The following is a 52,823-nucleotide window of genomic DNA, read 5'->3' on the forward strand; positions in this document are numbered from 1 at the left end:
TTCTGCACGCTCAGCCCGGGGTTCTCGGCCAGCTTGGCCGCCGAGATCCGCAGCGCGAACGGGTGGTACGAGCACACCCTGGCCAGCTCGGCCAGCGCGTCCCGGTCGGCGGCCCGCGGCGAGTGCTCCCCGAGCACGGCCACCAGCAGCGCCACCGCGTTGCCCGGGTCGAGCACCTGCAGGTCCATGAGGTCGGCGTGCCCGGTGGCCCGCAGCGGCGCCATCCGCGTGCGGCTGGTCACCAGCACCACGCAGTCCTTGCCGCCCGGCAGCAGCGCCCGCACCTGCGCCGGGTCGGCGGCGTTGTCGAGGATGAGCAGCAGCCTGCGCCCGGCGATCCTGCTGCGGTAGAGCAGCGTCAGCTCGGCCTCGTCGTCGGCGGGCATGTGCTCGCCGACCCCGAGCGAGCGCAGGATCTGGCCGAGCGCCTCGGCCGGGGTCATCGGCGGCTGGCTCGGCGACTGCCCGCGCAGGTCGATCACGATCTGGCCGTCGGGGAACCGGCCCGCCTGCAGGTGCCCCCAGTGCGTCACCAGCGCGGTCTTGCCCACGCCCGGCAGGCCCTGCACGATCATGGTGTTCGTCCGCCTGGGCCGCTCCAGCCAGGCGGTGAGCAGGTCCAGGCTCTGCTGGCGTCCGGTGAAGTCGGGCACGTCGGCGGGGAGCTGGCGCGGCTTCGGCACCTCACCGAGGGGCAGCGGCTCCGCGAGCGCCCCCGGCCTGGTCAGGAACGGCGTCACCCGTCCCTGCCACGGCTCCGACAGGTGCTCCCAGCCGCCCGCCAGGTCGCGCAGCGCGGACGGGTCCTCGACGCGCAGCCGCCGGTAGCCGGGCCGTACCAGCCAGCCCCGCTGGACCCACTCCGTGAGCCGGCGCTGCACCACGTCGGGGGAGCTGCCGACGAGGTCGGCCAGCGTCTCCATGGACAGCGGCGGCGCGGACTCCGAGCCCAGCGCGTAACGCTCGTCCAGGTGCAGCAGCCACACGGCCAGCCGGGCGGCGACGGGGGCGCGGGCCAGCGACTCGTGCCTGCGGGCGGCCACGTTCCTGGCGAACAGCTCCTGCACCAGCGCCGTGGCCACGGCCGGGACGGCGGCGGCGTGCTCGCGCAGCCGGCGCATGTCGATGGGCCAGGCCCGAACCTCGGTCAGCGCGTCCACCTTGGCGCGCTCGGCGGGGTTCCAGAAGGCGAGCTCGCCGACGAGGTCGCCGGCGCCGCGCAGGTCGTGAATGGCCTCACGATCGCCCGCGGGGGTGTATTCGCGGGCGTAGCCGTGGTCGATGAGGTAAACCTGGTGGGCGGGCCGTAACGGCGAGCAGATGGTCGTGTTACGCCGGAAGACGCGGGGCCTGGCGCCCTCGTCCACCAACGACCGGAACAGACCCACCCCGACACCACCAATCTGGGGACGGCGGTGTCCTCGTATGACAGATGTGAAACAGCCTCAACGACTATTTGTCACATCGGCGGGCGCCTCTGTCAACGATCAGACGGCGGCGGTGTCCTGCCGGTCGGGGACGAAGCGGTAGCCGACGTTGCGGACCGTTCCGATGAGGGATTCGTACTCGGTGCCGAGCTTGGCGCGCAGGCGCCGCACGTGGACGTCGACCGTCCTGGTGCCGCCGAAGTAGTCGTAACCCCAGACCTCCTGCAGCAACTGGGCGCGGGTGAAGACCCGGCCCGGGTGCTGGGCGAGGTATTTCAGCAGCTCGAACTCCTTGAAGGTGAGGTCGAGCACCCGGCCGCGCAGCCGCGCGGTGTAGGTGGCCTCGTCGATCGACAGGTCGCCGCTGCGGATCTCGTCGGGCACCTCCTCCGTGGCGGCCTGCGAGATGCGGCCCGTGGCCATGCGCAGGCGCGCCTCCACCTCCGCCGGGCCCGCGCTGTCGAGCAGCACGTCGTCCACGCCCCACTCGGCCGTCATCGCGGCCAGCCCGCCCTCGGTGACGATCACCAACAGCGGGCAGTCGATGCCGGTCGTGCGGATCAGCCGGCACAGGCTCTTGGCCTGCACGAGCTCCTTCCGCGCGTCGACGAGGACCGCGTCGGCCGGAGGCGTGTCGATCAGCGCGGACGCCTCCGCGGGCGAGACCCGGACCGAGTGGAGCAGCAGGCCCAGCGCCGGGAGCACCTCGGCGGACGGCTCGAGGGCGTTGGTCAGCAGGAGCAGGTTGCTCATTACGGCCTCCTCAAACACGCAAGGACCCGGGGGCTTCATCGCCCAGGTCCCGTAGGTGAGGATATCCCACGAGTAAGTCGCGTCCATGGCGCGTCCAGCAGGTGAACAGCGCGTCTCCCGAAACAACCTTGTTAAGGGCGTCGCACAATAGACCAGAAAGCGATTGTGAGGGGCCCATGGCCACGGGAAAGGTACGTTATTGGGCTGCGGCGAAGGAAGCGGCCGGAGTGGCCGAGGAGCCGTTCGACGCGGTCACTCTTGGTGAACTCATGACGAAAATCACACAAAATCATGCCGATCTGGCACGCGTGGTGAGGCGTTGCTCGTTCCTCGTGGACGGCGCCCCGGTCGGCAAACGCCCTCATGACCAGGTCGTTCTCGCCGACGGGGCGACCGTGGAGGTGCTGCCGCCGTTCGCCGGCGGGTGACGGGGCCTTCCTTGGGGGAATGAGTGAGGCCAGTCGATAGGCTCTTGACCCCCGCCACAGACAGGGAGCCCCATGCGGAAGCTGATCATTTTCCTGATCGTGCTGGTCATTCTCCTTGTCGCCGTCGACCGGGTCGCCGTGGCGGGCGTGGAGCGCGATCTGTCCAACCGGATCGCGGCCGCGACCGACCTCTCCGACAAGCCGACCGTGACAATTGAGGGCATCCCTTTTCTCACGCAGGCCATCTCGGGGCACTATCCGGAGGTACGGTTCGATCTCGGCACGTTCACCTACGGTGGCGTGCCGATCAAGAACCTCCGGGGCGCCGCCTATGACGTGACGGCCCCCCTGGCGGACGTCCTGCAGAACAGAGCCAACGTCCAGGCCGGACGCGTGACCGTCAGCGGCACCCTGACCAGGGCGACGATCGACAAGTACGCCCCCCGCGGCGTCAAGATCGGCGGCAACGGCGACCGGCTCACGGCGTCGGGCGAGGTGACGGTCGGGGTGCAGAAGGTGAAGTTCAACGCCGAGATGCGGGTGGAGCTGGCCGACGGCGGCATCAAGATCCAGGCCGAGAAGATCGAGGGCGTGCCCGACCAGCTCGCCTCGCTCGTCTCCTACACGATCCCGTTCAAGGGCAAGCTGCCCTTCGACGTGAAGGTGACCGGGGTCAAGAGCGTGCCCGAAGGATTGGAGTTCTCGGCCGAAGCGTCTGACGTGCCGATCCGTGGATGAGGCTGAACCGGTCCGGCCCGACGTACGTCAAGAGGGTGTGAGCGCAGCCGGCACCGCGGATGAGGAACTCGTGAGGACCCTCTTCGACGAGCATGCCGGGCCACTCTACGGCTACGTCCTGCGGCTGACCGGTGATTCCGGGCGGGCGGAGGATGTCGTGCAGGAGACCCTGTTGCGGGCCTGGCGACATCCCGACGCCCTCTCGGGCCGGCCGGTGCGGGCGTGGCTGTTCACGGTGGCCCGCAACCTCGTCGTCGACCAGCATCGGGCCAAGAAGGCCAGACCGCAGGAGACCGGGGACGAGGCGCTGGCCGTCATGCCGGCCGACGACGACCTGGAGCGCGCCGTCGAGTCGTGGGCGGTGGCCGAGGCGCTGGCCGCGCTCAGGCAGGAGCACCGTGAGGTGCTGCTGGAGGTCTACTATCGGGGGCGATCGGTGAAGGAGGCGTCGGCGACGCTGGGCATACCGCCGGGCACGGTCAAATCGCGCACCTACTACGCGTTGCGGGCGCTCAAACTGGCCCTCGAGGAGCGGGGGTTGGCGCCATGATGACGTGCGAGGAGGTAAGGCTCGCCCTGGGCGCGCACGCGCTGGGCGCGCTCGACCCCGACGAGGCGCTGGAGATCGACAACCACCTGGCGACCTGCGAGGAGTGCGGCCGCGAGCTGCTCGACCTCGAAGGCGTGGCCTCCTTTCTTGGCAAGGTGTCCGAACGAGACGTGGAGCTGGTGGCGAGCCCGCCGCGGCAGGTGCTCGACCGGCTGCTGAACGCCAGCGCCAAACGCAACAGGCGCGGCCGGCTGCTGCTGGTGGCGGCCGCCTCCGTCGCGCTGCTGGGGCTGGGCGGCACGATCGTGTCGGTCGTGAACAGCGGCACTCAGCAGCAGGCGGCGACCGGGGTGGCGGCTCCCATGTCCACCCAGGAGCCGGAGACGATGCGGGACTCGGCCTCGGACGCCGAACAGCCGTCGCTGAACCGCCTGGCCGAGCCGTCGGCGCAGGCCAAACGGCCGAGCAAGGCGCCGTCCGCGTCGCCGTTCAAGATGGCCGAGAACCTGAAGTTCTCCGGCGTGAACAGGGACGAGAAATACTCCGCCACCGTGTCGGCCTACCCCGGCGACAGCGGCACGGACCTGTACGTGAGCGTGCGGGGCGTGCCCGTCGACACGACCTGCCGCCTGCTCGTCGTGGCCGCCGGAGGGCGGCACGAGCTGACGGAGAGCTGGACGGTCAGCCGCGCGGCGTACCTGGACAAGGCCGAGTTCAAGCGGTCGACGACGCTGCCCATGTCCGAGATCACCGCGTTCTACGTGGTCGACCGGAAGGAGAAGGTGCTGATCAGGATCCCGGTGCGGAAGTAAACGCGGCTGCGCGTGGTTGCATCGGGAGATGACTGGTTGGTGGGTGGCGCTGGCGACTCTGGCGCTCGGCTCTGTGATCGGGGTGGTTCGCCTGCGCCGCGACGGACGGGTGCGTGACACGGGTGGCGACCGGTTGTCCGAGGCCGACCTCGGCGCCGGCCTGGGGGAGCGGGCGACGCTGGTGCAGTTCTCCACCGCGTTCTGCCAGCCGTGCCGGGCGACCAGGAGGATTCTCTCCGACGTCAGCGGGATCGTGCCGGGGGTGACCCACGTCGAGATCGACGCCGAGTCCCGGCTGGACCTCGTACGGCGGCTGGACATCATGCGCACGCCGACGGTCCTCGTGCTCGACACCAGCGGAAGGATCGTGAAAAGGGCCGCCGGCCTGCCCCGCAAGGCGGACGTCCTGGCGGCCCTCGCCGCCGCCGTGCCGCCGCCGCCGTCTCACGAATCGTCTCACCAACCGGACGAGATGTGACAGATGACGAGACGCCGAGTAGTGTCGTCGCTATGAACCCATCGACAGAGCTGCTGACGAAGCGGCGCGCGGTTGATTTCTGCCGCGTGACCACCGCGCTCTGTCGCGCTGCCTGAGGACGATCCCGCGGACATCCGGTCCGCCCCGTCGACCCTTCAGGAGCATCCCGCGATGCGTGCCGATCCTAGAGCGCTGCGCTTCGGCGCGGCCATCACCACCCTGGTCCTCGCCCTCGTCCTGGTGACGGGGAGTGCCTGGCTGCTCGCCGTCCAGGCGATGGTCTTCGCACTCGGAGTCGTGTCGCGCTCGCCGTACACGATGCTCTTCAAGGCGCTCGTCAAGAGCGCCCCGAAGGAGACCGAGGACGCCCGCCCGCCCAAGTTCGCGCAGGCGGTGGGGTTGGTCTTCGCGATCGCGGGCCTGGTCGGATATCTCACCGGGATCACGCCGCTGGCCCTCGTGGCCACGGCCGCGGCTCTCCTCGCCGCTTTCCTCAACGCAGCCTTCGGATTCTGCCTTGGCTGCGAAACGTACCTGCTCATCCGCCGTCTACTGCCCGCCGCCAACATGGAGGTTTCCAAATGAGCCGCTCCGCCGCCCTGGTGGACGCCGACTGGGTCGAGGCCAACCTCGACACGCCCGGAGTCGTCCTCGTCGAGGTCGACGAAGACGTCAGCGCCTACGACAAGGGCCACATCCGTGGCGCCGTGAAGGTCGACTGGCGGCAGGACCTGCAGGACCCGGTGCGCCGCGACTTCGTGGACAAGACCGGTTTCGAGGCCCTGCTGTCCGACCGCGGCATCTCCAACGATGACACCGTCGTGCTCTACGGCGGCAACAACAACTGGTTCGCCGCCTACGCGTACTGGTACTTCAAGCTCTACGGCCACTCCAACGTCAAGCTGCTCGACGGCGGGCGCAAGAAGTGGGAGCTCGACTCCCGCGAGCTGGTCAAGGACGTGCCGGAGCGGGCCAAGACGCAGTACGTGGCGCAGGAGCAGGACACCAAGATCCGCGCCTTCCGCGACGACGTGGTCGGCGCCATCAGCAAGCTCAACCTGGTAGACGTGCGCTCGCCCGACGAGTTCACCGGCAAGCTGCTCGCTCCCGCGCACCTCCCGCAGGAGCAGGCGCAGCGCGCCGGCCACGTGCCCACCGCCCGCAACATCCCGTGGTCCAAGGCCGCCAACGACGACGGCACGTTCAAGTCCGACGACGACCTGCGCACGCTCTACAGCGAGGCCGGGGTCGACTTCGGCAAGGACACCATCGCCTACTGCCGCATCGGCGAGCGTTCGGCGCACACCTGGTTCGTGCTGCACGAGCTGCTCGAGCAGGACAACGTGAAGAACTACGACGGTTCGTGGACCGAATACGGCTCGCTCGTGGGCGTGCCGATCGAGCTGGGGGAGGCCCGCTGATGACTACTGCACAGGGTTGCGGAGCGCCGGAGCAGACGATCACTCTGCCCGCCGGGATCGACCTGTCCACCCAGGCCGTGATCCAGGGCGTGGTGACCGGCGCCGGCACGGCGTACGCGCGGCTGCTCGACCACTCCGGCGAGTTCACCGGCGAAGTCGTGGTGTCCGACGAGGGCGTCTTCCGCTTCTTCGCCGCTCCCGGCGACTGGACCGTCCGCATCATCGCGGGCGGCGGCGTCACCCGGGACATCAAGGTCGAGGCGAAGCTGGGCGAGGTCTCCTCGCTCGCGGTCGCCGTCTGAGTCCGCCCAGGTAGAAGACCCGCGTCCGGTCCGGACGCGGGTCTTTTCGGTGCAACGGATCCGGGCACGGCGGTGTTATGACCCCTGTGAGAGAAACCGACTGTCCCGACCCGGTGCGCAAGGCGCTGCTCGACGACCTCGACGAGGGGTTCGCCGAGCTGTACGGCGCCTACCGCGGCCTGGTCTTCTCGACAGCGCTGCGGCTGAGCGGGCGCTGGGCCGACGCCGAGGATCTCACCGCGGAGACGTTCCTGCGCGCGTACCGGGCGCTGGCCGGATACGAGCGCGACCGCATCGCCACGCTCCAGACGCGGGCCTGGCTGATGACGATCCTGATGAACATCTGGCGCAACTGCGCCAGGACCAGGTCCCGCAAGCCGCCACCGGAGCTGCGGGACCAGCCGATCGAGGAAGTCGACCCCGGCCAGGACGTCGAGGAGGCCGCGGTGCGCCGCGAGACCGGCGACGAGCTGGCCGGGCTCCTGGGCCTGCTGCCCGAGGAGCAGCGGGTCGCGGTCGTGCTCAGGCACGTCGTCGACCTGCCGGTCAGCGAGATCGCCACCGTGCTCAGGATCCCCCAGGGCACGGTCAAGTCGCACGTGTCGCGGGGACTGCGGCGGCTGCGCGCACTGGGAGGTGTCCGATGACCCACGATCCACTGCTGGCCGGGCTGGCGGCGCTGGCCGCCGACGCGCCCGATGGACTGCTCGACCGGATCGCGGCCCGCTGGGTGGGCGTCCCGAGCCCGATCGGGGAGCTGCGGGTCGCGTTCACCGACCAGGGCGTGGCCTACGTGCGTCCGGGAGACGGGTTCGCCGAGGCGTTCAGGGAGCGCTTCGCCCGCCCGCTGCTGCCCGCCGAACGCCCGCCCGCCGGGCTGCTGACCGCGCTGCGCACGGGGCGCCTGGGCCGGCTGCGGCTGGACCTGCGCGGGATGAGCGACTTCCAGCGCGACGTGCTGGAGACGGTCCGTACGATCCCGCGCGGCGAGGTCAGGCCGTACTCGTGGATCGCGGAGCGGATCGGCCGGCCCAGGGCGGTGCGGGCGGTGGGGACGGCGCTCGGCCGCAACCCCGTGCCGCTGCTGATCCCGTGCCACCGCGTCACCCGGTCGGACGGCGTCGCGGGCGACTACGTGTTCGGCTCGGCGGCCAAGGAGCGGCTGCTGCTGGCCGAGGGCGCCGACCTGGAGCGGGTGCGGGAGCTGGCGGGGGACCGGGTGTTCTACCTGGCCAGCGACACCACCGGGGTGGTGTGCTTCCCGACCTGCCACAACGCCCGGCGCATCACGCCGCGGCACCGGCACGGCTTCCGCACCATCGCCCAGGCCAGGGCCGCCGGCTACCGGCCGTGCCGCACGTGCCGGCCCGCCAGTGCCTAGGGCTTGATCGGGTAGCGCATGAGGAGCGTGGCGCGTACGACGTCGGGGCCGTGCGCGCGGTAGCCGTGCGGCACGTCGGAGAGCCACGAGATGTGGTCGCCCGGCCCCGCCGTGAGCGGTTCGCGCATGGGGCCCGCGCTGAGCGTGCCCGTGAAGACCGTGACGTGCTCGCTCACGCCCTCGTGGTGGGCGGGCGAGGTCTGGGTGAGGCCCGGCGGGACGGTCACCCGGTAGAGCTCGTACGTGACCCGGTCGTCCTCGAACACCTCCAGCAGCTCCGCCTCCATCGCCCTGCCCCGCATGATCTGCGGCTCGGACGGCGCGTCGAGTATCGCCCCGATCGGCACCCCGAGCTGCGCGGTGATCGCCCAGAGCGTCTCCGCCGTCGCGTCGACCTTGCCGGTCTCGACGTCCGACAGGGTCTCCCTGTCGATGCCCGCGTGCTTGGCGAGCTCCGACAGCGACACGCCGCGCTCGTGCCGCAGCCGCCGGAGGCGATCTCCCACGACGTGGGGATCGGCGTCGAGTGCGGGCCGCGGCTCCATAGAGCAATCGCACGCGCACCGCTCCGGAACCGCCATTTCCCCGCCGATAATTCTTTTGTCACTGCCCGGGGACCACACCCGCACTGGCAGGGCGGAGCGTCGCGCTTTCCGGGGTTGCTGCTGCGACACATGGGACAGACCGATACGATTCTGCAGATGTCCGGTTCGACAGGTGTGGCGGCACCTCCCCGACCTGGGCCTACGCCGACTCAGGGGATGCCGTCGCCGTACTCGCTGCCCTTGCACGCCCTACGGCTGGCGGGCAAGTGCGCCCTGCCGCTGATCCTCTGGTACGCCGCCGGTCAGCTGACCCGCTTCGTCCTGCTCTACGCCGCCACCGAGGTCGCCTACGGCGACTACCGGCAGATCCGCCTGGTCCTCGTGATGACGCTGCTCACGTTGATCATTCTGTCGGCGATGACGGTCACCGCCGGCATGCTCTACTCGCTGCGCAACGCGCTGTGGGAGATGCGCGCCAAGACCGAGGAGGGGATGCAGGACGAGCGCTTCTTCCGGGTGCTCGACCGGGTGGCCCCGGCCTTCGCCGTGCTCTACCTGGCGTGGGGGTTCCAGACGGAGGACGCCAGGGACGTCTACCAGATGGATATCAACCACCACATCTACGACCTGACGGGAGCGGCCTTCTTCGGGGAGCGGTCCCAGGTCGGCCACGGGCTCACGGACCTCGACTGGCGGGTGTCGCTGGGGGCGATGGCCGTCATGTTCGGGCTGAAGATGCTGTTCGCCAAGCTCCTGGAGAAGACCGAAGGCAACGGCAAGTTCTACGGCTTCTGCGCGGCCTTCTCGGAGTTCGCCTTCGTCTTCTACGGCCTGAACGCCACCCTCTACATCGGCACCGCGCGCACCGACTGGGTCGAGCACCGCAACGTGGTGGCCGGCACGGAGGAGCTCTGGGCCGAGGCGCAGAAGAACGTGCCGCTGTGGGAGAGCGTCACCGGCTTCCTCGGCGACGCCTGGCCGTACTTCCTCGACGCCGTGGCCGTCCCGCTGGCCTGGCTCACCGTGGCGATGCTCGTCTTCGGCTCCTACTCCGACGAGACCCGCGCCCTGGTCAGGGGCACCCGCCTGGAGCGGGGCGTGGACCGGCTGGAGGGCACCCACGACCTCACGCAGAAGTCGTTCGACCAGCTCACCGGCGGGTTCAGGGACCGCTGGCTGCCGCTGGCCAACTCCCTGCGGATGGTGGTCAAGGCCGGCCTGCCGCTGTTCGGCATGATGTGCCTGTGCTACGTGGGCCTGCTGGTCGGCGGGGAGTACGCCGAGCGGGGGCTGCGGTGGCTCATCGGCACCGAGCGGGAATGGGTGTGGTCGTTCCAGGGGCCGCCGCTGAGCTTCCTGCGCGAGATGATCGTGGCCGTGCTCACGATGGCGCTGCTGGCGGCCACGTACGACCTCGCGGCCACCAGGGCACGGCTCAGGGGCGAGCCGTTCGACGACGTCTGAGCCTGAGCGGTCGCGGGCCGCGACCGCTCAGCGCCGCCTGAACCGCAGGACGTCGACGTTGCCCTCCAGATTGCTCGCGGTGTCCCGCTTGAAGAGGTCCGCCGTGGGCGTGTCCGAACGGTAGTTGCTCGGTCTGAAGGACAGCTCGACCTCGTCCGCCACCGCGGTCGGCACCACCGCCGCGGCCAGGATCTTGTACTCCTTGCCGACCTCCAGCCGGTCCGTCGGCTGGTCGGTGTCCGGGACGACGTTCACGACCCAGCTGCGGCCGGCGCGGTCCTCCAGCTTGGCCTCCTCGAACAGGGCGGTCTTGGTGGCGCTGCCCTCGTCGAGGACCTTCTTGGTGATGTCCACCCTCAGCGCGGCCACCTCGGGGCCGTACGGGAGGTTGTCGGGCATCTTGATGCGGGTGACCGTGGCCCGCCACTCGATGTTCTTCACCGTGGCCGCCTGGCCGGCGGGGACGACGGTCTCCTTGGTCTCCTTCGTGGTGGTCTTCTCGTAGAAGAGGTAACCGTCGTACGACTGGGCGCCCATGGTGACCAGCGACACGACGACGGCGGCCACGGCGACCAGCACCGTGCGCTTCTTGCGTCCTGCCGGGGCGGCGGCCCGCCCCGGCCCCGGCGGGGCCTCCTGCGGGGCCTCCGGCTCCGGGCCGGGCACAGGGTGGGCCGCGGGTTCCGGCTCGGGACTCTGCCGGCGCGGGAGGGGCGTGCCGGGGCCCTGCGGCGGCGACACGGGGATGGCGGCCGGGACGGCCGGCAGGGGCTGCGTGGTGCCGCCTACGGGCTCGCGGGGGGCCGGGGGCCACACCTGCTGGTCGCCGTGGGCGGCGTGCCGGGCGCGGGGCTGCTGCGGGACAGGGCGAGGAGGCAGCCCCGGCCGCTGCGCCGGGCCCTGCGCGTGTGCGGGGCCCTGCGAGTGCGTCGGTCCCTGACCGTGCGCCGGTCCACGCGCGTGTGCCGGGCCTTGCTCTTGCGCCGGGCCTCGGGCGTGTGCCGGGCCTTGCTCTTGTGCTGGGCCACGCGCGTGTGCCGGGCCTTGCTCCTGCGCCCGGCCTCGCTCCTGCGCCGGGCCTCCTGCGTGTGCCGGGCCCTGCCCGCGGGCTGGGCTCTGGGGGTATGCGGGGCCCTGGGGCGCGCTGGGCCACTCCAGTGCCTCCTGCGGCGGGCTGGGGCGGCCCATCGGCTCCCGGGGCGCGTCCGGCCAGCCCATCGCCTCCTGCGGCCCGCTCGGCCGCCCCTCCGGCGCGTCGTAGCCCGGAGGCGGCGTTCCACGGCCGCCACGGCCGGGCAGGTCGCCCGCGGACGGCACTCGGGGGACCGGCGCCGTCTCCTCGCCGAGCAGGTCCTGATCGAGGCGCGGGTCGCGCTCGGCAGGCAGGCCGTGCCCGGAGTGCCGCCCCTGCCCGGGCGGCGGGGCGCCGCGGCCGGAGTGGGCGCCGAGCCCCGGCGGCGGCTCCTGGCTGGGCGGCGGCGGGGGCGGATCGTCCTCGCGCCGCGGGTCGTTCCTGGGTGCGAACCAGTCGCGCTCGTTCGTGCTCATCGTGCGATCACTTCTGGTCGGTCGAGTAGACGTCCTGAGGCGAGGCCGCGAGCTTGCGCGCGCCCTCGTCGTCCAGGCCGAGATCCACCTCGACCTCCGGCTTGTACGGCTCCACGATGACCTCCTTGCCCAGCCCGAACACGACATGCGCCCCCGCCAGCGCGGACGACGGCACCTCGAAGAAGAAGCGCCCGCTCTTCCAGATGTCCGGCTGCACCCAAGACATGGCCATCGTGAGGTCGCTGCGCACCCGGTCGGTGGCGTCGAACCTCTTCCCGTCGGCGGTCAGCAGCTCCGGCTGGCGCAGGTGATAGGGCTTGAGGCTGGACTTGGCCGTGACGTTGACGACGAGGAAGAGGTTGTCGGTCCCGATCGTCTGGCTGCCGCTCTGGATCGACTTCGCGGCAGTGAACGAGTCGAGCCGCAGGGAGAACCGGCGGGCGTCCACCACCTCGCCCTTGGCGCCCGTGTACGTGATCGGGTCGGTGATCTCGCCCTCGGCCATGTGCAGGGTCTGCAGCCAGACGGCGCCGCCCAGCAGCACCAGCCCGACAGCGCCGTTGAGCAGCCGGGTGCCGATCCCCGGTCCCCGGTCCGCCCTCCTGCCGCGGCGACCGCCCACGGCAGTTGATCTTTGCTGCGTGGCGGTCACGTTGCGTCACCCTTCTTGACCGCAAGAGTCACCCGCGCCTTGATCTCGGGATAGAACTTCATGGTGTCGAGGTCCTCGTTGGCGACCATCTGCCAGCGCGGGACGTTGGTGTTCCACTCGGGCTCGTACTCGAACGACGCCACGTCCATCGTGATCTTCTCCGGCGGCTGCTCATCGTCCTTGAGCCGGTAACGGAGGATGACCTGGCTGGTCACCCCCGGGTGCAGCTGGCGGGTCTCGCCCCCCTTGGCCTGGGCGAAGGTGAACGGCCCCGCGTCCTGGGGGAAGGCGGGAGTGATCTTGACCAGGGAGCCGGCGAAGGAATCGCTCGTGAAGGCCTGTTCCAGCTTCGCCGGGGGCAGTCCGACCTGGTAGGTCTGGTCGCCCTTGTTGGTGACCTCGAAGACCAGCTCCACGAACCGCTTGTCCTCGTCGAACTGCGACTCGGCCCGCTCCACCGTCACGCGCGACTCGACGAACTTGGTGGCGTACAGGCCCTGATCGAGCACCGAGCCCGGGCCCAGCGCCTCGGGCTCCTCGGGGGCCTCGCTCAGCCCGCCCAGGAGAGCGGTGATGCCGACGGCGGTGAATGCCACCAGGGCGATGGCGGGCACCACTACCGGGCGTCTGGGCTTGTCACTGCTTGCGCCGGAGGGTTCCGTCATGGGTAAGGATGGTAGTAGGTCTCGCTTGTCCCATCTGCCGCAATACTCCCATCGGACTGGGAGAATTGCCGAGAAACCCTGCCGCTACGGGCCTCGAAGCTCATACGCTGTCACGGAGCGGAAAGGGTTGGCCCTTACTCCTAACGACATATCGGCGGCCGGAGGGTCACGTGACGGACGTGCATCCCGAGCATGCCCAGCTCCAGGCGGACCGCATCTACCTGGGCTGGCAGTACATCCTGCTGCACTCCGACCCTGGCCCGCCGCCCAAGCGCCCCTCCCCGCTCGAGGAGCCCGCCGACTCGCCCGGCCCCGTCGACCCCAACCTGCTGCGCCGCGAGCGGCTCCAGGAGGACATGCTCAACAAGCCCGTGCGGCTCGTGCGGACGCTCATGCTGATGCTGGCCGTGCTCATCCTGGCTGCGGGCATCGGGGGCTACCTCGCGTGGCCGTTCGCGATCGCCGGGATCACCGCCGCCGGAGGCGTGGCGGGCATCTGCAGTTACGCGCTGTTGCAGGGCGACCGGGCGGTGAAGTACCGCGTGCTGGAGCAGCAGGCCAGGGACGAGCGCCGGCGCGAGGAACGTGACAAGGAGCTGTTCCGCGCTCAGGAGGAGCATGCCAAGCGCTACCGGGAGTGGCAGGACTCCAAGGAACGCCACGACCGGCAGCTCTCGTGGTACGCGGTCGCCGTACCGGACGAGATCGACCGCATCGACGTGGCGGGCGGCACGCTCCCCGGCTGGTCGGCGCTCATCACGCTGCTCGGCGCCACGCGCCTCTACAGCGGCGGCCACCTTACCGTGCTCGACCTGTCCGAGGGCGCGATCGCCAAGGACCTGATCGAGCTGGCCAGAAAGGGTGGCGACGACCCGCTGGTCTGGGTGCTGCCGGTCGATCTGCCCAAGCTCGACCTGGGCGCCACGCTCAAGCCGGAGGCGTTCGCGGACGTGCTGGCGCACGTGGTGAGCGTGAGCGAGGAGCACCGCACCACGCGCGACCTCAGCTTCGACAACGCGATCCTGGAGCGGGTGCTCGAAGTGCTCGGCGAGAACGCCACGATCAGCCAGGTCACGGCCGCGCTGCGGGCGCTCGCGCAGGTGGGCGACCCGCGCGACGACCTGAGGTTCGGGCTGATCACGGCCACCCAGCTGGAGCGCATCGGCACGTTGTTCGGCCGCGGGGTGAGCGAGCGGGTGGTGATCGAGCGGGCCTGGGCGCTGGAGTCGCAGCTGCGCAAGCTGGAGACGCTCGGCACGGAGGCCGTACGGCTGCCGCCCGCGCGGCTGCGGGTGGTGAGCATGGACCGGCAGGCGGGCGCCTTCGGCAACCGGGTGCTCGGCACGTACGTGGCCACCGCGCTCACCCACATCCTGCGCCAGTCCCCGGCCTCGGACCGGCCCTGGTACCACACGATCATCGTGGCGGGCGCGGACAAGCTCAGGGGCGACGTGCTCGACCGGCTGATGGACGCCTGCGAGACCTCCCGTACCGGACTGGTCCTGACTTATCGGTCTTTGACCCCCACGGTGCGGGAGCGGCTCGGCAGGGGGCACGCGGCGGTGGCGTTCATGCGGCTGGGCAACGCCGAGGACGCGCGCGTCGCCAGCGAGCACGTCGGCACCGAGCACCGGCTGGAGCTGGCCCAGCTCACCGAGACGATCAGCGACTCGCTGCCTGGGCTCGACGGCGGCTACACCTCCACGATCTCCCAGGTGGACGAGGACGACATGGGGGACCGCGACGAGAACCTCGCGGATCTGGCCGGCGACATCACCGAGTCCACCGAGTGGGGCAGGACCGCCGACAAGATCTCCGAGAAGGAGCGGGTGCTGCAGCGCTCGCGCGAGTTCCTCGTCGAGCCGCACCAGCTCCAGCAGCTCCCCACGACCTCCGTGATCGTCACCGACGCCACGGCCCAGGGCAGGCGCGTACGCCTCGCCGACGCCAACCCCGCCATCCTGACCTTCCCCAAGACCACGCTCGGCGAACTGGAGGACGTACGCGAGGCCGTGCTCTCGCTCGACCCCAAGGCACAGGGCACCGACGGGGAGCCCCCACCGAACCTCGGACCACCACCGCCACGCCTGGACTGGCGCAAGGGCAGGCAATGACATGGTCAATGTCAACGTGACGAGCTGACGGTTGGCGGAATTTAACAAAGAACCGTCTGTGGGGGAATGAAATGCAGCCGAGTGTGTCGCTGAGTGGGCCTTGGTATCGAATCCAGTCGATCGCAGCACCCTCGCGAAGCTCGTCGGCGGAGTGGGATTTCGTCACCGTGCTGCCCGCGGTGCTGTCGGCGGCGCAACGCGACCGGCCGTTCGTCATCGGGTGGCTGTCGCGGGGATCCGGCGCGCCGCTCGAGCTCATCACCAATGCCGGGCCGCTGTCGCCGCCGCGCCAGCCGCGCAGGTCCACCGACGCGCCCGGCCGCCCGAGCGGGCCGCAGCCGCTGCTGTTCCCGGGCGGGGCGCGCGGGGTCCAGCTCGACGAGGAGTACCTCGCCGATCTGGCGGACCTGGTGTGGACGCCGTGCCCGGGCCGCCAGGCGCCGCCGCTGGGGAACAAGGGGCGCGAGTTCGACCCGGACGAGCTCAGGCGGCCGACGTTGTTCGAGTCGACGCTGGTGACGCTCATGTCGCGGCCCTTCGCCTGGCTGGTGGTGGCCGAGCCGACCGACCTGCTCGACGCCGAGGTGGCGCACCTGCGTACCCAGCTCAACGTGCTCAGGCAGTACGGGGACGCCTCCGAGCGCTCCCGTTTCGACGCCGAGCGGGCCGAGCGGCGCATGCAGGAGCTGGACGCCTTCAGGGAGGCGGGGCTCTGGAACGTTCGCGTGCTGGCCGGGGGCGCCACCGCCGAGGAGCTGCGGCAGATCGCTCCGGTGCTGGTCGGGTCGGTCGAGATGAGCCATCACCCGTACCGGCTGCGCAGCTCGCACGGCGCCGCCTACGGCCTGCCGGAGGCCCTCGCCATGACCATGCAGGACCCGGCCGACGGCGCCGCCGCCCCGTTCGCCGCCACCGCCGGGGCTCTGGCGGCGCTGGCCGGGCTGCCCAGGCGGGAGGTCCCCGGGGTACGCGTGCTCGAATCCGGCTTCTTCGACGTGACGTCCGAGGCCGACGGCGGCGAGCTGGAGCTGGGCGAGATCCTCGACGGGCAGGACAGGGGCGTCGGGACGTTCCGGGTGCCGCTGGCCACGCTCAACCGGCACGCGTTCGTCACCGGGGCCACCGGCTCGGGCAAGTCGCAGACGGTGCGCCACCTGCTGGAGCAGCTCAGCCGGGCCCGCATCCCGTGGCTGGCCATCGAGCCCGCCAAGTCCGAGTACGCCGCCATGGCCGGGCGCCTCGACGACCCGATCACCGTCATCAACCCGTCGGCGCCGGACGGCGTGCCGTTCAGCGTCAACCCGCTCGAACCCGAGCCCGGCTACCCCGTCCAGGCCCACATCGACATGGTCAGGGCGCTGTTCATGGCGGCCTTCGACGCCGAGGAGCCGTTCCCGCAGATCATGTCGCTGGCGCTGCAGCGCGTCTACGAGGCCACCGGCTGGGACGTCGTCACCGGCGGCGCCGTGCCGGGCTCCAACGTCCCGCCCAGCGTCCCGACCCTCGAACAGCTCCAGCAGCACGCCATGGACGTGATCAAGGAGATCGGCTACGGCCGCGAGGTCCAGGCCGACGTGGAGGGCTTCATCTCGCTACGGCTGCGGTCCCTGCGGGTCGGCTCGGCGGGGCGCTTCTTCGAGGGCGGCCACCCCGCCGACATCGGCGGCCTGCTGGAGCGGGACGTCGTGCTGGCGATCGAGGACGTGGCCAACGACGAGGACAAGGCGTTCCTCATGGGCACGCTCATCATCCGGATCGTCGAGCACCTGCGCATGCGGGCCCGCCGGGAGAAGTCCCACGAGCTGCGCCACGTCATCGTGATCGAGGAGGCGCACCGGCTGCTGCGCGACCGCGGCCACGGCCGGGCCTCCACGCACGCGGTGGAGCTGCTGGCCGGGCTGCTGGCGGAGATCCGCGCGTACGGCGAGGGCATCGTGGTGGCGGAGCAGATCCCGACCAAGCTCGTCTCCGACGTCGTCAAGAACACCGCGCTGAAGGTCGTTCACCGGCTCCCGGCCGAGGACGACAGGAAGCTCGTCGGCGCCGCCATGAACCTCAGCGACGAGCAGTCCCGCCACGTGGTCTCCCTGCAGCCGGGCTCGGCCGCGGTCTTCGCCGACGGGATGGACCGGCCGCTGCGGGTCCGCGTACCGCTGGGGGAGGCCCGCGAGAAGGTGCTGCCCGGCCCGCCGCCGCCCATCCGCGGCCGCCGGTCGGCGGCGTGCGGCGCGTCCTGCCGCACCGGGCAGGCGTGCACGCTGGTGGAGCTGCGCGAGGCCGACGTGCTCGCCGACGCCCCCGAGTGGGCCTGGCTGCGCATCTGGTGCGACACGGTCGTGCTCGCCTTCGTCAGCAACCGGCCGCTGCCCGGCGTGCCGCGCGCCCTGGGCGCCGCCTGGAGCGAGCTGCCGGCGCGGCGCGGGGAGTGCCTGCTGGCGACCCTGATCGAACGCTCGGTGCAGCGGCGTGCCTGGTCGCTGCGCAGCTGGTTCGACCCCGCCCTGCTCACCGAGAAGGCCGCCGAGACCGCCACGCGGCTGCTCGCCGGGCTCGAGGGCGGCGGGGAGCGGCCGGGGGCGTCGTGGGTGATCCCGCAGGTCCGGTGGCTGCACGAGGTGGACAGGCTCTTCCCGTACGGCCACCCGGCCCCCAACCTGCGCAGCCCGGCGCCGCCCATGGAGTACGCCCTGTTCCGCCAGCCCTCCAACGGCAACGGCGCCAACCCCGACCTCGTCCACACCGAACTGCTCGGCCACCGTGCCAAGGCTCTGCGGCACCACCCGCTGTCGATGGAGGTGGACCGGAACCGGGCGCTGGCCTGGCGGGTCATCCTGGGGGACGACGAGAACGAGAGCGTGCAGCGGGACATCACCACGGTGGCGATCGGGATCGAGTCGTCGGCGCGGCTGCGGCACGTCGGGCAGACGATGGGGGCGGGGTGGCTGGAGGGCGTGCTGTCGTGGCCACGCCGCTTCGTCCTGCCGTTCGACCACGGCGGCGCCCCGGAGATCGCCTTCGCCGACGCCGCCCCCTCCCCGTCCTGACCTGCGGGTGTCAGCCGTTGCGGCGGTGGGCTCGGCGATGACGGTGGCGGGGTGTCAGCGGTCGCGGCGGCGGGTCTCGGCGATGACGGCGGCGGGTCTCAGCGGTCGCGGCGGCGTTCGAGGCGCTTGCGGCGGGCCACCGCCCGCCTGTGCTCCGCAGCCTCCCGCCGCCGGGCCCGCCGGTCGTCCGCCGCCTCGGCCTTCCGGCTCTCCAGCTCCAGCCGCAGCGCCTCCTGGGAGGCCGTGCTCCGGCGGGACACCCCGGCCGCCGCCCGGGCCGCCAGTTTCGCGGCCCGCTTGGGGTTGACCCGCTTGGCCTCCCGCCCCTCCGAAGGGACGGGAGGCGAGGAGGCCGCCCGTTCGAGCAGCGCGACGCCGTGCCGCCGCAGGAACTCGTACAACTCCGGATCGGTGGGCTCGGACCCGAGCGTGAAACGGGTCGCCCGCACCGTGCCGTCCTCGACGATCTCGAGCACGCCGACCCAGAACGGCCCATCCAGATAGACCGACATCGTCACCACGTCGCCCTCCATGCGTGTATGCCGAAATGACGGCCTGTCGAGGCCGCTTTCCGGCACACCGGACATCCCATGGAAGGGCGGATACGGTGAAGCTTCGCCCGGGCTACCGACCGGGCCGCGTTTTCGTGTGCGTCTCCAGACTATCGGCCAATGCCGACTAGGATCCTTGGGCATGACCCAGCTTCCTCTGCGGGCCCAGCTCGCCAGCGCCCTGGGCCGCAGTGCCGCGACGCTGTCCAAGATGACCGGGCGCGGGGACGGCTCGGTGATCGGTGGGCGAGTGGGCCTGCTGCTTGAGCCCGACCTCCTGCGCAAGCTGGCCCGCGACCGCAAGCTGGCCCTGGTCAGCGCCACCAACGGCAAGACCACCACCACGCGGCTGATCACTTCGGCGCTCCTCGAGCTCGGCGACGTCGCCACCAACGCGCTGGGCGCCAACATGCCCGCCGGCCACGTCTCGGCGCTCTCCCAGAACAAGAGCGCCCCGTACGGCGTGCTCGAAGTGGACGAGAAATACCTGCCGGAGGTCCTCGACACCACCGGCGCGGGCGTCGTGTGCCTGATGAACCTCAGCCGCGACCAGATGGACCGCGCCGCCGAGATCTGGCTGCTCGCGCAGAAGTGGCGCAGGGCGCTGTCCGGCAAGCCCACCCACGTCATCGCCAACTGCGACGACCCGCTCGTGACCTGGGGCGCCTCCACGGCCGCCAAGGTCACCTGGGTCTCCGGCGGCCAGCGGTGGAAGGAAGACTCCTGGTGCTGCCCCGAGTGCGGCGGCCCGCTGGACCGTAAGGACGCCGACTGGGCGTGCAAGGAGTGCACGTTCCACCGGCCGGAGCCGCAGTGGGCGATCGACGACGAGGTGGCCGTCGATCCGCGCGGGCAGCGGTGGCAGCTCGACATCCAGCTGCCGGGCCTGGCCAACCGGTCCAACGCGGTGATGGCGCTGGCGGTGGCCGAGGCGTTCGGGGTGCCGGTGGAGCGGGCGCTGCCGCGGCTGCGCCAGGTCACCTCGGTGGCCGGCCGCTACACCACGGTCGAGCGCGACGGCCGCCACGCGCGGCTGCTGCTGGCGAAGAACCCGGCGGGGTGGCTGGAGGCGTTCGACGTGGCCGACCCGCGGCTGCCGATCATCCTCTCGGTCAACGCCAACGGCCCCGACGGGCGCGACACCTCCTGGCTGTGGGACGTCGACTACCGCATCCTGCGCGGGCGCCCCGTCTTCGTGACGGGCGAGCGCCGTCTCGACCTGGCGCTCCGGCTCGACGTGGCGGACGTGCCGTTCACGCTGTGCGGCTCGTTCACGGAGGCGCTGGCCATGCAGCCTCCCGGCCGGGTCGACGTCATCGCCAACTACACCGCCTTCCAGCAGATCCGAACGGAGTTCGGCCGTGCCGTCTGACAGCGCCCTTTGCATCGTCTGGATCTATCCTGACCTGCTGAGCACGTACGGGGACCAGGGCAACGCGCTCGTCCTGGAGCAGCGCGCCAACCGCCGGGGGATCCCGACCGAGACGATCCACGTGCGCTCGGCGGACCCGGTGCCGGATTCGGGCGACATCTACCTCATCGGCGGTGGCGAGGACCGCCCCCAGATCCTGGCCGCCGAACGCCTGCGCCGCGACGGCGGCCTCCACCGCGCCGTCGCCCGCGGCGCCGCCCTGCTGGCGGTGTGCGCCGGATACCAGATCATGGGCAGCACGTTCGGGGGCGAGGAGGGCCAGCCGGTGGACGGGATCGGGCTGCTGGACATCGCCAGCTCCCGCGGTCCCGCCCGGGCGGTCGGCGAGCTGGCCGCCGAGGTGGACGCGGCACTCAACCTCCCCACCCTGACCGGCTTCGAGAACCACATGGGCATCACCCACCTGGGCCCCGGCGTCAAGCCCCTGTCCCGGACCCTCGTCGGGGTGGGCAACGGAGACGGCTTCGAGGGCTGCTACGCGGGCCACGTGGTGGGCACCTACCTCCACGGGCCCGCCCTGGCCCGCAACCCGGCCCTGGCCGACCTGCTGCTGTCGTGGCGGGTGGGCGACCTGGCGCCCCTCGACAACTCCCGCTACGACGCCCTGCGCCAGGAGCGCCTGGCCGCCGTCCTGCCCGGCTGAACGCTCTCCTCGTCGGTGGGGAAGAAGGGCAAGTCCAGATAGACCTGGTCGGCGGCGGCGAGGATCTTGGCGGCGTCGTCGACCGGCGGGTGGATGCGCTCGTTGATCCGCTGCTTGATCTCCTTGCCCGCGGCCCCCGAGGCCAGCACCCGGCGGTCCCACCCCCGGGTGAAGATCCCGCCGGCGCCGCCGAGGTCCAGGCAGGTGACGTACGGGCCGGGGGTGAAGTCGCGCGGCGGCACGCCGAGCAGGTCGGCGGCCGCGTTGTACCCGGCGACCTTGCCGAGCGGGGTGGCATGCTGGCAGGCCTGCATCACCGTGTGCTCGGCGTCGAACGCCGCGGCGGCCGTGTCCCCGGCGGCGAACACCTCCGGAAGGGCGCGCAGGTGCCGGTCCACCGGCACCCGGCCGAGGTGGTCGAGGTCGTCGGAGATCTGCCGGGTGAGCTCGCTGGCCCGCATCCCGACCGACCAGACCACCGCGTCCGCCTCGACCCGGGTGCCGTCGGACAGGACGGCGTACCCGTCGCCGACCTCCGTCACCGTCGTGCCGAGGCGGCGTTCGACGCCCAGCCGGTCCAGCGCCGCCTCGATCTCCGCGCGCGGGCCCGGGCCGAGCCGGTCCCCGACCACCTGTGCGCGGTCCACCAGCAGCACCCGGCCCCGGGCGGCCAGCTCGGTCGCGGCCTCCAGGCCCACGAACCCGGCCCCGACGACCACGGCGCGGTAATCCTCGCGGTCGCGCAGGTGGCCGGCGAGCCGCCGGGCGCCGTCCAGGGTGTCGATGTCGAAGAGCCGCCCGGCGCCGGGCAGTCCCTCGGGCCGGACGAGCCTGCTGCCCGCCGCCAGCACCAGCCGGTCGTAGCCGACCTCCCGGCCTCCGGCCGCCACTGCGCGGCGGTCATGGCCGATCTCCGGGGCTCCGGCCGTCACTGCGCGGCGGTCATGGCCGATCTCCGGGCCGTCGGTCACCACTACGCGGCGGCCGGTGTCGATCGTGACCACCGAGGCCCGCAGGTGCTCGACGCCGATCGGCCCGAGGATCCTGCCGAGCTCCACCTTGGCCAGGTCCGGCTCCGGCTCGTACAGGCGGGGCCGCAGCACCAGGTGCTCGTTCGGCGAGATGAGCGTGATGCGCAGGCCCGCCGCCCCGCCCGCCGCCCCGCCCGTCGCGCCGCCCGTCGCGCCGCCCGTCGCGCCGCCCGTCGCGCCGCCCGCCGGTGCCGCCCCCTGCACTGACGCCGCCTCGCGCGCCAGCGCCGCTCCCGCCGCGCTCCACACCCCCGCGAAACCGCCTCCGATGATCACAACGTGTGCCACTGTCCCGTCCTCTCTCCGCCTCGCCCCCGGGGGATCGGGGGCCGGTCGGCAGGGAGACAAGACGGCGGGGTCAGATGTGACCGACGCGGGCCAGCTTCACCGGATTGACCAACCGCCTGAACATCGTGATCCGCCCCCCGGCGATCTCCACGGTGTCGAGCCAGACCAGGTCGCCGCCGTGGTAGGTCGCCAGGGCCGGTTGCCCGTTCACCTCGATGACCTCGAACGCGTCGGGCCGCCTGAGCTCGATCTGCCTGACCGCCAGCAGGGCGATCCGCTCGGCGCCCAGGACCGGCCTGCGCGCCGCGGTCACCTCGCCGCCGCCGTCGGCGACGTACACGGCCTCGGGGTCCAGCAGCTCGACCAGCCCCGCTATGTCACCCGCGTCGGCGGCCGCCTTGAACGCCCTGAGCAGACGTTCGGTCTCGGCCCTGGACGCCCGGGGCCGCTCCTGGACCGCCGCGACCCGCGCCCGCGCGCGGGAGGCGAGCTTGCGGCCGGCGGCGGGCGTGCTGTCGAGCACCTCGGCGATCCGGGCGAACGGGAAGTCGAAGACGTCGTGCAGCACCAGCGCGACGCGTTCGGCCGGGGTGAGCGTCTCCATGACCACCAGCATCGCGGTGCTCACCGACTCGTCCATGAGCACCTGGGCGGCGGCGTCGGGCCCGGTCAGCAGCGGTTCGGGCAGCCAGGGCCCGACGTAGGACTCGCGCCGGACGCGGGCCGACTGCAGCACGTTGTAGGAGGTCCGGGCGGCGACGGTCACCAGCCAGGCCCGCAGATCCCGCACCTCGGACAGGTCGGCGGCGACGGCGCGCAACCAGACCTCCTGCGTCACGTCCTCGGCCTCGGCCACGGTGCCGAGGATCCGGTAGGCCGCCCCGAAGACCGCGGAGCGATGCGATTCCCACTCACCCTCCGCCAGCGCGCCGGCCATCTCCACCCCCGCCTCGTCGATCGACCCCCGATCCTAGGCACCCCGTCTCCGCCCACCCGAACGGGGCCGCGGTCGCCCGGCGCCGATTGACATGCAGCCATCCGGCTGCCTATCGTTGAACATGCAGCCACTAGGCTGCATGTTCGGATGGCGGTAAATGGACCAAATGGACGAGGTGTTCAAGGCGCTGGCCGACCCCAGCCGCCGCAGGCTGCTCGACAGCCTCAACACCCGCAACGGGCAGACCCTGCGCGAGCTGTGCGCGGGCCTGGACATGGCCAGGCAGTCGGTCAGCAAGCACCTGGCCGTGCTGGAGGCGGCCAACCTGGTGACCACGATGTGGCGCGGCCGGGAGAAGCTGCACTACCTCAACGCCGTGCCGATCAACGCCATCGCCGAGCGCTGGATCAACCAGTACGACCGCCGGCGAGCCGGCGCGCTCGCCGACCTCAAGACGGCTTTGGAGAGCCCCATGACCAGCAACGATTTCGTCTACACGACCTACATCAGGACCACCCCGGAGCGGCTCTGGCAGGCGCTGACCGAGCCCGCCTTCACCCTGCGCTACTGGGGCGTCGAGCTCGAGTCCGACTGGCAGGTGGGCTCGACGATGGCCTGGAAGCAGGGCGGCATCACGATCGAGGACCCGGAGCAGGTCGTCCTCGAGTCCGATCCCCACCGCCGCCTGGCCTACTCCTGGCACACCTTCACGCCGGAGTTCGCCAAGGCCGTCGGCCTGAGCGACGAACAAGTGGCCCGGGCGGCCGCGGAGCCCAGGTCCAAGGTGACCTTCGACCTCGAGCAGGCAGGGGAGATGGTCAAGCTGACCATCGTGCACAGCGGCTTCGAGCCCGGCAGCGGCGTACGAGAGTCGGTCAGCCAGGGCTGGCCCGCACTGCTCTCCAACCTCAAGACCCTGCTGGAAACCGGCGAAACGGCTCGCTTGGAGCCGCAGGACGAGAAGGGGGCCTGACCATGGCCGGTGACACGCTCACACTCACGAAGATCCCCGACGTGCGGACGGCGATGCTCATCCGCAGGCCGCCCGCCGAGGTCTTCAGGGCGTTCGCGGACCCGGAGGTCACGACCAGGTTCTGGTTCACCAGGAGCACCGGCAGGATGACGCCGAGCGCGCGGCTCCGGTGGACGTGGGAGATGTACGGGGTCTCCACGGAGGTGCTGGTCATGGAGGTGGAGGAGGGGCGCAGGCTCCTCTTCCAGTGGAACGACGACCACCCGCTGACCGTCGAGTTCCGCTTCACCCCGTACGGACAGGACGCCACGTTCGTCGAGGTCACAGAGAGCGGGCTCGCCGGGTCCGGCGACGAGGTGGTGGCGCACGTGGGGGGTTCGACCGGCGGCTTCACGATCGTCCTGTGCGCGGCGAAGGCGCTGCTGGAGCAGAACGTCGACCTCAACGCCGTACGCGACCGCCACCCCACCGGCCTATGAGCCCGAAAGCTCAGTAGACCAGCGCCTGGGCGCCTTCCCTGACCACTTCCTCGACGAACGCCGGCGCGCCCGCGATGCGGACCCCGTCGATGAGGTCATCCACGGTGATGCCCCTCCGGGCCGCGCACTGGGTGCAGAGTGTCACGCGCCCCGCCGCCAGCACGGCGTCGAGGAGGTCGGCGAGCGGCGCGGCGTGCGGCAGGCTGAACTCCTTGGCCCTGCCCGGCAGCGCGAACCACGACGCCTCGCCGGTCAGCCACAGCGAAACGGGCACACCACTCGCGAGCGCGGCGGCCGCGACGTTGAACGCCTGGTTGCACCGCTCAGGGGCATCTGCCCCGGCGGTCACCTTGATCACCAGTGATCGTTCCATACCGTCACCCTAACGCGCCCCGCCTCCCGGCGAAGGACTCCGACGAGCTGTAGACCGAGTCCGTACGGCGAGCCAGGAGCACTACGCTTGGGGAGCATGGAAGAACCTGAGGTGCACCCCGACCTGGAGCCCATCGCGTTCCTGCTCGGCCGGTGGGAAGGCGCCGGCGTGGGCGGCTACCCGACGATCGAGAGCTTCAACTTCGGGCAGGAGATCGAGTTCGGGCACAACGGGAAGCCGTTCCTGAGCTACGTGAGCCGCACCTGGCTGCTCGACCAGGACGGCAACCGGGTCAAGCCGCTGGCCACCGAGTCGGGATACTGGCGCCCGCAGCCCGACAGGCAGATCGAGGTGGTGCTCGCCCACCCGACCGGGATCGTCGAGATCTACATCGGCGAGGTCGTCTTCCACAAGATCGAGCTGCGGACGGACGTCGTGGCCCGCACCGGCTCCGCCAAGGAGTACACGGCGGGGCACCGGCTGTACGGGTTGGTCAACGGCAACCTGATGTGGGCGTACGAGATGGCGGCCGTGGGTCACCCGCTCACGGACCACATGTCGGCGGAGCTGAAGAAGGTAGCTTGAGCCGATATGAGCACGCCCTTCACCGCTGACGCCGTCGAGGCGATCAAGCGTCACATGAACGACGACCACGCCGGCGACTCGCTGATCATCGTGCGGGCGCTCGGCGGCCGGCCCGACGCCACCTCGGCGGTGACGAGTGACGTGGATGCCGAGGCGATCGAGTTCGTGGTCGACGGCGGGGAGCGGGTGCGGGTGCCCTGGGGGGAGACGCTCACCGAGCGGGCCCAGGTGCGTAAGGCCGTGGTGCGGCTCTACCGGGACGCGTGCGAGAAGCTCGGCATCGCGGCGCGGGGCGAGCACTGAAGCAGGGTCACCCCGATGGTGCTCGGCTTCCCGAGCGGAGAATGAAGAAGGGCCCCAGGCGTACTCCACCTGCTCGGCAGGTGGGCCGGATGGACCAAAGACGGGATCTGGATCCCGCCCTCCGGCTGCCATGGGGCCCCGGTGGTTGCCTCGTATTCGCATACGTCACGAGACAACAGTCCGCGACTTAGCGGACAACCACCTCGCTAGCCCAACTATGATTCACCATTGCTTGGACCACCTCCTTTCCGCGTACCAAAGACGCTATGCGCTCCTGCTCAAAAGGGGCAAGTGAATATCCTCGCGCCGTACACTCAGGGCATGACGGAGACGCAGTGGCATGAGGAACTCCGCGCCAAGGGCTACCGGGTCACCCCGCAGCGCCAGCTCGTCCTTGAGGCGGTCAAGACGTTGGAGCACGCCACGCCCGAGGAGATCTGCGTCAAGGTCCGCGAGACCGCGCGTGGCGTGAACATCTCCACGGTCTACCGGACGCTGGAGCTGCTCGAAGAGCTCGGCATGGTGACCCACACGCATCTGGGGCACGGTGCGCCGACCTATCACCTGGCCGCCGAGGCCGATCACGTGCACCTGGTGTGCCGGGGGTGCGACGAGGTGTTCGAGGTACGGCCCGAGCTCGCGGACGGGCTGGTCAAGGGGCTGGACGAGGAGCTGGGGTTCGTGGCGGACGTACACCATCTGACCGTCTTCGGCCGGTGCCGCAACTGCCGGTAGCGGGCAGGAGACAGGTTCACGGCCCCGGCGGGCGGGCGCTTTCGGGCGTTGCCGTGAGTGCCGATAACCTGGAGGGCATGCGTAGCCCTCTGCTCGATCTCCCCGGTGCCGTCGCGGCCGATGGGCCGGATTCCGACGTAGCCGCGCACTACGGCGACCTGTTCGCCGAGCAGCGCGCGCTGGCCAAGGGTGAGGCGGTCGTCGACCGCAGCAACCGTGAGGTGGTCCGCATCTCCGGCGTCGACCGGCTGAAATGGCTCAACGACCTGACCTCGCAGAAGCTTGACACCCTGCGGCCGGGCGAGTGGACACAGACGCTCGATCTCGACCTCCAGGGCCACGTGCTGCACCACCTGACGCTCGTCGACGACGGTGAGAGCCTGCTGGCCCACGTCGAGCCGGGCACCGCGCAGAGCCTGATCGACTATCTCGACCGGATGCGGTTCATGCTGCGGGTCGAGGTGTCGCGGGCCGACGACCTGGCCGTGCTGTCCACGGCCACGGAGGACTTCCTGGTGCCGCGCGCCGAGCTGCCCGACCACCTGGGCAAGCCGTTGGCGGGGCTGTGGGCGTACGAGGCGCTGCGGATCGAGGCGCACCGGCCGCGGCTGGGGTTCGACACCGACCACAAGACGATCCCCCATGAGGTGGGCTGGATCGGCGCGGCCGTACACCTGAGCAAGGGGTGCTACCGCGGCCAGGAGACGGTCGCCCGGGTGCACAACCTCGGGCACCCGCCGCGCCGCCTGGTGTTCCTGCACCTCGACGGCAGTGTCGACACGCTGCCGGCGCACGGTGACCCGGTGATCTTCGAGAGCCAGGAGATCGGTGTGGTCGGGTCGGCCGCCCGGCACCACGAGCTCGGGCCGATCGCGCTGGCGGTGGTCAAGCGGACGGTGCCGGTGGACGCGCCGCTGCTGGCCGGTGGGGTGGCGGCGGCGCAGGAGGTCATCGTGCCGCCGGACGCGGGACGCAACGTCTCCATCGACCCGGCCCTCCGCCGCCGCATCCGCTGAGGGCGCTCCTGGCGGACGGCGCGCGGGCGGTCAGAAGTCGAGGACGAGGGTGATCGGGCCGTCGTTGACGAGCGACACCTTCATGTCGGCGCCGAAGACGCCCGTCTCCACGTGCGCCCCCAGCTCCCGCAGCTCCTCCACCACCGCCTCCACCAGCGGCTCCGCGACCGGCCCCGGGGCGGCGGCCTGCCACGTCGGCCGCCGTCCCTTGCGGGCGTCCCCGTACAGGGTGAACTGGCTGATCACCAGGAGCGGCGCCGACACGTCCGAGCAGGACTTCTCGCCGTGCAGGATGCGCAGGCCCCAGAGCTTGGCGGCGAGTTTGGCGGCCTCGGCCCGCGTGTCCGTGTGGGTGACGCCCACCAGCACCAGCAGGCCGGGCTCGTCGATGGCCCCGACCGTCTGACCGTCGACCACGACCGACGCCGAACTCACTCTCTGCACCACTGCTCGCATGGCAACCCATTCTGGACCAGGAAGCAGGGTTCGTAGACTCAAGCCCATAGGGGAAGGGATATGTCGATGATTGTGGAAGTTGTCTGGTCCGGGTTCGTGGAGTCCACGCATCAGGTCCGCATGCTGACCGTGGACGCCGAAGGGCGCCCGGTCGAGGCGAAGGGCGCGGTGCACGTTCCCGCGTCGCCACGGTCGTCGATGAAGCCGCTCCAGGCGCTCGGCATGCTCCGTTCCGGGCTGGAGCTGGAGGGTGAGCTGCTGGCGCTGGCCTGCGCCTCGCACTCGGGCGAGCCGTTCCACGTGGACGGCGTCAGGAAGATCCTCGCGGGCGCGGGGCTGGAGGAGCCGGCGCTGCAGTGCCCCGAGGACTACCCGTTCGACCGGAGTGTCACGGAATCCGGCCGCGTCTACATGAACTGCTCGGGCAAGCACGCCGCCATGCTGGCCACCTGCGTGCTGAACGACTGGCCCACCGAGTCCTACCTCGAGCCCAGGCACCCGCTCCAGCGGGCGATCCGCGAGACCGTGGAGGACCTGACGGGGGAGCGGGTGGCGGCCTCCGGGGTGGACGGGTGCGGGGCGCCGCTGTTCTTCGTGTCGATGCTCGGCGTGACGAAGGCGTTCAGGGCGTTCCCGATGTCGTCCCCCGACTCGTACGAGCGCAAGATCTTCGAGGCGATGAGCACCCACCCCGAGTGGACCTCGGGCACCGACCGCCCCGAGGCCAAGCTGATGCGCGCGCTGCCCGGGCTCATGCTGAAGGCGGGGGCGGAGGCGTTCGACGCGTTCGTGTTCGAGGACGGGCGCGCGGGCACCGTCAAGATCGAGGACGGGTCGCAACGCGCCCGCGTCCCGGCCACGGTGGCGGCCCTGCGCTCGCTGGGCCTGGACGCGCCCGAGCTGGCCGAGCTGGCCGCCCCGCCGGTGCTCGGCGGCGGGCGGCCGGTGGGTGAGCTCCGGTTCCGTTAGAGGGTGCGGAACTGGCGGGTGGCGGAGATGGCCCCCGAGGTCGTCGTGGTGAACGTCCGCATCGACCCGGCGAACTTGGACAGGTCCCACTCCGCGGGGCCGTGGTACCAGTACAGGTTGTCGGACTGGTGGCCGTTGCCCGTGACCGAGGCCACCACCCGCGACCAGTGCTCCACCCCGTCGAAGATCACCGCGTAGGGCAGGTACCGGGAGAACAGCTCCACCCGGTGCTGCTCCGGCACGTCCCCCAGCTCGCCGGAGAACAGGTACTGCCGGAAGCCCATCGTGTGCGCCAGCGCCGCCGAGCCCTTGGCCGTCTTGGCCGGCATGTACTGCCCGCCGACGGCCAGCGCGCCGCCCGCGATGATGACGGCCAGACCCAGCAGCCCGTACGTGGTGAACCAGGCCAGCCCCGCCGTGGCCAGCACGCCGACCGCGATGAGCACCACGCCGATCGTCGTCCACCTGGTGCGCTCGGTGTCGGGCCGGCGGGCGAACCAGCCCTGCTTGACCACGTCGGCGTAGAGAGCGTCGCGCACCTTGCCCAGGTGGGCCGCGAACGAGCCGGACAGCTGCGACAGCAGCACCGCGTCCCGCCCGTCGAAGATGGCGTCGTACAGGGCGCGCTCGTACGGCAGCAGCGCGTTGACCGGCGCGTTCGGCAGCCTGACCAGCATCCAGTCGGGCGCGTCGTACGTCTGGCGCGGCTGCTCGTCGATCCGCAGGTAGCCGCGGACCGCGAGGTCGACGATCGTCGCGGTCACGTCGACCACGTCGGCCTGTTCGTCCACCAGGGTGCCGATCTGGCCGGGCCGCACGCCGTCGGGCGGGGAGAAGTGGCCGTTCTGCACCGGATCGACCGGGCCCTGCGCGTGGCCGGCGGCCCTGGCGTCCCGGCCGCGCGTCCAGTAGAGCAGGACGACACCGCCGAGCAGCAGCACCAGCAGGCCGGCCAGGGCGCCGCCGGTGACGGTGTTCAGGGTGAACGCCGAGGCCAGCGAGAAGCGCTGCTCCAGGATGGGGGTGCCGGAGCTGGACCCCTTGGGGTATCCGATGACCACGGTCAGGGCCTGGCCGGGGGCGATGTTCTCCTGCTCGAAGTCGGCCTGCGTGGCCGAGTGGTCCATGGAGGCCGAGGTGCAGCCGATGGCCGAGGTCAGCTCGCCGGCGAAGCAGGACAGGTTCTGGACCTGCCCGGGGCCGTTCACCTTGACCGTCGCCTTGGCGACCTGCTGGTTCCAGCCGTTCACGGCGAACCAGCGCAGCTCCTCGACACCGCCCGAGGTGGTCACCGCCCCCTTGACGTCGTACTCGACCGTTCCGTCGCCCTTCACGGTGAGCACGTCGCCGGCGAGGGTGCCGCCCTTGACGTTCGAGATCTGGTAGAGGCGGTCGTTGCCGTCGTCGTACCGCGTCCTGGTGATGAACGTCCGCTTGAGCTCACCCGACGCCCCGCTGATCTTCTCGACCACGTGCAGGGTGCCGTTCTTGCCGAGGGTCATCGTCACCTCGTCCGTGATCCCGGCGCCCGCCGCGTACGCGGGTGCGGCGGTCAGCGTCAGAGCGGCGGCTCCGAGCGCGGCGATCGTGAGTCTGGTACCCATGGCGGCAAATCGTATCGGTTCGTGACTGTCAGTCCAGCGTGATGCTGGTTGCCGCCCGCTGAACGCTCTCCGGCGAGGCGCCCTGGCCGGGGTTCTCGAGGGCGAGCGCCTGGTTCCGCGCGACGTACGGGCGCAGGCGCTCCTCGTACCGGTCGAAGGCCCCGATCGGGTCCCGGCCGAGCTCCTGCGCCAGCACGTACGCCCCCACCAGCGCCAGGCTGGTGCCCTGCCCCGACAGCGGCGAGGGGCAGTAGCCCGCGTCGCCGACCAGCGCGACCCGGCCCTTCGACCAGCGCTCCATCGTGACCTGGGCCATGGCGTCGAAGTAGAAGTCGTCGGCCTTCCACATGGCCTCCAGCAGCTTGGGCACCTCCCAGCGCAGCCCCGAGCAGTGCTCCTGGATCAGGCGCTTCTGCTGCTCGACGTCGCGGTGGTCGTAGTCGATCGGATCCGCGCCGAAGCCCAGGTTGACCCGCATCACGGTGGCGTCCCGGTCGCTGAAGAGGGCGCCTCCCGTGTCGCCCTCGCGGAACCAGGTCTGCCAGTGGTCCAGGCCGAGGAAGTTGTCGGCGGTGAAGATCGAGACGTACGTGCCGAGGTGGTTGAGGAACTGCGCCTCCGGGCCGAAGGCGAGCCTGCGCACGTTGGAGTGCAGGCCGTCGGCGCCGAACACGTAGTCGTAGCGCCCCCGGCCGCCGCTCTCGAACGTCACGTCCACGCCGTCGGCGTCCTGGTCGAGGGTGGCGATCGAGTCGCCGTACACGTACTCGGCGCCCGAGGCCGAGGTGAGGATGGCGGTCAGGTCGTCGCGCATGATCTCGATGTCCGGGCTGTCGAACCGGCCGCCGCTGACCGTCTCCTCGTAGCTGCGCATGAGCTCGGTGCCGTCGCCGTCCACCATGGACATGCCGCGCATGGTCGTCCGCAGGGCCCTGATCTGCTCGATGACGCCCATCTTCGCGACCACGTCCAGCGCGGCGCCCCTGATGTCGATGGCCTGACCGCCCTTGCGCGGGGCCGGGGCCCGCTCGACGAGCGTGGTCTCGTACCCGTGCCGCCGCAGCCAGTACGCCAGGACGGGGCCGCCGACGCTCGCGCCCGAGATGAGCACCTTCATGATCTGCTCCTTGTCTGCCGAAGTTGACGTTGTACGCTGAATGTACGCAGTACGGACAGCAGCTCACAAGGGTAAGATGGGAAGATCTGTACTAGTACAGGAGGATGGGATGGCAGCCCCCTACGCCGAGATCGTCGCCGACATCAAGCGCCGCATAGCCGACGGCCGGCTCCGCCCGGGAGACCGCGTCCCGTCCACCAGGCAGCTCGCCAGGGACCGGGGGGTCGCCCTGGCCACCGCCGCCAAAGCGCTCGCCCTCCTGGCCCAGGAGGGCGTGGTGGTCGCCGAGCCGCGCGTGGGGACGATCGTGGCGGAGCCGCGCGGGGGCAGGGCGGCGGCCCGGCGGCCGGATATTTCAGGAAACGAGATGACGCGGGAGCGCATCGTACGGGCCGCCGTCGAGATCGCCGACGCCGAGGGACTGCCCGAGCTGACCATGCGCCGCGTCGCCGACCGGCTCGGCATGGCCACCATGTCCCTCTACCGCCACGTGGGCGGCAAGGACGACCTGGTGCTGCTGATGATCTCAGCCGTCATCGACGAGTTCCCGCTGCCCGAGGAGCCCCCGGACGGCTGGCGGGCCAGGCTGGAGGTGTCGGCGCGCCTCCAGTGGGCCGGCTACCGCGCGCACCCGTGGATGGCCGGCGTCACCTCGCTGACCAGGCCGACGCCCTCGGCCGGCCTGCTCAGGCACACGGAATGGGTCATGGCCGCGCTGGCGGGCACGAGGCTCGACGCCACGGCCAAGATGCACGTCCACACCCTGCTCTACAGCTACGTGCAGGGCATCGCCGCCAACCTGGAGCTGGAGCGGCAGGCCCAGGCCGCCACGGGGCTCAGCGCCGAGGAGTTCATGGCCGGGCAGGAGGAGCACCTGCGCTGGATCGCCGAGTCCGGCGACTATCGCGCCTTCGCCGGGGTCGTGGCGGAGCTGGACGGCGACTTCGACCTCGACCTGGACCGGCTCTTCGAGTTCGGGCTCGGCCCGCTGCTCGACGGCCTGGCCAAGGTGATCGACTAGTCGCAGATCTGGATGCGCAGCCGGCGGAAGCCGCGGCCCTTGCTCTCGATCTTGGCCACCTTGATGCGGCCGATCTGCTTGGTGGAGGCCACGTGGGTGCCGCCGTCGGCCTGGGTGTCGAGGCCCACGATGTCGACGATCCGCACGTCCTGGACGGTCTCCGGGACCAGGTTGGTGGCCGTGCGGATGATGTCGGGGATCTCGAACGCCTCCTCGCGCGGCAGGACGCGTACGTCGATGCGCCGGTCGGCGGCGATCTCGGCGTTGCAGGCGTCCTCGACGGCCTCCTTGAACCCGGCGGGCACCTCGGGCAGGTCGAAGTCCATCCGCGCGCTGAGCTCGTCCATGTTGCCGCCGGTGACGAGGCAGCCGTAGTCCCTGAACACCACCCCGCACAGCACGTGGAGCCCCGAGTGCGTACGCATGAGGGCCGAGCGCCGCTCGTCGGCCACCGCCGCCCGGACCACGGTGCCCACCGGCGGGACCGGATCGCCCTCGGCCGGGATCAGCTGCAGGTCGTCACCCTTGCGCACCCCCACGACGCGCGTCTCGACGCCCTGCCAGATCAGCACTCCTTGATCGGCCGGCTGGCCGCCGCCACCCGGGTAGAACGCCGACCTGTCCAGCACGATCCCCTCGGGCGTCGCGTCCAGCACGACGGCCTCGAAGTCGCGGAGAACCTGGTCGGACAGTTCAAGCCGCCGCGTGCGCCCGTGGAGGTCGTAGGTCATGTCGGCAGCCTAACGCCCGGGTCGATCACCAGGGGCCGTAGGGACCGTTGTTGCCCCGCCCGCCCATGCCCTTCACCGCCGGCTTGACGTCCACGATGTAGATCGTGGCGGCGATGGCGGCCACGATCGAGAAGAAGCCCAGCGCGCCCAGGCCGATGAACCCGGCGCCGCCGACGATGAGGAAATCGATGAAGTAGCTCCAGGCGCCGCCCACCGAGAACAGCGTCGCCAGCGCCAGGATCAGCAGCCAGATGTTCTTCTGCAGCTTGCCCGCCGAGACGAAAGCGCCGGTCGGCACGCGCAGCGCGTGGACGAGCGCGTAGGCCGACATGCCGAAGATGACGGCGGCGAGCACCAGGAAGAGGAGATTGAGGACACTGTTGATCAAATTCATGTTGTTGGCTCCGCACCACGCCGCAATGAAATCGGCTTCAGCCTAATAGGCGACCCTGACAGACGGGCACCCCAAAGCGGAAAGCCCGCCTCCCTCGGGAGACGGGCTTTCGCGTCAACTCAAGCCTTGGCCCTGGTGGTGCGGGGCTTCCTGGCGGGGGTGGCGGGCTTGGCGGCCTGCGACACCTCCTTGAGCTCCAGCGCGGCGTCGCCGCTCGTCTTGCTGACGACCCGGCGGCCGCGCGTGGCGAAGTCCTCGTAGGCCTCGGTGGCCCTGCCGGCGAGCTGGTCGGCGTAGCCGCGGGCCTTCTCCGGGAACTCCTTGGCGAAGCTCTCGGCCTTGCCGGCGTACACGCGGGCCATCTCCGGCAGATCCTTGGTCAGCTCGGTGCGGCGCGACTGCAGCTTCTGCAGCTGCTCGGGCAGCTCGCGGAGCTTCTCGACCGCGAAGTCGCCGACACCCGCGACGGCGTAGAACGGCTTGGACTCCGTAAGCTTCTTGACCTCGGTTGCGAGCGTCATGGGTTAACCTTCCTTGGTTTCCTGGGTGACGTTGCCGTTGCCGGAGGTCGCCGTATAGGGCTCAAGAGCGGCGAGAAACTCCTCTGGCAGCGGTTCGTCGTCCGATCCGGAGCCGTGCCGAGGGCGAGCATTCTGGGAGGTCTGCTCGTCTTCGGCGCGCTTCTCCTTACGGAACGACTCATAGATATCAATCAGCACCTGGCGTTGCCGCTCGGTGAGGTGCGTGTCGGCCCTGATCGCCGTGATGACGTCGCTTGGCGGCTCGCGGTCCTCGATGAGGCCCGCCTGCACGTAGAGCGCCTGCGAGGAGATGCGCAGACCCTTGGCGATCTGGTTGAGGATCTCCGCGCTCGGCTTGCGCAGCCCACGCTCGATCTGGCTCAGGTAGGGGTTGGAGACCCCTGCCGCCGCCGCGAGCTGGCGCAGCGAGATCTTCGCCTGCTGCCTTTGCTCGCGGATGTATTCACCGATCGAGTCGACCTTGGGTAGTGCCATGCCTCATAGTCTGCCCCGTAGTGCTTGCAATTGCAAACGAGGTGGTTAACACCAGCAAGCACGTCAGAGCTGGAAGACCCACAGAAGAGGCGCGGAGGTGACCAACGTCACAGACAGTGCGATGTAGCCGTAGCGCACCGGGGCGGCCAGCTCGGGACCCGGCTTGATCAGGCGGTCGACCCTGGCCATGACGTGCTTGGCGTGCACGCCGAGCATGCCGTGAGGGGTCGGCATGGCACCCGCCGTACCGAACCTGAGCAGCGCCGTCGCCAGCCTGCGCGGCGAGCAGTAGCGCCGGGCGCGGTCGTCGGCGGCCATCTCGATGAGCAGCTCCACCTGCGCCTGCGCGTCGGCCACCACCTTCGACCAGGGCAGCGCCCTGCGCAGCGCGGCGAACGGCAGCAGCACCAGGTCGTGGCGCTCGCGCACGTGCGCGGCCTCGTGCGCGAGCACGGCGGCCATCTCGTCCTCCGACAGCAGCTTGAGCGCGCCCTCGCTCACCACGACCTGCGAGCGCAGGCCGGGCACGCAGTACGCGGCGGCGCCGGGGTGGGCGAGCACCCGCACCCCGGGCACGCCGGGGTCGTCGTGGGAGATCAGCGCGAGCAGCATGCGGTGCCGGCGGCGTGCGCGCAGCGCCTGCGCACCCGCGGTGAGCAGCACCGCGATCAGCACGGTCAGGGCGGTGAGCCCCGCGATCAGGGCCAGCACGTGCAGCGGGTCCCACGCCTCCTGCGGCGCCTCCCCCCGCGCGAACGCGTACAGGCCGGGCAGCACCCCCTCGCCGTACGGCTGGACCGCGTAGGCGAGCATGGCGCCGGTGGTGGCCAGGCCCCAGGACACGCCCAGGGACTGCCAGACGATGATGGCCAGCCGGGGAGCGCGCGAGGTCCACCGGGCAGTCGTGAAACGCCAGGAGCCAACCGCGCACGCCGTGGCGAGCGCTGCCAGCGCCGCTGCCGTGATCACTCTTCCTCCAGCTCCGTAAGGGCTCTGCGCAGGATCTCCGCCTCCGAGCCCGACACGGCCTGGGCGAAGCGAGTCAGGGCGGCCGATCGGTCGCCCGTCATGTCCAAGGCTTCCAGCATAAGCTCGGCGATGTACGCGTCGCGGCTTTCGGCCGGTTCATATCTCCATGCGCGCCCGTCCCGAGTGCGCTCGAGGAAGCCCTTGCGGGTGAGGCGGTCGAGCACGGTCATGACCGTGGTGGGGGCAAGGTCGCGGTCGGCGATGAGCCTGCCGACCTCGCGGGCGGTCAGCGCGCCGTTCTCCGCCCAGAGGATGTCCATGATGCTGCGCTCAAGCTCGCCAAGACCCTTCACGCCCTTCAGGGTAGCTCTACAACCTGTCGAGCTGGCATTCGGGGAGTGTGAACCGTGTCTCCGTGTCGTGCGTATCTCCGTGCATGCGTTGGAGTACAGCGGTTGTTGCCCTGCTCGGTCTGGTGCTGGCGGCCGGGTGCGCGGCCTCGGCGGACAGCACGTCGACCCACGTTCAGGCGGACGTGGCCTTCAGCCAGGAGATGATCACGCATCATCAGCAGACGATCCAGCTCGCCGAGGTGGCGGCCAAGAGCGGAAAGTCCCCGTATGTCCGTGACCTGAGCACCAAGCTCATCGCGGAGGAGAAGGCGGACATCGACATGATGACGTCGTGGCTGGAGTCCTGGAAGGAGACGGTGCCGCCGGAGCCGACCGACCGGATGGGCTCGGAGCTGAAGGCCGGCGCCGGCTTCGACAAGGAGTGGCTGACGGCGCTGTCGGGGCATCTGGAGCACGGCGTGATGATGGCCGAGACCGTCAAGAAGTCGGGCAAGCACGGGCCCACGCTCGAGCTGGCAGACAAGATCATCACGGCTCAGAAGGCGGAGCTGGCCGAGATCGCCAAGCAAGCGGGCTGACCCGTGGCCAGGGCGTTCCCGCTGGTCGCGGAGGGCAGGCCGGCCAGGGCCTACGCCGGCGCGGCGGTGGCGGCCGGCGTCGTGGTGCTGGTCGTCGTCCTGCGGTTCGGCGGGGCCATCAAGCCGGAGCTGCCCGGGCTGCCCACGGCCGGGCCGTTCACCGAGTGGGGGCTGCCGCTGGCCCGGTTCTGCTTCGACGTGTGCGCGGTCGGTTGCGTCGGAACGCTCACCGCCGCCCTCCTGGCCCCCGCCTCCTCGCCCGAGTCCCGCTCCTGCCGCCGCGCGGCCGGCTGGTGGGCGCTCGGCTGGGCCCTGGCGACGGCGCTCAGCTACGTGCTCACCCTGTCCAACCTCATCCCGCTGCCCGCCGGCGACCTGCTCGCCTCGCCCGATCTGCTGGAGTTCGGCACCTCCATCCTGCAGACCCAGGCCCTGCTCGTGGTGCTGGCCGCCACCGTCGTCGCGGGCCTCACCTGGCGGCTGCCCGCGGCGGTCCGGCTGGCGGTCGCCGTGTTCGGGCTGCTGCCGCCCGCCTACGTCGGGCATGCCGCCTCCGCGGGCGACCACGACATCGCCGTCTCCGCCCTCATGTCGCACCTGGTGTCGGTCTCGGTCTGGGTCGGCGGCCTGGTGGCGGTGCTCGTCCACTTCCGCCGGTCCCCGGAGCTGCTGGCGGTGCTGCCCAGGTTCAGCGCGCTCGCCCTGTGCTGCTTCGCCGCCGTGGCCCTCTCGGGCGTGGCCAGTGCCTGGGTACGGCTCAGCGCCCCTTCCGACCTCTGGCAGAGCGCGTACGGGCAGCTCCTGCTGGCCAAGACCGCCGCCCTCGTGCTCCTGGGCCTGTTCGGCTGGACTCACCGCCGCCGCACGGTCGCGGGCATCGCCGACCGGTCCGTACGCCGGACCTTCGTCCGCCTGGCCACCGGCGAGGTGATCGTGATGGCGGCGGCCGTCGGGCTGGCCATCGGCCTGTCCCGCACGCCGCCACCGCCCGGCGGCGGCGGCCACGACCAGTCCGCCCTGGAATACGCGCTCGCCCCCTTCACCCCGGGCGCGCTGATCACCGAGATCCGCCTGGACCCGACCCTCCTGATCCTCCTGATGCTGCCCGCGGTCGCCTACGCGGTCAGCGCGCGCAGGGCCGCCTCCTGGCCCGCCGGCCGCGCGATCGCCTGGTACGCGGGACTGGCGCTGACGGCACTGGTGCTGCTCGGCGGCGTCGGGAGCTACGCGCGGACGATGCTGTCGGTCCATTCGGTCCAGCACACGGTGCTCACCGTCGTCGCCCCGCTCCTGCTCTGCCTGGGCGCCCCGTTCACCGTCCCGGGCCGGTTCCGGTTCCTGGCACATCCCGCCGTCTACTTCGGGGCGTTCGTCCTCCTCTACGGCACGCCCTGGTTGTCGTGGTCGCTGTCCGGCTACGCCCCACACCTGCTCACCGAGCTCCTGTTCTTCGGCCTCGGCCTGCTGGTGTTCGGCGTCCTGACCGGGGCGGACCCGGTGGCGGGGGGCGAGCGCGCCCGCCTGCTGGCGGCCGTGACCCTGACCCACCTCGCCGTCGGGACGTACCTGCTGCTCGCGCCCCCGGTCGCGGCCGACTGGATCTCCCTCGCGGCCCCGTCCGGCGCCCCCGGCGTCCTCGCCGACCAGCGCCTGGCCGGTGCCGTGATCATGCTCCTGCCGCTGCCCGCGCTCGTCCTGCCGGCCGTGCGCACGGCCGGCAGAGGGACCGCGGCGCTGGCGCGGGGCGGCCGTTGATGCCAACCTCGGTGAGATGCGCATCACTTTGGTGAAAGGCGACATCACCGAGCAATCGGCGGACGCGGTCGTGAACGCCGCCAACTCCTCCCTCATGGGCGGCGGAGGCGTGGACGGCGCCATTCACCGCCGTGGCGGCCCGGAGATCCTCGAGGAGTGCCGGAAGCTGCGTGCCGGCCACTACGGCAAGGGGCTGCCCACCGGACAGGCGGTCGCGACGACGGCCGGGCGCATGCCCGCGAAGTGGGTGATCCACACGGTCGGGCCGGTGTACTCCATGTCGGTGGACCGTTCGGAGCTGCTGGCCTCCTGCTACCGGGAGTCGCTGCGGGTGGCCGACTCCCTGGAGGCCAGGTCGGTGGCCTTCCCCGCGATCTCGACCGGGATCTACGGCTGGCCCATGGACGACGCCGCGCGGATCGCCCTGGACACGGTCCGGCAGGCGGACACGTCCGTGGAGGACGTCCGCTTCGTGCTGTTCGACAGCGCGGCCTACGCCGTGTTCGAGGCGCGGCTCTGAGCGCGGGGATCCACCGCCGAGAACGGGAGGGTCAGCTCGCCGAGCCGCCACCGGGCCGGGCCGCCCAACGGCGGCCGCCTGACGACGGGCCAGGCGCCCGACAGCGCGCGCACGGAGGCCAGCCACCGCTGCCGCAGCCCATGGACCCCGTACGGCGCGCTCACCGCCCAGGCGTGGTCGAAGTCGCTCAGGAACGCATGAATCCGCTCGCCCGGCACATTCCGGTGGATGAGGGTCTTCGGCAGCCGGTCGGCCAGATCAGAAGGCCGCTCGAAGGCATCGAAACGGGCCGAGAACGTGATCGTCTGGGGCCCTTCCGGAGACAGCCCCACCCAGACCGCGCGCCGCCCGTTCTCGGACGAGGTCCCCTCGACCAGGACACCGCCGGGGGCCAGCCGGTCTCTGAGCACGTCCCAGTAGTGCCACGCCTCGGCCTCGCCGTACTGCCTGAGGACGTTGAAGGCCCGCACCAGCGTCGGCGGGCGCGGGACGGGCAGCTCGAAGCCGCCCAGCCGGAAGCTCAGGCCCTCCCGCTCGTACGGCTTGGCCACCGCCACCCTCGCCGGGTCGATCTCGATCCCGACCACCTCGACGGCGGGAGCCACCCGGCGCAGGCGGGTGAACAGCTCCAGCGTCGTGGTGTGCGACGCGCCGTACCCGAGATCCACCACGAGGGGGCGCTCGGCGGCCCGCAGCAGCCGGCCGTGCGCGGCGGCGATCCACCGGTCGGCGCGCCGCAGCCGGTTGTGCCCGGTCGTGCCCCTGGTGATGGCGCCGACCGGTCTGCCCCCCGCCTTGGCGGCCCCGGCCGGTCTAGCCACTGATGCGGTGCACCCTGTGCTGGGCGGCCTGGGCCCGCGGGCGGATGATCATGCGGTCGATGTTCACGTGGGCGGGGCGGGTCACGCACCAGGCGATCGCGTCGGCCACGTCCTCGGAGGTCAGCGGGCCGGGCACGCCCTCGTAGACGCGCGCCGCGGCCGTCTCGTCCCCGCGGAACCGGGTGACCGCGAACCCCTCGCTCTGCACCATGCCCGGCGCGATCTCCACGATCCGCACCGGCTGGCCGACCAGCTCCAGGCGGAGCGTCTCGACCATCGACTTCTGCGCGTGCTTGGCCGCGACGTAGCCGCCGCCGCCCTCGTACGCCACCAGGCCCGCCGTAGAGGTCACCATCACCAGCACGCCGTCGCCGGACTCGACGAGCCTGGGCACGAGCGCCTTGGTCATGCGCAGCGAGCCGAGCACGTTGACGTCGTACATCTGCTGCCAGTCGTCCAGGTGCCCCTCCGCGACCGTTTCGAGGCCGAGGGCGCCACCGGCGTTGTTGACCAGCACGTCGCACCGTTCGAGCGAGGCCGCCAGCGCGTCGACCGACTCCTGGGAGGTCACGTCCAGCGTCACCGGCCTGATCGAGGGCACCTCCGCGGCGAGCTTGTCGAGCCGCTCGCGCCGCCGCGCGCCCGCCACCACCTCGAAACCCTCGGCGGCGAGCCGCCGTGCGGTCGCCTCCCCGATCCCGCTGCTCGCCCCGGTCACCACAGCCGTTCTCCGCATGCCCCTCATCCTGCCAGCCCTGCTGGGGACGTTGACGACCGCCCTAAATACCCAGTTATGACCATGTGTCGGGAATGTCGCAAAATTCTGGATGGTTGTAAGCCGTCTGGAGGTGGTGTCGAGTGAGGCGACGACGGGTCAGCCGGGTCGCGACCATCAGCATGCACACATCGCCCCTGGACCAGCCCGGAACGGGCGACGCCGGAGGCATGAACGTGTACATCGTGGAGTCGGCCAAGCGGCTGGCTCACCTCGGCGTGGAAGTGGAGATCTTCACCCGGGCCACCGCCCGCGATCTCCCGCCCGTGACCGAACTCGCCCCAGGCGTCCTCGTCCGCCACCTCACCGCGGGACCGTACGAGGAGATGGAGCGCAGCGAGCTCCCGAGCCAGCTCTGCGCCTTCCTGTCCGGGGTGCTGCGGACCGAGGCCATGTACGACCCGGGCCGCTACGACGTCATCCACTCCCACTACTGGCTCTCCGGCCAGGTCGGCTGGCTGGCCAAGGAGCGCTGGGGCGTGCCGCTCGTGCACACCATGCACACCATGGCCAAGGTCAAGAACCTCCTGCTCGCCCAGGGCGACAAGCCGGAGCCCAAGGCCCGCGTGGTCGGCGAGGAGCAGGTCGTGCAGGTCGCCGACCGCCTCGTGGCCAACACCGTCGACGAGGCGCGCGAGCTGATCGACCTGTACGGCGCCGTCGAGGAGCGCGTCGCCGTCGTGAACCCCGGCGTCAACCTCACCGTCTTCCAGCCCGCCTCCCAGGGCGCCGCGCGACGGCGGCTCGGCCTGCCGCAGGACGCGCACGTCCTGCTCTTCGTGGGCCGCATCCAGCCGCTCAAGGCCCCCGACGTGCTGCTGCGCGCCGCCTCCAGGATGCTCATCGACGACCCGTCGCTGCGCGAGCGCCTGGTCGTGGTCTGCGTCGGCGGGCCCTCGGGCAACGGCCTGGCCAGGCCGTCCCTGCTCACCGAACTGGCCGCCGAACTCGGCATCCCGGACGTCGTCCGCCTCGTGCCCCCGGCCCCGCAGGAGGAGCTGGCCGACTGGTACCGGGCGGCCTCGGTGACGGTCGTGCCCTCGTACAGCGAGTCGTTCGGCCTCGTCGCCCTGGAGTCCCAGGCCTGCGGCACGCCCGTGGCGGCCGCCGCCGTGGGCGGGCTGCGCACCGCCGTGCGGGACGGGGTGTCGGGCCTCCTCGTGGACGGCCACGACCCGGCGCAGTGGGCGCAGGCGCTGCGCCGCTTCCTCGTCTCGCCGCGCTGGCGCGACTCGATGTCGGCGGGCGCCCGCACGCACGCGGCGGCCTTCGGCTGGCAGGCGACCGCGTCCCGCCTGGTGGACGTGTACGCGGGCGCCATCGCGAACCTCCACAAAACGCCCATCGCCCTGAACTTCTAGCTCTCTTCCAGCCCGACTTTTGTTCTGGGGGCCTTCTATCCTTGTCGGCATGCGCGATGTCGTCGAAGCCGCGCTCAAGGCCGCGGACGTCACCTACGACGAGCCGCGGCCGGGCGCGTTCCTGGTCAAACTGCCCGGACAGCACAAGCTCGCCACCATGACGTGGCTGATCGTGGGGGAGCGGGCGCTGCACGTCGAGGCGTTCTTCTGCCGCCAGCCGGACGAGAACCACGCCGAGTTCTACCGCTGGCTGCTCGGCAAGAACGGCTCGATGTACGGCGTGCACTTCTCCCTCGACCCCGTGGGGGACGTCTACCTCGTGGGCCGGGTGCCGCCGGCCGCCGTCTCGGAGGCGGAGGTGGACCGGCTGCTGGGGTGCGTGCTGACGTACTCGGACGACTGGTTCGACCGGGCGCTGGAGCTGGGGTTCGCCTCGTCGATCAGGCGCGAGTGGGAATGGCGGGCCAAGCGCGGGGAGTCGCTGGCCAACCTGCAGGCGTTCGCCCGCTTCGCCGACCCGGACCGCTGATCCCGGACCATAGGATTGGCGATATGGCGACTTTGGTGCTGCTTAGGCACGGCGAGAGTGACTGGAACGCGAAGGGCCTGTTCACCGGCTGGGTGGACGTGAGCCTCTCGGCCAAGGGTGAGGACGAGGCCCGCCGCGGCGGCAAGCTCCTCCAGGACGCCGGACTGCGCCCGGACATCGTCCACACCAGCCTGCTGACCCGGGCCATCCAGACGGCCCAGCTCGCGCTGGCGGAGGCCGACCTGCTCTGGCTGCCGGTGAAGCGGAGCTGGCGCCTCAACGAGCGCCACTACGGCGCCCTCCAGGGCAAGAACAAGGCCCAGACGCGCGAGGAGTTCGGCGACGAGCAGTTCATGCTGTGGCGCCGCTCCTACGACGTGCCGCCGCCCCCGATCGCGGACGACGACGAGTTCTCCCAGGCCGGCGACCCCCGCTACGCCCTGCTTCCCCCGGAGCTCATGCCCCGTACGGAGTGCCTGAAGGACGTGGTCGACCGCATGCTCCCGTACTGGTACGACTCGATCGTCCCCGACCTGTCGGCCGGCCGCACGGTCCTGGTGGCCGCCCACGGCAACTCCCTGCGGGCCCTGGTCAAGCACCTGGACGGGGTCGGCGACGAGGAGATCGCGGGCCTCAACATCCCTACGGGGATTCCGCTGCTGTACGAGCTGGACTCCGACTTCCGGCCCCGGCGGCCGGGCGGCGAATACCTCGACCCGGACGCCGCCAAGGCCGCCATCGAAGCCGTCGCCAACCAGGGCCGCTGACCCGGCCTTCCACCCGCGAGCGCTTCGCGCCCGGGGCCTGCCAGCAAGGCCCTCCACTCCGTGGCGCTTCGCGCTCGGGGTTCCACACAGCGCCTCACAGGGGGCTTTCGCCCCCTTCGACCCCCGAAAGGCGCGCTTCGCGCGAATGGGCTCAGGCTGTGTCGTGTGGGGGCACGCCCCCACACCCCCGGCGAGGGGACTCCAGTCCCCTCGCGCTCCCCTGTCCTGGGCCCGCCCAGCATCGATGACGGGTTGCCCCTTGCTCCCGCGGACGCAAGGGCTTGACGTGCGGGAGCCTCGGCCCTGTCCCGGTCTGCTGAGTGGACGGGATCACGGACCCTTCACGGCGAGAGGTAGCGTGCCGGTAGGAGGGGACGGGCATGAGCGAACATCGCGAGACGACCGGCCGATGCTATGCGTGCAAGCGCACATTCAGCTTCGACCCGAAAGAAGTCACCACTCTCCTGATCGACCCCGAGACCCGTATGCCGCCAGGGATCACGGTCCTGGGCTCTCTTCGGCCGGCCAAACCGGAAGCCGTGGCCAGGTCCGCCGACGAACCCATCTGCCCTGACTGCGTGACCAAGGCGCAGCAGTACAGCGAGGAGAGCGGATCGGGTCCTTCCTGGGGCAGCTGGCCGCCGAGCAGCAATTGAGCCCTCGTGGTTCGGTGCGGTGGGCCCATGGTCACCTCCGGCTTCGGGCCGCAGTGAAGACTTCGGATGGAGAGATCTGACCCGATGCCTATTACCGACCCGGCCGTCGAGCGGGCGATCCAGCTTCAGCTCCAGCGGGATCCGCCGTTCACCGAGCAGGATCTGGCCGCCGTGAAAGCGCTGGCCGTGCTGAGCGCGACCGACATCAGCGACGTGCCCCGGCTCACCGGGTTACGCGTGCTGCACCTGATCGGTTACGGCGGCCGCGACCTGAAACCACTGGCCGGCATGCCGATCACCCTGCTGGGGGTCAAGGTCAGCGCGGTGTCCGATCTGACGGTCGTCGCAGAGCTGCCCAGGCTCAGGAGATTGAGAGCGCGCAACAACGCGATAGCGGAGCTGGATGTGCTGGCCACGGACGGGCGTGATTTCCGGGAACTGGACCTGACCGGCAACCCATTGTCCGATCACGCCTACCACGAAGTGGTGCCGGCGCTGCGCGAGCGGCTACCGCACCTGCGGGTGTCCGATGAGCGGGAGTGGCGGCTCCCTCGGCGGCTTCATGCGGCCGGCCTGCCGTTCGACTACTACCGCGACGACGAGGGCTACTGGCTGTGCCGGCCGGGGCTGGAGCACACCGCGTACCCGGACGCGGATCATCTGAAGATCGAGCCCGACGAACTCGAAGAGCTCCTCGACCGCGACCCGTCCGAGATCCCCGAGCTGTTTCCCGTCTACGACACGTCCTGAGCTCGTCCTCCGAGTGCTGACCGCGCTGTGGGTCGTGCGGCAGGGGAACCAACGTAGCGGCGGCGTTCCTCTGGAGAAGGCGCGTCAAACGCCCTTCAGAACACGATCAAGTGCCGCCCGGCCTGCCGGTCCCCAGTTCGGCTTGCCGCCGGGAAGGCCTCGATCTCCGTTCTGCCCCATGAGCATCAGGAAGAGGCTCTTCATGGCGGCCAGCCCGCGGGCGCGCCGGATCGCCGCCTCGTCCGCATGGCCGTACATGTCGAAGAACCGTGCGGCCGTGCCCGCGGGGAGCAGCACCCACGCGGCGGCGAGGTCCCACGCCGGATCGCCGGCGAACAAGGCGCCGAAATCGATCACGCCCGAGAGCGTTCCGTCCGAGACGACGACATTCGCGGGATGGAGGTCGCCGTGCACCCACATCGGCGGGCCCTCCCACTCGGGGGCCGCGACGGCATCGGTCCAGACGGCCCGGACGGCGCGGACATCGCCGACGGCTTCGGGGTCGATGGCCTGCAAGAACTGCTCGAAGCCGCCCGTGCACCTCTTGGGGTGAGCGCCGAAGTCCGAACTGGCCGGGGCCTCGGCGGGCGCCTCCATGTGGAGCGCCCGGAGGAAGGCCGCCAGCGTGTCGGCCGCGTGGGCGCCGCGGCTGATCGAGCCGTGGTCCAGCGGCTCGCCGGGAACCCACGTCATCACGGTCCAGTGCTTGGGGAAGCGCTCGGACGGTTCGCCGAACCGCACCGGGAGGGGCACCGGGAGCGGCAGGCGCGGGGCCAGCAGGGGTAGCCACCGCCGCTCCTTGAGCTGGAGCTCCGGGGTGGGGTCCATGCGCTGCATGCGTACGACCAACTCGTCCCCGAGGCGCCACATTTGGTTGCCCCAGCCGCCCGCCACCTCACGGATGGTCAGCCCCGCAAGGTCTGGATGTTGCTCCTGCAGCAGGTCGCGGACCAGGTCCGCGGTGATCTCGATCTCGGTGTCGGTCATGCGAAGTCACAGTACTGAGGCGGCAGGCGGAGCGGCTCTCGCTCTTCGGAACATCTCGGCATCCCCGCGATCAGCGGCCTCAATACTGTCCCACGCACTCCAGGCACTGAAAGGACAACTCCCCTCATGCGGCACGTCCCCGTTGAAGTTCCCCTGACCGGAGGACGCATCACCCCAGGCGTCGTCCGTGTCGCCGATACCGTTCGGCGGCCCGCCACGGCCTCCTCCGCCTTCGTCGCTCAACTGCTCACACACCTTGAGCGACGCCAGTTCACGGGAGCGCCGCGCTACCTCGGACGGGACGAAGCCGATCGCGATATTTTCAGCTACCTGCCCGGCTGGGTGGCGGACAGGTTCCAGCGCTGGAGCGACGCTCAGGTCGCTTCAGCCGGGGAGCTTCTTCGCTCGTTGCACGACGCCACCCGCGACAGCGGACTCACCGGGGAGCACCCTGTCGTCTGCCACCACGACCCTGGACCCAACAACACGGTGTTCCGCGCCGGGCTACCAGTCGCCTTCATCGATTTCGACACCGCTGCCCCGGGCGATCCGCTCGAGGACCTCGGATACATGGCCTGGACGTGGTGCATCTCCTCCAAGACCACCGCGCCGCCGGCCACCGCGCAAGCCGCCCAGGTGCGGGTACTCGCCGATGCCTACGGACTCCCTGCGGCGCGCCGTGCTGATGTCCCCGATGCGATCCTCGATCGCCAATCCCGTAATGCCCGTTTCTGGACAGAACGCCTGACCGACCCCGGCAATTGTCCGGCCAGCCCCGAACAAATCACCTCCCGCATCGCTTGGTCCGAACGTGAACACGCCTACACCAGCGCCAACCGCCTGGTCTTCGCGGCGGCCCTGCGATGACACCAAGTGAAAGTTCAGAGAACAGATCAACGTCCGCTTCAACCGCTATTCGGTGCCGGTGGCGTTCATCGGGCGGCAGGTGAAGGTGCTGCTGCATTCGAGAGAGCTGCTGGTGTTCGCCGACCGGCAGCTCATCGCTCGGCACGAGCAACTGATCGCCACACTGTGGCCAGAATTCCTGTTACCTCGGCTGAACCCCGGGGTGGGGCCAGCTCCATGGCATGCACGCTCAAAGCCCACTCGACTATGGAACGGCATCGGCGACTGGAGGTGTTGATCTCCAGCCTGTCAGGTGACGTGTGACTGGCTCTGGGATGCCGTCTCGCGGCTGTGACACGGCCTGCCATGCCTGGTCGCACGATGGCCGACACCCGGGGAGCGCGAGGGGACGGGAGTCCCCTCGCCGGGGGTGTGGGGGCGTGCCCCCACACGACACAGCCTGAGCCCATTCCCGCGAAGCGCGCCTTTCGGGGGTCGAAGGGGGCGAAAGCCCCCTGGGAGACGCTGTCTGGAACCCAGAGCGCGAAGCGCCCCGGGAGTGGAAGGCCTTGCTGTCAGCTGGGTCGCGCTCCCGTGACCAGGTAGACGACGTCCGCCGCCACCCGTACCGCGTGGTCCGCGTACCGCTCGTAATAGCGCCCGATCAACGTGATGTCGATCGCCGGCTCCACCCCGTGCTCCCAGTCCTTGGACAGGATGTTCCGGAACAGCCGCCGGTGCAGCCGGTCCATCGCGTCGTCGTCCTGCTCCAGCTCCAGCGCCGAGTCCACGTCCCGCGAGGCGATGCAGCTGCCGGTCTTGGTGACGAGGTTCTCGGCGATCTGCCCCATCTCCACGATGGTCGAGCGCACCTCGGCCGGGATCGCCGACTCGGGGTGGCGCAGGCGGGCGACCTTGGCGACGTGGACGGCGAGGTCGCCCATGCGCTCCAGGTCGGTGCCCATGCGCAGCGCCGTGATGACCATTCGCAGATCCACGGCCACCGGCTGCTGCCGGGCCATCAGGTCGAAGATCGACGCTTCGATCTCGGCGAACGTCGCGTTCACTTCCTCGTCCCGGGAAATGACACTCTCGGCGAGCTGAAGGTCGGCGTCGAGGAGGGCCGTGGTCGCACGGGAAATGGCCGAGCGGACAAGCCTGGTCATTTCGACCAGCCTGTCGGTCAGCGAATCAAGTTCTTCATGGTACGCGTCGCGCATGTGGTCACCGTACGTGCCTGACGATGAACGAACTCCTACCGTCAGATGAACTTTCCGGGAAAGGGGCCTTCCACCCCTGATGAGAGGGTCTGCCCCTAGGAAAAGGCCACCTACCATCGAAGGCATGAGTGAGATGGCCATGAGCTTCGCGGCCCTGGCCGGGTTCGTCGTGGGCGCCCTGGCGGTCCTGTTCTACCGAAACCAGATCGAGGCTCCGAAACGCGTTGTCATGGAGGACGGCACGCAGACCGGGAGCGCGCTGCCGCAGGGCGTGGCGTCCGTGCTGGCCGTGCTTCCCTCCTCCGCCGTGGTGCTCGACGCGCACGACAAGGTGCTGCGCGCCAGCTCGGCCGCGCGGGCGTTCGGGCTGGTCAAGGGTGACCGGCTGATGGCCGCCGAGTTGCTGGCGCTGGCCCGGCAGGTACGCCGTGACGGCGAGATCCGCGAGAGCGAGATCGACGTCGCAGGGCACAAGTTCGGCCAGGAGACCACGAACTTCGCGGTACGCGTGGCTCCGCTCGGCTCGCACGGCCAGGTCCTGGTGCTCGCGGAGGACCAGACCGAGCGCCGCAGGGTCGAGGCCGTACGCCGTGACTTCGTCGCGAACGTCAGCCACGAGCTGAAGACCCCGGTGGGCGCCATGAGCCTGCTGGCGGAGACCATCCAGGACGCCGCCGACGACCCCGAGGCGGTCGGCCGCTTCGCCGGGCGCATGCAGCTCGAGGCCGCCCGGCTCAACTACCTCATCCAAGACCTGATCACACTCAGCAGGATCCAGGGCGCCGAGCCCATCCCCACCCCCGGACAGGTCTCGATCGACGAGTCCATCCACGACGCCATCGACCACTGCAACACCAAGGCCGTCGCCAAGGACATCACGCTCGTCTCCGGCGGCACCGAGGGCCTGCGCATCTGGGGTGACGACGAACTGCTCGTGACGGCGTTGCGCAATCTGATCGACAATGCCGTCGCGTACAGTCCGGAGCACACCCGGGTCGTGGTCAGCGTGCGGCCCGCCGGCGACTCGGTGGAGATCAGCGTCAGCGACCAGGGCATCGGCATCCCGGAGGAGGCGCTGGAGCGCATCTTCGAGCGGTTCTTCCGCGTCGACGCGGCCAGGTCGCGGGCGACCGGCGGCACCGGGCTCGGCCTGGCCATCGTCAAGCACGTCGCCGCCGCGCACGCCGGCGAAGTGTCCGTCTGGAGCAAGGAAGGGTCCGGCTCCACCTTCACGCTCCGCCTGCCCGCCTTCGGCGGCACGGCGGTGGCAGTACCACCCTCGATTCCCCTGGAGACAGCCCAATGACCCGCGTACTTGTCGTCGAAGACGAGGAGTCCTTCTCCGACGCCCTGTCCTACATGCTCCGTAAAGAGGGTTTCGAGGTGTCGGTCGCGGCGACCGGGCCCGAGGCGCTCGAGACGTTCGACCGCAACGGAGCAGATCTGGTGCTGCTCGACCTGATGCTTCCGGGTCTGCCCGGTACGGAGGTGTGCCGCTCCCTCAGGCAGCGCTCCAAGGTGCCAGTGATCATGCTGACGGCCAAGGACAGCGAGATCGACAAGGTCGTGGGCCTGGAGCTGGGCGCCGACGACTACGTCACCAAGCCGTTCTCGTCGCGCGAGCTGGTGGCCCGCATCCGCGCGGTCCTGCGCCGCCAGGGCGACGTGACGGAGGAGCTGGAGACGGCGGTGCTGGCCGTCGGGCCCGTGCGCATGGACGTCGACCGCCACGTCGTCGCCGTGCGCGGCGAGCAGGTGCAGCTGCCGCTGAAGGAGTTCGAGCTCCTGGAGGTGCTGCTGCGCAACGCGGGGCGTGTACTGACCCGTGGCCAGCTCATCGACCGCGTATGGGGCGCCGATTACGTGGGCGACACCAAGACTCTCGACGTCCATGTCAAGCGCCTGCGCGCCAAGATCGAGTCCGACCCGTCCAACCCGCGCTGCATCCTCACCGTGCGCGGCCTGGGCTACAAGTTCGACGCCACCGAAGAGTAGAAAACCCTTGTTCCGGTACGGGTCGCGTACCGGAACAAGGGTTTCGGCGTTTTCGGAAAGGGGTCAGTGGGCTTCTTCGGAGGCCGACGCGGACGGCGTCGGGGTGGGCGTGGGGGCCGCGGTGGCGTTCGGCGCCGGCGGGTAGTCCTTGAACTCGCGGCTGCGCGTCACCACAGGGACGTTCAAGGACACGATCCCGGCGTTGGCGAACTGGAGGTCCAGCTTGATGCTCTCGCCGCCCCTGAGGCTCTTGGGGATCGCCTCGAGCATGATCTGAGGGGTGGGCTTGCCGGTGTTCACGAGCTGGTGGCTCGGGAGCTGGATCGGGGCCGTGACCTTGACCGTCCCCATGGTCCCGGCGGAGACCGCCTCGAGGGTGTCGGGCGTGCCGGCGGTGTTGAGGATGTTCAGGTAGATCGGGGCGGAGCCGCGCCAGGCGAGCTGCGCACCGGAGTCGGGCCCGAGAATGAACGCCTGCGGGATCTGAATGCCGCGCGTGCCGTAAGCACCGTTCTCGATCAATGCCTGTGCCTCGTTGGGCGCGTACGGCTTGTTGGTGGTGGCGTCGAATCCAGCCCCGCAGCCCGCCAGCAAGGGGGCTGCCAAGAACGCGGCGGCGACGACAATCCAGCGACGGCTGGTCACGGGCGGGTTCTCCTTGGTCTTGCGGAGGGCTCGCGCATGCGCTAAGCGCAGGTGGCGCGCATGCGTGATGTGCAGCGCCCACCATATCCATCCGAATCCATGGTCATATCCACGCCCCCGCAGGTCATTCGCTATGTCCGGAAATGCCAGACATAGAGTTGAGCACTTGTCAAGCCCCAATATGCGGCCTTGACCTGCAGTTATGAGGATTTCACTGTTCCGGGAGGCTGTGGATGCGTGGTACCCTGGAGTACAGCGGAAGGGGTACTTGTCACATGACTTTCCAGGTCGGCGACACAGTCGTCTACCCCCACCATGGGGCTGCTCGGATCGAAGCAATCACGAAGCGATCCATCAAGGGTGAGGAAAAGACCTACCTGGTGCTCAAGGTCGACAAGGGCGACCTTACCGTCCAGGTGCCAGCCGAAAACGCAGAACTCGTCGGTGTGCGCGATGTTGTCGGCCAGGAAGGCCTTGAGCGGGTTTTCGATGTCCTGCGGATGCCGCACACGGAAGAGCCGACCAACTGGTCTCGTCGCTACAAGGCCAATCTGGAGAAGCTCGCCTCCGGCGATGTGAACAAGGTCGCCGAAGTCGTTCGGGACCTTTGGCGGAGAGACCGCGAGCGCGGCCTGTCCGCGGGCGAGAAGCGCATGCTCGCCAAGGCGCGTCAGATCCTGGTCAGTGAGCTTGCCCTGGCGGAGAAGACCAACGAGGACAAGGCTGAGGCCCTGCTCGACGAGGTTCTCAACTCCTGAACACCAATCTTCCACGGGTGGGCGTCGGAGTCGACGTCCACCCGTTCGCTTCAGGATCCTCGGGGCGCGAGCTCAACCTCGCCGGCCTGCACTGGCCGGGCGAAACCGGGCTCGAGGGCCATTCGGACGGCGACGCGGCCGCTCATGCGGCGTGTGACGCGCTGCTGTCGGCGGCCGGCCTGGGCGATCTCGGGCAGCTGTTCGGGACCGCGGACCCGCGCTGGGCGGGTGCCCCGGGCGTCGCGCTGCTGGAGGAGACCGCGCGGCAGGTGCGTGCCGCGGGCTATGAGATCGGCAACGTGGCCATTCAGGTGATCGGCAACCGGCCCAAGCTGGCGCCGCGCCGTACCGAGGCCGAAAAGGCGCTCAGCGCCGCTGTGGGCGCGCCTGTGAGCGTGTCGGCCACCACCACCGACGGACTCGGGCTGACCGGGCGGGGAGAGGGCATCGCGGCCGTCGCGACGGCCCTGGTCGTCAACCTTTCCTGAACGCCGGGCGTCTTACGTATGGATGCGTGAGGGTGTCCCGGCGGGTCTTCGCGAAGCCCGCTGTATCAGGAGGCGGCGGTTCGTCACTGGCGCGGTACGGACCGCCGCCTCCCCTTTTTGGTTGTTTTGCCTGCTCTGAGGGTATGTGTCCCCACGACATGTGGACGTTCGGGGGGAGCAGCACATGATCGGCGCGATAGTTTCCGCGATAATCATCGGCGCCATCGTCGGCGCCCTTGCCAGGCTGATCGTTCCTGGCAGGCAGAACATGTCCATCGGGCTGACGCTCATCGTCGGCATCGTGGCAGCCCTGATCGGAACGCTGATCGCGCAGGCCGCGGGCGTGGCCGACACGCGGGGGATCGACTGGATCGAGCACATACTCCAGCTCGTGCTGGCGATCATCGGTGTGCTCCTCGTGACCCGCTTCAGCCCGGGGCGCAGCGGGCGTACGCGTGGAACACCCACCTGACCTGCGCATTCGTAAAGTCCACGCATAAAAGCGGTAGATCGGGTAGCGAGCATCCCGTGGGAGTGAACCGCTCACCCTCACGGGGAGGTTTCGAACCATGACTATCGAGTCCATCCTTGGCGCCATCGTGATCGGCGCCGTGATTGGCGCAATCGGTCGCCTCCTGCTCCCCGGCAGGCAGGCCATCGGCTGGATCCTCACCATCGTCGTCGGCATCGTGGCCGCCCTGCTAGGCACGCTGATCGCTCAGGTGCTCGGCGTCGCGACGACCCCCGGCATCGACTGGATCGAGCTGGTGATGCAGGTGGTGCTGGCCATCGTCGGCGTCGGCCTGGTCGCCGGGCTCCGCCGCGGCTCCAGCGTCTAGACAGAAATAGATGAGGCCCGCCCGGGATCTGCCCGGGCGGGCCCTCTCACGTCTTACGGCTCAGTCTTCGGGGTCAGTCTTCGGGGGGACGCGGGGTGCTGCGGAGGCGTTCGGCGGGGGCCGGTGCGTCGTCGTCGTGGATCACCGGGTGCGGGGCGGTGTCCTCTAACTCGTCCTCCCGCGGCCGCTCCAGGTTGTCGGCCAGCTCGGGGCCGTGCCCTGGATCCGGTACGTC

Annotated in this window: 64 protein-coding genes (2 of these 64 running past the window's edge); 39 read left to right on the plus strand and 25 right to left on the minus strand. The window is 70.5% G+C overall.

Going from position 1 to position 52,823, the window contains the following annotated elements; all coding sequences use genetic code 11:
- A protein-coding gene (locus H4W80_RS39620; protein WP_192789749.1) for a tetratricopeptide repeat protein crosses the window boundary here: on the minus strand, positions 1-1,388 show its 5' portion. Its footprint begins 2,074 nt before the window's first position; only the first 1,388 of its 3,462 coding nucleotides appear in the window; it begins with the start codon at positions 1,386-1,388; the stop codon falls past the left edge of the window.
- Positions 1,389-1,487: 99 nt separating this feature from the next.
- The gene (locus H4W80_RS39625; RefSeq protein ID WP_185070386.1) at positions 1,488-2,180 is read right to left on the minus strand and encodes a response regulator transcription factor; all 693 of its coding nucleotides are present in this window, start codon (positions 2,178-2,180) and stop codon (positions 1,488-1,490) included.
- 176 nt (positions 2,181-2,356) lie between these two features.
- Between H4W80_RS39625 and H4W80_RS39630 the strand changes: the two genes are divergently transcribed.
- The 10 genes from H4W80_RS39630 (at position 2,357) to H4W80_RS39675 (ending at position 8,290) form a co-directional block, all read left to right on the plus strand.
- Complete coding sequence (locus tag H4W80_RS39630) at positions 2,357-2,608, plus strand: MoaD/ThiS family protein (RefSeq protein ID WP_192789750.1); 252 nt, start codon at positions 2,357-2,359, stop codon at positions 2,606-2,608.
- 72 nt (positions 2,609-2,680) lie between these two features.
- Complete coding sequence (locus H4W80_RS39635) at positions 2,681-3,346, plus strand: LmeA family phospholipid-binding protein (protein WP_192789751.1); 666 nt, start codon at positions 2,681-2,683, stop codon at positions 3,344-3,346.
- A 37-nt stretch (positions 3,347-3,383) separates the two neighbouring features.
- A complete protein-coding gene (locus tag H4W80_RS39640) occupies positions 3,384-3,896 on the plus strand; it encodes a sigma-70 family RNA polymerase sigma factor (RefSeq protein ID WP_192789752.1) in 513 nt (170 codons plus the stop codon).
- Positions 3,893-4,708, plus strand: a complete 816-nt coding sequence (locus H4W80_RS39645) for an anti-sigma factor family protein (RefSeq protein ID WP_192789753.1) — start codon at positions 3,893-3,895, stop codon at positions 4,706-4,708. Before H4W80_RS39640 ends, H4W80_RS39645 begins: the two co-directional genes overlap by 4 nt.
- 28 nt (positions 4,709-4,736) lie before the next feature.
- Complete coding sequence (locus H4W80_RS39650) at positions 4,737-5,186, plus strand: thioredoxin family protein (RefSeq protein ID WP_192789754.1); 450 nt, start codon at positions 4,737-4,739, stop codon at positions 5,184-5,186.
- Positions 5,187-5,357: 171 nt separating this feature from the next.
- Positions 5,358-5,771, plus strand: coding sequence for a DUF4395 domain-containing protein (locus tag H4W80_RS39655; RefSeq protein WP_192789755.1), 414 nt, complete (start codon positions 5,358-5,360; stop codon positions 5,769-5,771).
- Positions 5,768-6,607, plus strand: coding sequence for a sulfurtransferase (locus H4W80_RS39660; RefSeq protein ID WP_192789756.1), 840 nt, complete (start codon positions 5,768-5,770; stop codon positions 6,605-6,607). Before H4W80_RS39655 ends, H4W80_RS39660 begins: the two co-directional genes overlap by 4 nt.
- The gene (locus tag H4W80_RS39665; protein WP_192789757.1) at positions 6,607-6,909 is read left to right on the plus strand and encodes a DUF1416 domain-containing protein; all 303 of its coding nucleotides are present in this window, start codon (positions 6,607-6,609) and stop codon (positions 6,907-6,909) included. The genes H4W80_RS39660 and H4W80_RS39665 overlap by 1 nt, the downstream gene beginning before the upstream one ends.
- A 77-nt stretch (positions 6,910-6,986) precedes the next feature.
- Positions 6,987-7,556, plus strand: coding sequence for an RNA polymerase sigma factor (locus H4W80_RS39670; RefSeq protein ID WP_192789758.1), 570 nt, complete (start codon positions 6,987-6,989; stop codon positions 7,554-7,556).
- Entirely contained in the window at positions 7,553-8,290 is a 738-nt protein-coding gene (locus tag H4W80_RS39675) for a methylated-DNA--[protein]-cysteine S-methyltransferase (protein WP_192789759.1), read from the plus strand. Before H4W80_RS39670 ends, H4W80_RS39675 begins: the two co-directional genes overlap by 4 nt.
- Here H4W80_RS39675 and H4W80_RS39680 read toward each other — a convergent pair.
- Positions 8,287-8,796, minus strand: a complete 510-nt coding sequence (locus tag H4W80_RS39680) for a helix-turn-helix domain-containing protein (RefSeq protein ID WP_318787273.1) — start codon at positions 8,794-8,796, stop codon at positions 8,287-8,289. The two genes, H4W80_RS39675 and H4W80_RS39680, sit on opposite strands and share 4 nt — an antisense overlap.
- A 255-nt stretch (positions 8,797-9,051) precedes the next feature.
- On the opposite strand from H4W80_RS39680, the gene H4W80_RS39685 reads away from it, so the two are divergent.
- Positions 9,052-10,299: a hypothetical protein gene (locus H4W80_RS39685; protein ID WP_192789761.1), complete on the plus strand. Its 1,248-nt coding sequence runs from the start codon at positions 9,052-9,054 to the stop codon at positions 10,297-10,299.
- A gap of 27 nt (positions 10,300-10,326) precedes the next feature.
- On the opposite strand, the gene H4W80_RS39690 is transcribed toward H4W80_RS39685, so the two are convergent.
- Genes H4W80_RS39690 through H4W80_RS39700 form a run of 3 tightly spaced genes read right to left on the minus strand, consistent with a single transcriptional unit; the run spans position 10,327 to position 13,164 of the window.
- Complete coding sequence (locus H4W80_RS39690; protein WP_192789762.1) at positions 10,327-11,847, minus strand: hypothetical protein; 1,521 nt, start codon at positions 11,845-11,847, stop codon at positions 10,327-10,329.
- Positions 11,848-11,854: 7 nt separating this feature from the next.
- A complete protein-coding gene (locus tag H4W80_RS39695; RefSeq protein ID WP_192789763.1) occupies positions 11,855-12,469 on the minus strand; it encodes a hypothetical protein in 615 nt (204 codons plus the stop codon).
- 26 nt (positions 12,470-12,495) lie between these two features.
- The gene (locus tag H4W80_RS39700; protein WP_192789764.1) at positions 12,496-13,164 is read right to left on the minus strand and encodes a hypothetical protein; all 669 of its coding nucleotides are present in this window, start codon (positions 13,162-13,164) and stop codon (positions 12,496-12,498) included.
- A gap of 170 nt (positions 13,165-13,334) precedes the next feature.
- Between H4W80_RS39700 and H4W80_RS39705 the strand changes: the two genes are divergently transcribed.
- Positions 13,335-15,278: a hypothetical protein gene (locus tag H4W80_RS39705; protein ID WP_192789765.1), complete on the plus strand. Its 1,944-nt coding sequence runs from the start codon at positions 13,335-13,337 to the stop codon at positions 15,276-15,278.
- Positions 15,279-15,445: 167 nt separating this feature from the next.
- Positions 15,446-18,322 (plus strand): ATP-binding protein, encoded by a 2,877-nt coding sequence (locus tag H4W80_RS39710; RefSeq protein ID WP_318787274.1) that lies wholly within the window; start codon positions 15,446-15,448, stop codon positions 18,320-18,322.
- Between the two features lie 98 nt (positions 18,323-18,420).
- Here H4W80_RS39710 and H4W80_RS39715 read toward each other — a convergent pair whose 3' ends face one another.
- A complete protein-coding gene (locus H4W80_RS39715) occupies positions 18,421-18,855 on the minus strand; it encodes a YjdF family protein (protein ID WP_192789767.1) in 435 nt (144 codons plus the stop codon).
- 160 nt (positions 18,856-19,015) lie between these two features.
- On the opposite strand from H4W80_RS39715, the gene H4W80_RS39720 reads away from it, so the two are divergent.
- Together H4W80_RS39720 and H4W80_RS39725 are read left to right on the plus strand one after the other, a co-directional pair.
- Positions 19,016-20,245, plus strand: coding sequence for a Mur ligase family protein (locus H4W80_RS39720; RefSeq protein WP_192789768.1), 1,230 nt, complete (start codon positions 19,016-19,018; stop codon positions 20,243-20,245).
- On the plus strand, positions 20,235-20,948 hold the full coding sequence (locus tag H4W80_RS39725; RefSeq protein WP_192789769.1) for a type 1 glutamine amidotransferase: 714 nt from the start codon (positions 20,235-20,237) through the stop codon (positions 20,946-20,948). The genes H4W80_RS39720 and H4W80_RS39725 overlap by 11 nt, the downstream gene beginning before the upstream one ends.
- Here H4W80_RS39725 and H4W80_RS39730 read toward each other — a convergent pair.
- Positions 20,900-22,267 (minus strand): NAD(P)/FAD-dependent oxidoreductase, encoded by a 1,368-nt coding sequence (locus H4W80_RS39730; RefSeq protein WP_192789770.1) that lies wholly within the window; start codon positions 22,265-22,267, stop codon positions 20,900-20,902. The genes H4W80_RS39725 and H4W80_RS39730 overlap by 49 nt on opposite strands.
- A 70-nt stretch (positions 22,268-22,337) precedes the next feature.
- Positions 22,338-23,204, minus strand: a complete 867-nt coding sequence (sigJ, locus tag H4W80_RS39735; RefSeq protein ID WP_225965758.1) for an RNA polymerase sigma factor SigJ — start codon at positions 23,202-23,204, stop codon at positions 22,338-22,340.
- 157 nt (positions 23,205-23,361) lie between these two features.
- Here sigJ and H4W80_RS39740 point away from each other — a divergent pair, with 157 nt between their 5' ends.
- Positions 23,362-24,177, plus strand: coding sequence for an ArsR/SmtB family transcription factor (locus H4W80_RS39740; protein ID WP_225963907.1), 816 nt, complete (start codon positions 23,362-23,364; stop codon positions 24,175-24,177).
- A 2-nt stretch (positions 24,178-24,179) separates the two neighbouring features.
- Positions 24,180-24,656, plus strand: a complete 477-nt coding sequence (locus H4W80_RS39745) for an SRPBCC family protein (protein ID WP_192789772.1) — start codon at positions 24,180-24,182, stop codon at positions 24,654-24,656.
- Positions 24,657-24,666: 10 nt separating this feature from the next.
- Here H4W80_RS39745 and H4W80_RS39750 read toward each other — a convergent pair whose 3' ends face one another.
- On the minus strand, positions 24,667-25,029 hold the full coding sequence (locus H4W80_RS39750; RefSeq protein WP_192789773.1) for a DsrE family protein: 363 nt from the start codon (positions 25,027-25,029) through the stop codon (positions 24,667-24,669).
- Positions 25,030-25,125: 96 nt separating this feature from the next.
- Between H4W80_RS39750 and H4W80_RS39755 the strand changes: the two genes are divergently transcribed.
- From H4W80_RS39755 to ygfZ, 4 genes are all read left to right on the plus strand, one after another.
- Positions 25,126-25,614: a heme-binding beta-barrel domain-containing protein gene (locus H4W80_RS39755; protein WP_185070407.1), complete on the plus strand. Its 489-nt coding sequence runs from the start codon at positions 25,126-25,128 to the stop codon at positions 25,612-25,614.
- Positions 25,615-25,620: 6 nt separating this feature from the next.
- Complete coding sequence (locus H4W80_RS39760; protein WP_192789774.1) at positions 25,621-25,917, plus strand: DUF2470 domain-containing protein; 297 nt, start codon at positions 25,621-25,623, stop codon at positions 25,915-25,917.
- A 321-nt stretch (positions 25,918-26,238) separates the two neighbouring features.
- Complete coding sequence (locus H4W80_RS39765) at positions 26,239-26,652, plus strand: Fur family transcriptional regulator (RefSeq protein WP_185070409.1); 414 nt, start codon at positions 26,239-26,241, stop codon at positions 26,650-26,652.
- Between the two features lie 77 nt (positions 26,653-26,729).
- The gene (ygfZ, locus tag H4W80_RS39770; RefSeq protein WP_192789775.1) at positions 26,730-27,668 is read left to right on the plus strand and encodes a CAF17-like 4Fe-4S cluster assembly/insertion protein YgfZ; all 939 of its coding nucleotides are present in this window, start codon (positions 26,730-26,732) and stop codon (positions 27,666-27,668) included.
- Between the two features lie 30 nt (positions 27,669-27,698).
- Here ygfZ and dtd read toward each other — a convergent pair whose 3' ends face one another.
- Positions 27,699-28,124: a D-aminoacyl-tRNA deacylase gene (dtd, locus tag H4W80_RS39775; protein WP_192789776.1), complete on the minus strand. Its 426-nt coding sequence runs from the start codon at positions 28,122-28,124 to the stop codon at positions 27,699-27,701.
- A 66-nt stretch (positions 28,125-28,190) separates the two neighbouring features.
- Here dtd and H4W80_RS39780 point away from each other — a divergent pair, with 66 nt between their 5' ends.
- Positions 28,191-29,093 carry an asparaginase gene (locus tag H4W80_RS39780; RefSeq protein ID WP_225963908.1) on the plus strand — a complete coding sequence of 301 codons (903 nt, stop codon included), beginning with the start codon at positions 28,191-28,193 and terminating at the stop codon, positions 29,091-29,093.
- Here the strand turns inward: H4W80_RS39780 and H4W80_RS39785 are convergent.
- Together H4W80_RS39785 and H4W80_RS39790 are read right to left on the minus strand one after the other, a co-directional pair.
- A complete protein-coding gene (locus H4W80_RS39785; RefSeq protein ID WP_192789778.1) occupies positions 29,090-30,697 on the minus strand; it encodes a DUF2207 domain-containing protein in 1,608 nt (535 codons plus the stop codon). The genes H4W80_RS39780 and H4W80_RS39785 overlap by 4 nt on opposite strands.
- Before the next feature lie 28 nt (positions 30,698-30,725).
- Complete coding sequence (locus tag H4W80_RS39790) at positions 30,726-31,814, minus strand: FAD-dependent monooxygenase (protein WP_225963909.1); 1,089 nt, start codon at positions 31,812-31,814, stop codon at positions 30,726-30,728.
- Positions 31,815-31,923: 109 nt separating this feature from the next.
- Here H4W80_RS39790 and H4W80_RS39795 point away from each other — a divergent pair, with 109 nt between their 5' ends.
- Positions 31,924-32,835, plus strand: coding sequence for a TetR/AcrR family transcriptional regulator C-terminal domain-containing protein (locus tag H4W80_RS39795; protein WP_192789779.1), 912 nt, complete (start codon positions 31,924-31,926; stop codon positions 32,833-32,835).
- Here the strand turns inward: H4W80_RS39795 and H4W80_RS39800 are convergent.
- From H4W80_RS39800 to H4W80_RS39825, 6 genes are all read right to left on the minus strand, one after another.
- Positions 32,832-33,566 (minus strand): alanyl-tRNA editing protein, encoded by a 735-nt coding sequence (locus H4W80_RS39800; RefSeq protein ID WP_192789780.1) that lies wholly within the window; start codon positions 33,564-33,566, stop codon positions 32,832-32,834. The genes H4W80_RS39795 and H4W80_RS39800 overlap by 4 nt on opposite strands.
- A gap of 25 nt (positions 33,567-33,591) precedes the next feature.
- Positions 33,592-33,960 (minus strand): DUF2516 family protein, encoded by a 369-nt coding sequence (locus tag H4W80_RS39805; protein WP_192789781.1) that lies wholly within the window; start codon positions 33,958-33,960, stop codon positions 33,592-33,594.
- Between the two features lie 119 nt (positions 33,961-34,079).
- Positions 34,080-34,481: a hypothetical protein gene (locus H4W80_RS39810; protein ID WP_192789782.1), complete on the minus strand. Its 402-nt coding sequence runs from the start codon at positions 34,479-34,481 to the stop codon at positions 34,080-34,082.
- 3 nt (positions 34,482-34,484) lie between these two features.
- Positions 34,485-34,976: a helix-turn-helix domain-containing protein gene (locus tag H4W80_RS39815; RefSeq protein ID WP_192789783.1), complete on the minus strand. Its 492-nt coding sequence runs from the start codon at positions 34,974-34,976 to the stop codon at positions 34,485-34,487.
- A 63-nt stretch (positions 34,977-35,039) separates the two neighbouring features.
- Complete coding sequence (locus tag H4W80_RS39820; RefSeq protein ID WP_192789784.1) at positions 35,040-35,945, minus strand: M56 family metallopeptidase; 906 nt, start codon at positions 35,943-35,945, stop codon at positions 35,040-35,042.
- A complete protein-coding gene (locus tag H4W80_RS39825; protein WP_192789785.1) occupies positions 35,942-36,298 on the minus strand; it encodes a BlaI/MecI/CopY family transcriptional regulator in 357 nt (118 codons plus the stop codon). The genes H4W80_RS39820 and H4W80_RS39825 overlap by 4 nt, the downstream gene beginning before the upstream one ends.
- An 83-nt stretch (positions 36,299-36,381) precedes the next feature.
- Between H4W80_RS39825 and H4W80_RS39830 the strand changes: the two genes are divergently transcribed.
- The 3 genes from H4W80_RS39830 to H4W80_RS39840 are packed head-to-tail and all read left to right on the plus strand — an operon-like array spanning position 36,382 to position 39,151.
- Positions 36,382-36,876: a DUF305 domain-containing protein gene (locus H4W80_RS39830; RefSeq protein ID WP_192789786.1), complete on the plus strand. Its 495-nt coding sequence runs from the start codon at positions 36,382-36,384 to the stop codon at positions 36,874-36,876.
- Positions 36,877-36,879: 3 nt separating this feature from the next.
- Complete coding sequence (locus H4W80_RS39835) at positions 36,880-38,631, plus strand: bifunctional copper resistance protein CopD/cytochrome c oxidase assembly protein (protein WP_192789787.1); 1,752 nt, start codon at positions 36,880-36,882, stop codon at positions 38,629-38,631.
- 16 nt (positions 38,632-38,647) lie between these two features.
- Positions 38,648-39,151, plus strand: a complete 504-nt coding sequence (locus H4W80_RS39840) for an O-acetyl-ADP-ribose deacetylase (protein WP_192789788.1) — start codon at positions 38,648-38,650, stop codon at positions 39,149-39,151.
- Here H4W80_RS39840 and H4W80_RS39845 read toward each other — a convergent pair.
- Positions 39,124-39,972, minus strand: coding sequence for a class I SAM-dependent methyltransferase (locus tag H4W80_RS39845; RefSeq protein ID WP_192789789.1), 849 nt, complete (start codon positions 39,970-39,972; stop codon positions 39,124-39,126). The genes H4W80_RS39840 and H4W80_RS39845 overlap by 28 nt on opposite strands.
- On the minus strand, positions 39,965-40,708 hold the full coding sequence (locus tag H4W80_RS39850; protein ID WP_192789790.1) for an SDR family NAD(P)-dependent oxidoreductase: 744 nt from the start codon (positions 40,706-40,708) through the stop codon (positions 39,965-39,967). Before H4W80_RS39850 ends, H4W80_RS39845 begins: the two co-directional genes overlap by 8 nt.
- Before the next feature lie 122 nt (positions 40,709-40,830).
- Between H4W80_RS39850 and mshA the strand changes: the two genes are divergently transcribed.
- The 5 genes from mshA (at position 40,831) to H4W80_RS39875 (ending at position 44,810) form a co-directional block, all read left to right on the plus strand.
- Positions 40,831-42,108 (plus strand): D-inositol-3-phosphate glycosyltransferase, encoded by a 1,278-nt coding sequence (gene mshA, locus H4W80_RS39855; RefSeq protein ID WP_408962656.1) that lies wholly within the window; start codon positions 40,831-40,833, stop codon positions 42,106-42,108.
- Between the two features lie 49 nt (positions 42,109-42,157).
- Complete coding sequence (locus tag H4W80_RS39860; protein WP_192789792.1) at positions 42,158-42,637, plus strand: type III secretion system chaperone family protein; 480 nt, start codon at positions 42,158-42,160, stop codon at positions 42,635-42,637.
- A gap of 23 nt (positions 42,638-42,660) precedes the next feature.
- Positions 42,661-43,404, plus strand: coding sequence for a phosphoglyceromutase (locus H4W80_RS39865; RefSeq protein ID WP_192789793.1), 744 nt, complete (start codon positions 42,661-42,663; stop codon positions 43,402-43,404).
- Between the two features lie 380 nt (positions 43,405-43,784).
- Positions 43,785-44,060 carry a hypothetical protein gene (locus H4W80_RS39870; protein WP_192789794.1) on the plus strand — a complete coding sequence of 92 codons (276 nt, stop codon included), beginning with the start codon at positions 43,785-43,787 and terminating at the stop codon, positions 44,058-44,060.
- Between the two features lie 84 nt (positions 44,061-44,144).
- Positions 44,145-44,810, plus strand: coding sequence for a hypothetical protein (locus H4W80_RS39875; RefSeq protein WP_192789795.1), 666 nt, complete (start codon positions 44,145-44,147; stop codon positions 44,808-44,810).
- An 84-nt stretch (positions 44,811-44,894) separates the two neighbouring features.
- On the opposite strand, the gene H4W80_RS39880 is transcribed toward H4W80_RS39875, so the two are convergent.
- Complete coding sequence (locus H4W80_RS39880) at positions 44,895-45,797, minus strand: phosphotransferase (protein WP_192789796.1); 903 nt, start codon at positions 45,795-45,797, stop codon at positions 44,895-44,897.
- 126 nt (positions 45,798-45,923) lie between these two features.
- Between H4W80_RS39880 and H4W80_RS39885 the strand changes: the two genes are divergently transcribed.
- Together H4W80_RS39885 and H4W80_RS64745 are read left to right on the plus strand one after the other, a co-directional pair.
- A complete protein-coding gene (locus H4W80_RS39885) occupies positions 45,924-46,664 on the plus strand; it encodes an aminoglycoside phosphotransferase family protein (protein WP_192789797.1) in 741 nt (246 codons plus the stop codon).
- Between the two features lie 25 nt (positions 46,665-46,689).
- The gene (locus tag H4W80_RS64745; RefSeq protein WP_378525741.1) at positions 46,690-46,941 is read left to right on the plus strand and encodes a Mu transposase domain-containing protein; all 252 of its coding nucleotides are present in this window, start codon (positions 46,690-46,692) and stop codon (positions 46,939-46,941) included.
- Positions 46,942-47,218: 277 nt separating this feature from the next.
- On the opposite strand, the gene phoU is transcribed toward H4W80_RS64745, so the two are convergent.
- Positions 47,219-47,863 carry a phosphate signaling complex protein PhoU gene (phoU, locus tag H4W80_RS39890; RefSeq protein ID WP_192789798.1) on the minus strand — a complete coding sequence of 215 codons (645 nt, stop codon included), beginning with the start codon at positions 47,861-47,863 and terminating at the stop codon, positions 47,219-47,221.
- A 133-nt stretch (positions 47,864-47,996) separates the two neighbouring features.
- Here phoU and H4W80_RS39895 point away from each other — a divergent pair, with 133 nt between their 5' ends.
- Together H4W80_RS39895 and H4W80_RS39900 are read left to right on the plus strand one after the other, a co-directional pair.
- Entirely contained in the window at positions 47,997-49,169 is a 1,173-nt protein-coding gene (locus H4W80_RS39895) for a sensor histidine kinase (protein WP_192794009.1), read from the plus strand.
- Positions 49,166-49,858, plus strand: coding sequence for a response regulator transcription factor (locus tag H4W80_RS39900; RefSeq protein ID WP_192789799.1), 693 nt, complete (start codon positions 49,166-49,168; stop codon positions 49,856-49,858). Before H4W80_RS39895 ends, H4W80_RS39900 begins: the two co-directional genes overlap by 4 nt.
- Positions 49,859-49,921: 63 nt before the next feature.
- Here H4W80_RS39900 and H4W80_RS39905 read toward each other — a convergent pair whose 3' ends face one another.
- A complete protein-coding gene (locus H4W80_RS39905) occupies positions 49,922-50,503 on the minus strand; it encodes a copper chaperone PCu(A)C (RefSeq protein ID WP_318787275.1) in 582 nt (193 codons plus the stop codon).
- Positions 50,504-50,778: 275 nt separating this feature from the next.
- Between H4W80_RS39905 and H4W80_RS39910 the strand changes: the two genes are divergently transcribed.
- From H4W80_RS39910 to H4W80_RS39925, 4 genes are all read left to right on the plus strand, one after another.
- A complete protein-coding gene (locus H4W80_RS39910) occupies positions 50,779-51,261 on the plus strand; it encodes a CarD family transcriptional regulator (RefSeq protein WP_043624891.1) in 483 nt (160 codons plus the stop codon).
- Between the two features lie 17 nt (positions 51,262-51,278).
- Entirely contained in the window at positions 51,279-51,749 is a 471-nt protein-coding gene (gene ispF, locus H4W80_RS39915; protein WP_192789800.1) for a 2-C-methyl-D-erythritol 2,4-cyclodiphosphate synthase, read from the plus strand.
- Positions 51,750-51,933: 184 nt separating this feature from the next.
- Positions 51,934-52,221 carry a GlsB/YeaQ/YmgE family stress response membrane protein gene (locus H4W80_RS39920; RefSeq protein WP_192789801.1) on the plus strand — a complete coding sequence of 96 codons (288 nt, stop codon included), beginning with the start codon at positions 51,934-51,936 and terminating at the stop codon, positions 52,219-52,221.
- Between the two features lie 97 nt (positions 52,222-52,318).
- Positions 52,319-52,588: a GlsB/YeaQ/YmgE family stress response membrane protein gene (locus tag H4W80_RS39925; protein ID WP_192789802.1), complete on the plus strand. Its 270-nt coding sequence runs from the start codon at positions 52,319-52,321 to the stop codon at positions 52,586-52,588.
- 73 nt (positions 52,589-52,661) lie between these two features.
- On the opposite strand, the gene H4W80_RS39930 is transcribed toward H4W80_RS39925, so the two are convergent.
- Positions 52,662-52,823, minus strand: the end of a protein-coding gene (locus tag H4W80_RS39930) for a DUF2637 domain-containing protein (protein WP_192789803.1). The gene runs 813 nt beyond the window's last position; only the last 162 of its 975 coding nucleotides appear in the window; its start codon lies beyond the right edge, outside the window — the gene reads right to left on this strand; it ends in the stop codon at positions 52,662-52,664.

Source organism: Nonomuraea angiospora (assembly GCF_014873145.1).
Classification (GTDB): Bacteria; Actinomycetota; Actinomycetes; order Streptosporangiales; family Streptosporangiaceae; genus Nonomuraea; species Nonomuraea angiospora.

Excerpts from the sequence above, each read along its gene's own strand:
- H4W80_RS39875 (WP_192789795.1), top strand. The coding sequence starts at position 44,145 with ATGCCTATTACCGACCCGGCCGTCGAGCGGGCGATCCAGCTTCAGCTC.
- H4W80_RS39665 (WP_192789757.1), top strand. The coding sequence starts at position 6,607 with ATGACTACTGCACAGGGTTGCGGAGCGCCGGAGCAGACGATCACTCTG.
- H4W80_RS39860 (WP_192789792.1), top strand. The coding sequence starts at position 42,158 with ATGCGCGATGTCGTCGAAGCCGCGCTCAAGGCCGCGGACGTCACCTAC.
- H4W80_RS39745 (WP_192789772.1), top strand. The coding sequence starts at position 24,180 with ATGGCCGGTGACACGCTCACACTCACGAAGATCCCCGACGTGCGGACG.
- H4W80_RS39655 (WP_192789755.1), top strand. The coding sequence starts at position 5,358 with ATGCGTGCCGATCCTAGAGCGCTGCGCTTCGGCGCGGCCATCACCACC.
- H4W80_RS39870 (WP_192789794.1), top strand. The coding sequence starts at position 43,785 with ATGAGCGAACATCGCGAGACGACCGGCCGATGCTATGCGTGCAAGCGC.
- H4W80_RS39810 (WP_192789782.1), bottom strand. The coding sequence starts at position 34,481 with ATGACGCTCGCAACCGAGGTCAAGAAGCTTACGGAGTCCAAGCCGTTC.
- H4W80_RS39755 (WP_185070407.1), top strand. The coding sequence starts at position 25,126 with ATGGAAGAACCTGAGGTGCACCCCGACCTGGAGCCCATCGCGTTCCTG.
- H4W80_RS39880 (WP_192789796.1), bottom strand. The coding sequence starts at position 45,797 with ATGACCGACACCGAGATCGAGATCACCGCGGACCTGGTCCGCGACCTG.
- H4W80_RS39715 (WP_192789767.1), bottom strand. The coding sequence starts at position 18,855 with ATGGAGGGCGACGTGGTGACGATGTCGGTCTATCTGGATGGGCCGTTC.
- dtd (WP_192789776.1), bottom strand. The coding sequence starts at position 28,124 with ATGCGAGCAGTGGTGCAGAGAGTGAGTTCGGCGTCGGTCGTGGTCGAC.
- H4W80_RS39895 (WP_192794009.1), top strand. The coding sequence starts at position 47,997 with ATGGCCATGAGCTTCGCGGCCCTGGCCGGGTTCGTCGTGGGCGCCCTG.
- H4W80_RS39685 (WP_192789761.1), top strand. The coding sequence starts at position 9,052 with ATGCCGTCGCCGTACTCGCTGCCCTTGCACGCCCTACGGCTGGCGGGC.
- H4W80_RS39900 (WP_192789799.1), top strand. The coding sequence starts at position 49,166 with ATGACCCGCGTACTTGTCGTCGAAGACGAGGAGTCCTTCTCCGACGCC.
- H4W80_RS39670 (WP_192789758.1), top strand. The coding sequence starts at position 6,987 with ATGACCCCTGTGAGAGAAACCGACTGTCCCGACCCGGTGCGCAAGGCG.
- H4W80_RS39850 (WP_192789790.1), bottom strand. The coding sequence starts at position 40,708 with ATGCGGAGAACGGCTGTGGTGACCGGGGCGAGCAGCGGGATCGGGGAG.
- H4W80_RS39645 (WP_192789753.1), top strand. The coding sequence starts at position 3,893 with ATGATGACGTGCGAGGAGGTAAGGCTCGCCCTGGGCGCGCACGCGCTG.
- H4W80_RS39925 (WP_192789802.1), top strand. The coding sequence starts at position 52,319 with ATGACTATCGAGTCCATCCTTGGCGCCATCGTGATCGGCGCCGTGATT.
- H4W80_RS39795 (WP_192789779.1), top strand. The coding sequence starts at position 31,924 with ATGGCAGCCCCCTACGCCGAGATCGTCGCCGACATCAAGCGCCGCATA.
- H4W80_RS39750 (WP_192789773.1), bottom strand. The coding sequence starts at position 25,029 with ATGGAACGATCACTGGTGATCAAGGTGACCGCCGGGGCAGATGCCCCT.
- H4W80_RS39780 (WP_225963908.1), top strand. The coding sequence starts at position 28,191 with ATGATTGTGGAAGTTGTCTGGTCCGGGTTCGTGGAGTCCACGCATCAG.
- H4W80_RS39840 (WP_192789788.1), top strand. The coding sequence starts at position 38,648 with ATGCGCATCACTTTGGTGAAAGGCGACATCACCGAGCAATCGGCGGAC.
- H4W80_RS39650 (WP_192789754.1), top strand. The coding sequence starts at position 4,737 with ATGACTGGTTGGTGGGTGGCGCTGGCGACTCTGGCGCTCGGCTCTGTG.
- H4W80_RS39920 (WP_192789801.1), top strand. The coding sequence starts at position 51,934 with ATGATCGGCGCGATAGTTTCCGCGATAATCATCGGCGCCATCGTCGGC.
- H4W80_RS39765 (WP_185070409.1), top strand. The coding sequence starts at position 26,239 with ATGACGGAGACGCAGTGGCATGAGGAACTCCGCGCCAAGGGCTACCGG.
- H4W80_RS39830 (WP_192789786.1), top strand. The coding sequence starts at position 36,382 with ATGCGTTGGAGTACAGCGGTTGTTGCCCTGCTCGGTCTGGTGCTGGCG.
- H4W80_RS39635 (WP_192789751.1), top strand. The coding sequence starts at position 2,681 with ATGCGGAAGCTGATCATTTTCCTGATCGTGCTGGTCATTCTCCTTGTC.
- H4W80_RS39865 (WP_192789793.1), top strand. The coding sequence starts at position 42,661 with ATGGCGACTTTGGTGCTGCTTAGGCACGGCGAGAGTGACTGGAACGCG.
- sigJ (WP_225965758.1), bottom strand. The coding sequence starts at position 23,204 with ATGGCCGGCGCGCTGGCGGAGGGTGAGTGGGAATCGCATCGCTCCGCG.
- H4W80_RS39630 (WP_192789750.1), top strand. The coding sequence starts at position 2,357 with ATGGCCACGGGAAAGGTACGTTATTGGGCTGCGGCGAAGGAAGCGGCC.
- H4W80_RS39800 (WP_192789780.1), bottom strand. The coding sequence starts at position 33,566 with ATGACCTACGACCTCCACGGGCGCACGCGGCGGCTTGAACTGTCCGAC.
- H4W80_RS39740 (WP_225963907.1), top strand. The coding sequence starts at position 23,362 with ATGGACCAAATGGACGAGGTGTTCAAGGCGCTGGCCGACCCCAGCCGC.
- H4W80_RS39625 (WP_185070386.1), bottom strand. The coding sequence starts at position 2,180 with ATGAGCAACCTGCTCCTGCTGACCAACGCCCTCGAGCCGTCCGCCGAG.
- H4W80_RS39785 (WP_192789778.1), bottom strand. The coding sequence starts at position 30,697 with ATGGGTACCAGACTCACGATCGCCGCGCTCGGAGCCGCCGCTCTGACG.
- H4W80_RS39660 (WP_192789756.1), top strand. The coding sequence starts at position 5,768 with ATGAGCCGCTCCGCCGCCCTGGTGGACGCCGACTGGGTCGAGGCCAAC.
- H4W80_RS39805 (WP_192789781.1), bottom strand. The coding sequence starts at position 33,960 with ATGAATTTGATCAACAGTGTCCTCAATCTCCTCTTCCTGGTGCTCGCC.
- ygfZ (WP_192789775.1), top strand. The coding sequence starts at position 26,730 with ATGCGTAGCCCTCTGCTCGATCTCCCCGGTGCCGTCGCGGCCGATGGG.
- H4W80_RS39910 (WP_043624891.1), top strand. The coding sequence starts at position 50,779 with ATGACTTTCCAGGTCGGCGACACAGTCGTCTACCCCCACCATGGGGCT.
- H4W80_RS39700 (WP_192789764.1), bottom strand. The coding sequence starts at position 13,164 with ATGACGGAACCCTCCGGCGCAAGCAGTGACAAGCCCAGACGCCCGGTA.
- H4W80_RS39675 (WP_192789759.1), top strand. The coding sequence starts at position 7,553 with ATGACCCACGATCCACTGCTGGCCGGGCTGGCGGCGCTGGCCGCCGAC.
- H4W80_RS39690 (WP_192789762.1), bottom strand. The coding sequence starts at position 11,847 with ATGAGCACGAACGAGCGCGACTGGTTCGCACCCAGGAACGACCCGCGG.
- H4W80_RS39885 (WP_192789797.1), top strand. The coding sequence starts at position 45,924 with ATGCGGCACGTCCCCGTTGAAGTTCCCCTGACCGGAGGACGCATCACC.
- H4W80_RS39720 (WP_192789768.1), top strand. The coding sequence starts at position 19,016 with ATGACCCAGCTTCCTCTGCGGGCCCAGCTCGCCAGCGCCCTGGGCCGC.
- H4W80_RS39815 (WP_192789783.1), bottom strand. The coding sequence starts at position 34,976 with ATGGCACTACCCAAGGTCGACTCGATCGGTGAATACATCCGCGAGCAA.
- H4W80_RS39790 (WP_225963909.1), bottom strand. The coding sequence starts at position 31,814 with ATGAAGGTGCTCATCTCGGGCGCGAGCGTCGGCGGCCCCGTCCTGGCG.
- phoU (WP_192789798.1), bottom strand. The coding sequence starts at position 47,863 with ATGCGCGACGCGTACCATGAAGAACTTGATTCGCTGACCGACAGGCTG.
- H4W80_RS39760 (WP_192789774.1), top strand. The coding sequence starts at position 25,621 with ATGAGCACGCCCTTCACCGCTGACGCCGTCGAGGCGATCAAGCGTCAC.